Below are 44750 nucleotides of genomic sequence, written 5' to 3' on the forward strand. Positions count from 1 at the left end.
GACCTCCTCCTCACCCAACCCGACGAGCTGACGCCCACCGACGGAGATCTCCCCGGAGATGGTCGTGCGCTTCGCGTTGTGCAAACCGAGGATCGCCAGCGAGGTGACGCTCTTACCGGAACCGGACTCCCCCACGATCCCCAGCGTGCGACCCCGCTCGACGGCGAACGACACCCCGTCCACGGCCTTGACCACGCCGTCCTCGGTGTCGAACCGCACCCGCAGATCCCTGACCTGGAGATAGGGCCCGTCGCCGGAGCGCTGCTCCGGCACCTCCGGGCGGTCCGGCTCCCCGGACGGCACCGCCTCCGACCTGCCCATTGACCGCCTCCCCTTCGGTGATGAAGAGAACCTACAGGAAATCCCCAGAGGCGAAAATAAGCTACATCGAGCGGACTGTCAGCGGTCCGAGCGTAACGACTCGGTCTCCCGTCCGCACGCCCCTCACCTGGGACATCCACAGCCGCGATTGGGCGTCGCCGCCTCGTCGTCGCACCCGGCGTGCGACCGAGATCCCCGCGACGACGGGACCATTCCGCCGGCACGAGGTGGAGGTGACCATGACCGCGGCGGTGTTCGGCCACGACGGCCCGTGGACCGAAGAGGAGTACCTCGCCCTCGGCGAGACACACGGCCACCTCGAATTCTTCGACGGAAGCCTGCACGTGACGCCGGCGGCGACTCCGCGACACCAGCGAGTCCAGCGGAACCTCGGCAACCTGCTGGAGGCCGCAGCCCGGCGCGTCGGCCTGGAACTGCTGGACACGGTGAACGTCCGGCTCCGGCCAGGCCGCATACCGATTCCCGACCTGGTCGTCACCGAGCCGATCGACTTCGACCAGCCGATGATCGAGGCGCGGGACGTGCGGCTCGTGTGCGAGGTCATCTCACCTGGTAACGCGGCAACCGACAAGGTGCTCAAGATGCACTACTACGCTGCTGCGGGCATCGAGTGGTACCTGCTGGTGGAGCAGGAGACAGGCACGCTGCACCTCCACCGGCGGCAGGGTCGGCACTACCGGGAGGTGTCGGTGACCAAGCCCGGTTCCGTGCTGGAGCTGACCGAGCCCGTCCGGGCCACGATCCGGCCGGAGGATCTCGTCCCCTGACGGATGTCGGCGCGCTCGCCTAGGGTCGGGCGCATGAGCGAGCGTCGAGCGACCCAACAGGACAGCGCATGAGCGAGTTCGACGCGGCGACCGCCGCCGTCCAGGCCGCTCTCGACGCGGGCGCCCGCTACGCCGACGCCCGGGTCATGCACCGCCGCTACGAGTCGATGTCGGCCCGCAACGGCGACATCGAGGAGCTGAGCCAGGACGAGAGCATCGGGCTGGGCGTACGCGCGCTCGTCGGATCGGGGTGGGGCTTCCACGCCGTACCCGATCTGTCCGACGCCGCGGCCCGCGACGCCGGCCGGCGCGCCGCGGCGATCGCCACCGCGAGCGCGCGGGTGCCCGGCCCGCCGATCGACCTGGTGCCGGTCGAGGCGATGGTGGCGAGCTGGGCCTCGGACTGCGCGGTCGACCCGCTCGGGGTGCCCCTGTCGGACAAGGGCGACCTGCTGGTCCGCGCCACGGCGACGATGCGCGAGCACGGCGCCGACCTGGCCGAGGGGCTCTACCAGATCTGGGACACCTCGAAGTGGTTCGTCTCCAGCGAGGGCCACCGGATCGACCAGCGCATCCGGGAGTGCGGCGGCGGCATCTCGGCCACCTCGATCGGTGCCGGCGAGACGCAGCGGCGGTCCTACCCGAGCTACCGCGGGCAGTACGGCACCACCGGCTGGGAGCTGGTCACCTCGCTCGACCTGGCCGCGCACGCCGCCCGGATCGCCGAGGAGTCCCGCGAGCTGCTCACCGCGCCGCTCTGCCCGTCCGGCGAGACCGATCTGATCCTCGGCGGCGAGCAGCTCGCGTTGCAGATCCACGAGTCCGTCGGGCACGCCATCGAGCTGGACCGCATCCTCGGCTGGGAGGCGGCGTTCGCCGGCACGTCCTGGCTCGACCTGGCCCGCCTCGGCTCGCTGCGGTACGGCTCCGAGCTGATGAACGTCACCGTCGATCCGACCATCCCCGGCGCGCTCGGCAGCTTCGGCTACGACGACGAGGGCTCCCCGGCGGTCGCCCGGGACGCGGTCCGTGAGGGGCGGTGGGTCGGGGTGCTCGCCGGCCGTGACTCGGCCGCCGTCGCCGGCCTCGACTACGGCGGCAGCGTACGGGCCGACGGCTGGGCCCGGCTGCCGATGGTGCGGATGACGAACGTGGGCCTGGAACCCGGCCCGCACACGCTCGACGAGATCATCGCGGCGACCGACGACGGGGTGCTGATGGACATCAACCGGTCCTGGTCGATCGACGACAAGCGGCTCAACTTCCAGTTCGGCTGCGAGGTCGGCTGGGAGGTGAAGAAGGGCCGCCGGGGGCGGATGCTGCGCAACCCGACCTACACCGGCATCGGGCCGGTCTTCTGGCGCTCGATGGACATGCTCTCCTCGGAGACTGTCGCCTGGGGCACGCCGAACTGCGGGAAGGGGCAGCCCGGCCAGGTCGGGCACACCGGTCACCCGGCCGCGCCGGCCCGGTTCCGCGGCGTCCGCGTGGGGGTGCGGGCGTGAGCGCCGAACTGGAGATCGCCGCCGGGGTGGTGGACCTGGTCCGGCGCACGGCCGGCGCGGGCGCCGAGGCCGAGGTGCTGGTGAACCGCACCGACCTGGCGCTGACCCGCTTCGCCAACTCGTTCATCCACCAGAACGTGTCCGAGACCGGTATCTCCGTACACCTGCGGTTGCACGTGGACGGGCGGACCGCGACCGGCAGCGGCAGCCGGGTCGACGCCGACGGGCTGGCCGCACTGGTCGAGCGGACCCGGGCCGCGGCCCGGCTCGCGCCGCCCGACCCGGCCTGGCCGGGGCTCACCGCCCCGACGCCGATGCCGTCCGGCCCGGCCGTCGACGAGGCCACCGCGTTCGCCTCGCCCGACGAGCGGGCCGGGCGGGTACGCGCGTTCGTGGACGCGGTCGACGGGCTGGAGGCGGCCGGCTACTGCCGCACCGCGTACCGGTCGGGGGCGTTCGCCAACTCGGCCGGGCACACGGCTGCGGGCCGGGCGGCCGAGGCGGCGATGGACGGCATCGCCCGCACCGGCGGCGCCGACGGGGTGGCCCGGCTCTGCGCCGACCGGCTGGCCGATCTCGACGGCGCGGCGCTCGGCGCCCGTGCGGCGGCGAAGGCACGCGCCGCCGCCGACCCGGTCGAGCTGCCGCCCGGGCACTACGAGGTGGTGCTCGAACCGGCGGCCGTCGCCGACCTGCTGCAGAACCTGGCCTGGTACGGCTTCAACGGCAAGCGGTACGCCGAACGGCAGTCGTTCGCCGAACCGGGCACCGCCCAGTTCGACCCGGCGGTGACGCTGGTGGACGACCCGCTGCACGCGAGCACGCTGCCGTTCGACCTGGAGGGCACGCCCCGGCGGGCGCTGCCGCTGGTGCAGGGCGGCACCACAGGGGCAGTGGCGTATGACAGGCGCGGCGGCGCCGAGGCGGGCACCGGGTCCACCGGCCACGGCATGCCGGGGAGCGCGACGTTCGGGCCCATCCCGCACAACGTCCGCCTGCTGGCGGCCGGCACCGACGCGGGCGCGGGGTCGGCCGCCGCGGCGGTGAGCGCCGGCGTGACCGGTGCGGTGGGCGATCCGGACACCGCCGCGCTGGTGTCCGGGATGCGGCGCGGGCTGCTGGTGAGCGACTTCTGGTACACCCGGGTGCTGGACCCGAAGCAGCTGGTGGTCACCGGGCTGACCCGCAACGGCGTGTGGCTGGTCGAGGACGGCGTCCCGACCCGCGCGGTGCGCGACTTCCGGTTCACCGAGTCGTACCCCCTGGCGATGGGGCCGGGCCGGGTGCTCGGCCTGGGCCGGACGGCGGTCCGCCAGCCCGCTCGCGTCGACGGCTCCTGGTACGAGACCCCGGCGCTGCGGCTGTCCTCCTGGCACTTCACCGGCGGCGCGTCCGGGTGACCCGGTGCGCCGCCGGGCGCGCCAGGCAACCGGTCGGCGCACCGTTCGGCCGAACCGCCACATTGATCATGAATGGACTCTTTCCAAGCTGCGGGACACACGGGACACTGCGTTGCGCGGCCGGGCCGTGAAGATCGGCGTAACGTGTGTCACTTAGCCGCACCGGTTCGCCGGTGTGGCCTCGCGCGTGCGCAGGACGTGACAGTGACGTCAGGGAGATGACTCGAATGACAACTACGTCGGCCAGGACGCCGAGACCGCAGCCGCGGGGAGGGCGGGCACGCGCCGCCATCGCGGCGAAGACGTTGCGGACCGACAGATGGTGGATCGCCCCGCTGATCACCGTGGTGGGGCTCAGCGCGTGGGTCATCTACGCGACGGTCCGGGTCTTCATGCACAAGTGGTACTGGGTGGAGCAGTACCACTACCTGACGCCGTTCTACTCCCCCTGCGTCACCGACCGTTGTGTCGAGGGCTCCTCGCACTTCGGCCAGTTCCTGCCCGGCTGGTGGATCATCCCGGACGCGGCGCTCACCCTGCCGTTCCTGCTGCTGTTCCGGTTGACCTGCTACTACTACCGCAAGGCGTACTACCGGTCGTTCTGGCTGTCGCCGCCGGCCTGCGCGGTCCCGGACGGGCACCAGTCGTACAGCGGCGAGACGCGGTTCCCGCTGCTCGGGCAGAACCTGCACCGCTACTTCTTCTACGCCGCCGCGATCATCTCGCTGATCAACACCTGGGACGCGGTCCTGGCCTTCCACTCCCCCGAGGGCTTCGGCTTCGGCCTGGGCAACATCATCCTGCTCGGCAACGTGGTGATGCTGTGGGCGTACACGATCTCGTGCCACTCCTGCCGGCACATCATCGGCGGGCGGCTCAAGCACTTCTCCAAGCACCCGATGCGCTACAAGGCGTGGACCGGGGTGTCCTGGTTGAACGTCCGGCACATGCAGCTCGCCTGGATCACCCTCGGCACCCTGGCACTCACCGACTTCTACGTGATGGCGGTCGCCGCCGGCTGGATCAACGACCTGCGGTTCATCAACTGAGAGCCTGGACATGACTGAGACGCGAATCGAACGACACCACTACGACGTCGTCGTGATCGGGGCCGGTGGCGCCGGCCTGCGCGCGGCGATCGAGGCCCGGCTGGCCGGCAAGAAGACCGCGATCATCTCGAAGTCGCTGTTCGGCAAGGCGCACACGGTGATGGCCGAGGGCGGCGCCGCCGCCGCGATGGGCAACGTGAACTCGCGCGACAACTGGCAGGTGCACTTCCGGGACACCATGCGCGGCGGCAAGTTCCTCAACAACTTCCGGATGGCCGAGCTGCACGCCAAGGAGGCGCCGCAGCGGATCTGGGAGCTGGAGACGTACGGCGCGCTGTTCGACCGCACCAAGGACGGGAAGATCTCGCAGCGCAACTTCGGCGGCCACGAGTACCCGCGCCTGGCGCACGTCGGCGACCGGACCGGCCTGGAGCTGATCCGTACGCTCCAGCAGAAGATCGTCTCGCTCCAGCAGGAGGACAAGCAGGAGTTCGGCAGCTACGACGCGCGGATCCGGGTCTTCTCCGAGACCACGATCACCGAACTGCTGCTCGACGGCGACCGGATCGCCGGGGCGTTCGGCTACTACCGCGAGTCCGGCGAGTTCGTCCTGTTCGAGGCGCCCGCGGTGGTGCTCGCGACAGGCGGAGTCGGACGGTCCTACAAGGTCACCTCGAACTCGTGGGAGTACACCGGTGACGGGCACGCGCTGGCGCTCCGCGCCGGGGCGACGCTGATCAACATGGAGTTCCTCCAGTTCCACCCGACCGGCATGGTCTGGCCGCCCTCGGTGAAGGGCATCCTGGTCACCGAGTCGGTCCGCGGCGACGGCGGCGTGCTGAAGAACTCCGAGGGCAAGCGGTTCATGTTCGACTACGTCCCGGACGTCTTCCGCAAGCAGTACGCGGAGACCGAGGAGGAGGCGGACCGCTGGTACACCGACCCGGACAACAACAGGCGTCCGCCGGAGCTGCTGCCCCGCGACGAGGTCGCCCGCGCGATCAACAGCGAGGTCAAGGAGGGCCGGGGTACGCCGGCCGGCGGCGTCTACCTGGACATCGCCTCCCGTAAGTCGGCCGAGGAGATCCGCCGCCGCCTCCCGTCGATGTACCACCAGTTCAAGGAACTGGCCGACGTCGACATCACCAAGGAGCCGATGGAGGTCGGCCCGACCTGTCACTACGTGATGGGCGGCGTCGAGGTGGACCCGGACTCCGGCGCGGCGTACGGCACGGTGCGCGGGCTCTACGCCGCCGGTGAGGTGTCCGGCGGCATGCACGGCTCCAACCGGCTCGGCGGCAACTCCCTGTCCGACCTGCTGGTCTTCGGCAAGCGCGCGGGCGGGCACGCGGCCACGTACACCGATCAGCTCACCACCCGCCCGGCGGTGTCGGTGGCGGCGGTCGAGGCCGCCGTGGAGACGGCGCTGGCGCCCCTGCAGCGGGACACCGGCGAGAGCCCCTACCAGCTCCAGCAGGACCTCCAGGCGGTGATGGGCGACCTGGTCGGCATCATCCGCCGGGAGAGCGAGCTGGCGGACGCCATGCGCAGGCTGGCCGAGCTGCGGGAGCGGGTGGCGAAGGTCAGCGCGGCCGGCGGCCGGCGCTACAACCCGGGCTGGCACCTGGCGCTGGACCTGCGCAACATGCTCGTGGTCTCGGAGTGCACCGCGATGGCGGCGCTGGAGCGGCAGGAGTCACGCGGCGGGCACACCCGGGAGGACTACCCGGCGATGGACCCGAAGTGGCGCCGGGTCAACCTGGTCTGCTCGCTGGACGGGGACGCGGTCCGGCTCACCGAGAAGCCGCTGCCGAAGATGCGGCCGGAGCTGATCGGGCTGTTCGACCGGGCCGAGCTGGCCAAGTACCTGACCGACGAGGAACTCGCCGAGTTCGACGCCCTCACCGAGGAGGCGAACAACTGATGGGAAATAAGCGCCAGTTCCGCATCTGGCGGGGCGACGAGACCGGCGGCGACCTGAAGGACTACACGGTCGAGGTGAACGAGGGCGAGGTGGTCCTCGACGTGATCCACCGGCTCCAGGCCACCGAGGCGCCCGACCTGGCGTGCCGGTGGAACTGCAAGGCCGGCAAGTGCGGCTCCTGCTCCATGGAGATCAACGGCAAGCCGCGGCTGGGCTGCATGACCCGGATGTCGACGTTCGAGGAGTCCGAGACCGTCACGGTCACCCCGCTGCGCACCTTCCCGGTGATCCGGGACCTGGTCACCGACGTCTCGTTCAACTACGAGAAGGCCCGGGAGACCCCGGCGTTCGCGCCGCCGGCCGACGTGGCGCCCGGCGACTACCGGATGCAGCAGGTCGACGTCGAGCGCTCGCAGGAGTTCCGCAAGTGCATCGAGTGCTTCCTGTGCCAGAACGTCTGCCACGTGATCCGTGACCACGAGGAGAACAAGCCGGCGTTCTCCGGTCCCCGGTTCTTCATCCGGGCGGCCGAGCTGGACATGCACCCGCTCGACGCGCGTACCGACCGCCGGGAGTACGCGCAGTCGGACATGGGACTCGGGTTCTGCAACATCACCAAGTGCTGCACCGAGGTCTGCCCCGAGCACATCAAGATCACCGACAACGGGATCATCCCCATGAAGGAACGGGTCGTCGACCGCAGGTACGATCCCCTTGTGTGGCTCGGTAACAAGATCTTCCGGAGGGGTCAGGTGCCTCAGACCAGCGCGACCAGCGGGCATTCCAGCGGTGCCGTCACGTCCGGAGGGGCGCACGGCGGGGCGCACGCGCACGGCGGCGGTTCGCACGCCGGCGGGGTGCACTCGCACGCGGGCGGCTCGCACGACAGCGCCGCCGAGCGTCAGGCGCAGCAGGGCGTCAACTGGCACCGCGAGGTGCCGCACCCGACCGCCCCGGCGGTGGACGCCAACGGCCGGCTGCCGCTGACCGAGCTGACGTTCAACAAGGCCGCCGCGCCGTCGCCGTTCGGCGACGACGTGACGTTCCCGCTGCCGCCCGAGCACCTCAACTTCGCTCACCCGCAGCAGGACGAGCCGAAGCACTGAACAGCAGCACGACGACGACGGGGGCCAGCGGCACACGCCGCGGGCCCTCGTCCCGTTTCTGCCCGGCTGTCCGGTTCACCGGACGGCCCGGCTCGCGCCGCGATCGTTCAGGCGGTGTCGAGCAGCGGGCGCAGCGCGGCCACGATCGGCACGTCGGCCGGCAGCCAGTCGACGCTGTCCAGCTCGCCGGCGGACAGCCAGCGCAGCTCGGCGTGCTCCAGCGCCTTGGGCTCGTCGCCGTGCAGCAGGCGGGCGGCGTAGACGCGCAGCACGGACCTGCCGTGCGCCATCCGTACGTCCCGGCCGACGCGTGCGCCGACCGCCACCCGTACGCCCAGTTCCTCGGCACACTCCCGGGCCAGCGCGTCGGTCTCGGCCTCACCGGGCTCGACCTTTCCGCCCGGGAACTCCCATCGCCCCGCCACCTCGGGGGGCGCGGAGCGCTCGCACGCCAGCACCCGGCCGCCCTCGATGATCGCCGCCCCGACGACCACCTTCGGCTCCCGCCGGTCGGCCTGCCCGCTTCCGCTAACCCGTTCGGTCCGCACGGGCCACCAGCGTGCCAGATCAATCGGCGGTTTGGGTAGCTGCGTCGACCGTCAGGTCAGCAGAACACGGAAGTGTGGGCGTGGACACACCATCTGAGTGGCGAGAGACTAGAGGGCGTCGACTGGGACACGGGATGGCGACGATTTGGCCACAAGCCGGCAACGACGCCTGGGAGGTGCGGTGATGCGCGTGCTGTTCAGCGGCCGGGCGAAGCACGACTACCTCAGCGACGCGCTCGCCCTGCTGTCCGGATGGACGCGCGAGGGCGAACAGATCCGCCGCACCATCGTCCTCGACGACACCCAGCACGCGGCGCTCACCGAGCGGGTGGCGGTGGTGGCCGACGCGTTGCGGCTGCGCCCCGAGATCAGCCGGCGGGCCGACCGTACCCAGATCCGGCTCGGGCACGACGACGGCGAGCCGCTCACCGAGGGTGAGGTGCTGCTGGCCGCGCGCATCGAGGACGCGGTCCGCGCGGTCACCGAGTCCTGAGCCGCTGGCACGCCCCGCCTACCCTCGGGTGCATGTCTGGCCCCACGTACGACCGCAAGGAACAGTTCCAGCAGATCCAGAGCGGGTTGCTGCCCGGCGAGCAGATCATCGCCGTCTACGACGCGATCGGCACCGGCACCGGCTTCATCGGCCTGACCGACCGGCGCGTGATCGTCCAGGACCGCTCCTTCGTCGGCAAGCGGTACGCGATCACCAGCATCCCGTACTCGAAGATCACCAGCGTGAGCGTGGTGAGCAACAAGTCCTGGGGTGGTTCGTTCTTCTCCACCGGGTCCATCGCCGTGCACGTCGGCACGCACACCTACGAGGTCGAGTTCCGGGGCGCGCAGAAGAGCCACCACGTGCACAACGTGATCCTGCAGTACATCTCCTGACCCGCCTGGCACAATCGCCGCCATGCGGGGGCTGACGGCGCGATGGCGGGCCTGGCGGGGCGACCATCGGCGCGCCGTACGCCTGCTCCGCCGCCTCCTGGTGCTCGCCACCGCCGCCGTGGTGCTGCTCGGCGCCGCCACGGTCGCCAGCGCGACCTGGGTCCGCGGCGCCGCCGAGGGCCGCCTGTTCGACGCCGCGGACGCGCCGGAGACGCCGGTGGCCCTCGTGCTGGGCACCAAGGTGGAGCCGGACGGCACGCCGGCGCCGTTCCTGGCCGCCCGGCTGGAGATCGCCCGCCAGTTGTACGCCGCCGGCAAGGTCCGGGTGCTACTGCTCTCCGGAGACCACATGAACTGGGACTACGACGAGCCGGAGGCGATGCGGCGCTGGCTCGTCGACCGGGGCGTCCCGGCGGAGAAGACGGTGCTGGACCACGCCGGGTTCGACACGTACGACTCGTGTGTCCGCGCGTACCGCGTCTTCGGGGTCCGGCGGGCCACAGTGGTCACCCAGTCGTTCCATCTGCCGCGCGCGGTGGCGCTCTGCCGGGACGCCGGCATCGACACCGTCGGCGTCGGCGACGACACCGCCCGCCGGTACGCGGACCAGTGGCGGATCAGCTCCGTCCGCGAGTACGGCGCGTGCGTGAAGGCCGCCGCGGACGTGCTCACCGGGCGTGACCCGGTGCACCTCGGCCGCCGGGAGACCGGGGTGGACGACGCGCTGCGGGCGTAATCCGGTTGTCCCTCCGGCACCGTTGCTGGTCTGCTGAACCCCTCGAAGCCGACCGGAGGGAGCACCGCCATGCCACACGCTGCGAAGCCCAGCCGACCCGTCGTCACCCTTTCCGAAACGAGGCTTCGTGTTGTCGTACCCCATTCCGGCGGAGGTCACTGACCTCGCGCCGCGTCGCGTCCCGTCCACCCGGCGGGAGGGCGCGTGATGTCCGTCTTCGACGATCCCGGCCTGTTCGGCCGGCTCTGGGCCGCCACCTACGACGGCCCCGGCAATCCCGACCCGGCCCCGGCCGTCGACTTCCTCGCGCCGCTGGCCGAGGGCGGCCCAGTGCTCGAACTGGCGATCGGCACCGGCCGGGTGGCCCTGCCGCTGGCCGAGCGCGGCCTGACCGTGGAGGGCGTCGAGGCGTCCCCGGAGATGGTCGCGCACCTGCGCGCCAAGCCGGGCGGCGCGGACATGCCCGTGACCGTAGGCGACATGGCGGACGTCCCGGTCGCCGGGCCGTACCGTCTGGTGTTCCTGGTGTTCAACACGCTGTTCAACCTGGTCTCCGAGGAGCGCCAGGCGGCGTGCTTCCGCAACGTCGCCCGGGTGCTCGCGCCCGGCGGGGCGTTCGTCATCGAGACCTTCGTGCCCGACCCGGCGGACTTCGACCGGGACGAGCAGGTCCAGGTGCGGGAGGTGACCGAGGACTCGGCCACCATCCGCATGCACCGGTACGACCGGGCGGCGCAGACGTTCGTGCGCCAGACCGTCACGTTCGACGCCGCCGGCGTGCACCTCAAGCCGTTCGCCATGCGGTACGCCTGGCCGGAACAGATCGACGAGCTGGCGGAGCGGGCCGGGCTGCGGCTCACCGAGCGGTACGCCGACTGGGACCGGTCGCCGTTCGACGCGGACAGCCGCTCGCACATCTCCGTGTACCGGCGGCGGTAGCGCTCACGTCGAGGGGCCGGGCATCACGTCCCGGCCCCTCGGCGCGCGACTACGCTGACGACCGCCGGTCCGGACAGGGGGAACCGATGACAGTCACCGTCGTCGCGATGGACGACTCGCACGCCGACGCCGTGCTGGAGATCTATCGCCTCGGCATCGCCGAGGGCAATGCCACGTTCGAGACCGAGCCGCCGGACTGGACGCGGTTCACCGCCGCTCGCCTGCCCGGCCACCGCTGGGTGGCGCTCGACGAGGCGGGCGACGTGCTCGGCTGGGTGGCCTGCTCGGCGGTCTCCGACCGCTGCGTGTACGCCGGCGTGGTCGAGCACTCCGTCTACGTGCACCCGAGGGGGCGCGGGCGCGGGGTCGGGCGGGCCCTGCTGGCGGCGCTGATCGCCTCGACCGAGGCGGCCGGGATCTGGACCATCCAGTCCGGTGTGTTCCCGGAGAACACCGCGAGTCTCGCGCTGCACGCGGCGTGCGGCTTCCGCGTCGTCGGCACCCGCGAGCGGGTGGGCCGCCACCACGGCACCTGGCGCGACGTGACCTTGATCGAACGCCGCAGCCCCGAGATCTGACCTCCCCTCGGGGTCCGCCCCGGTGATCAAGGAGTTTGTGTCCGGCCGGGGCGGCCCGGGTGACGCAAACCCCTTGATCACCGGGTCGGTCAGGCGCCGACCAGGTGGCGGCGCACCAGGGCGTCCCGCTCCAGGACCAGGTCGACCATCTGCCAGAATTCGGCGAGCCGGGGATGGGCCAGGCCCTCCTCGCGGCTGAGCTTGCGGCCGAAGATCGGGCTGTCCCCCGCGACCTCACCACCGTTGACGAGCGTCGCGGCCGGCCCCGGCGAGCCGGCCACCGGCCCGACCCGGCAGCCGAAGGTGACGTGATCGTCGAAGTCGTCGCGGTCGTCGGTGCGACGGTTTCCGGGCTCTCAGCGCCTGGTCTCGTACCTGGTCAGGAGCACGCCACCAGGGAACGTCCGGGTCTCCACCAGGGCCAGGTTCACCCAGTTGTCGAGGGCCGTGAAGAACGGCTTACCGCCACCCACCAGCACCGGATGGGTGACGAGCACGTACTCGTCGATCAGGCCGCCCCGCATGGCCGCCGAGGCGAGGGTGGCGCCACTGATGTCCATCGGACCACCGTCCTCGGCCTTCAGCCGGCTGATCTCGGTGACCGCGTCGCCGGTGACCAGGCGGGTGTTCCAGTCGACCGGTCTGGACGTCGAGGAGAACACCACCTTCGGCATGTCCCGCCAGCGGCGGGCGAACTCGGCGTGCGCAGGTGTGACGTCCGGCTGCTGATCGGCGGTCGGCCAGTGGGAGCTCATCGCCTCCCACAGTCGCCGCCCGTAGAGCGCCGTGCCGGTCGCCGCCACCCGGTCGGACCACCACTGGAACAACTCGTCGCTCGGCACACCCCAGCCGAGATCGTCGCCGGGCGCAGCGACATAGCCGTCCAGGCTCACGTTCATGCCGAAGGTCAGTTTGCGCATCGTGCCAGCCTCCCGTGGGTCGGTACTCGACGTACAGACCAGCACGGCACCGGGAAACCATCGATCAGGCCACGCCGAGCGCCGGCCCACCAGGATTCAGACGTCGAAGCGGAACCAAGGGCGCCTCGGTCGCCAGCAGCGGGAACAGGACTCACGGCCGGCTGGCAGGGCGTTGCGGATGGTCAGCGCTGGTCGCCGCCTGACGGCATTTCACACGTCGAACCGGGAATCACCGGGGCCGGCGGCAGGTTCTCGACTACCAGCTCTGCGGCTTCTTCCGCCGTTGCGGCCAAGCCGATGATCCGCTCATAACCGGCGGCAATGACTTGGTAGGGAGGGCCGCCGCAGGCGATGAGGGGCAGATCGTGGGCAGGGGTATCGGGCTCGCTCCAAGCGGTCCAGAAGAACTTGATCGTCCCGTGCGTGGCCATAGGGAAGAGGGCGCGCAACGTGGGGTGCTCATAGGCTGCCCGGAAGACCGGATCGTCCACCCACCAGCCCTGCGTGTCCTCCATGAGCGCGCGCCAGACGTCGTCCGCCGACGTCACCGGTTCCATCGGAGCATCCTTGCACGAGCAGCCAACTGCTCGATGATTCTGCTGATGCAGCGCTCAGTCCAGATTCAGACGTTGAAGCGGAACTCCACCACGTCGCCGTCCTGCATGACGTACTCCTTGCCCTCGATCCGGACCTTGCCGGCGGCCTTGGCCGCCGCCATCGATCCGGCCTCGACCAGGTCGTCGTAGGAGACCACCTCGGCCTTGATGAAGCCGCGCTGGAAGTCGCTGTGGATCACCCCGGCGGCCTCCGGCGCGGTCGCGCCGACCGGGACGGTCCAGGCCCGCGCCTCCTTGGGGCCGGCCGTCAGGTACGTCTGGAGCCCGAGCGTCCGGAAGCCCACTCGGACGAGCTGGTTCAGGCCGGGCTCGGACTGCCCGATCGACTCCAGCAACTCTCGGGCCTCGTCCTCGGGCAGGTCCACCAGCTCGGACTCGATCTTGGCGTCCATGAAGATCGCCTCGGCGGGTGCGACGAGGCCGCGCAGCTCGTCGAGGAACTCCTCGTTGCCCAGCTCCGCCTCGTCGACGTTGAAGACGTAGAGGAACGGCTTGGTGGTGAGCAGGTGCAGCTCACGCAGGTGTTCCAGCTCGACCTTCGCGGCGGCGGCGCCCGCATACAGGGTCACGCCGTTGTCGAGGACCTCGACCGCCTTCTTGGCTGCCTCGACCGCGGCGGCCCGGTCCTTGCGGAGCTTGGCCTCCTTCTCCAGCCGGGGAAGCGCCTTCTCCAGCGTCTGGATGTCGGCCAGGATCAGCTCGGTGTTGATCGTCTCGATGTCGTCGGCCGGGGAGACCTTGCCGTCGACGTGCACCACGTTCGGGTCGGAGAAGGCGCGCACCACCTGGCAAATCGCCGAGGCGTCCCGGATGTTGGCGAGGAACGCGTTGCCCCGCCCCTGCCCCTTGGAGGCGCCCCGGACCAGGCCGGCGATGTCGACGAACGAGACCGGCGCCGGCAGCACCTTCTGCGAGGAGAAGATCTCGGCCAGCTTGGCCAGCCGCTCGTCGGGCAGCCCGACCACGCCGACGTTCGGCTCGATGGTGGCGAACGGGTAGTTCGCAGCGAGCACGTCGTTCTTGGTCAGCGCGTTGAACAGGGTGCTCTTGCCCACGTTGGGCAGGCCGACGATGCCGATGGTGAGACTCACGACGAACCAGCTTACGCGCTTCGCCGCCCGCGCCGGGCAGGCAGGTCCGCGAAGCCGCTCACTCCGACGCGGCGGACAGCAGGCGCGGCTCGATCCGGGTCTCCCGGGCGGTGCCGTCCTCGGCGCGGACCAGCTCGTACGCGGCCACGCCGGGACGGTCCGCCACCGCCTCGGCCAGCCGGGTGCCCCGGTAGATCAGCCCCACCCCGTCGTCGGTGCAGTGGCTCGCCGGAAGCGTGCCGTCGGCGACCAGCCGGTGCATCAGCGGGCGGCGCTGCTCCTCGCTGTCGTAGTGCACGCCGTTGCCGTACGGGAGCCAGCCCAGCCCTTCGGTGAAGGGCCGCAGCGTCGGGCCGTAGCTGTCGGTGGCGCCGCCGGTGTGCCAGCAGATCGAGCCGGCGGACACCCCGCCGAGCACCACTCCGGCCTGCCAGCACTCGTGCAGGATCTCCGGCAGGCCGTGCACCCGCCAGACCGCGCAGAGGTTCGCCACGCTGCCGCCGCCGACCCAGATGACGTCCTGCGCGAGCAGGTGCGCGCGGATGTCCTCGACGTTGGGCATCGGGTAGAGCGCCAGGTGGGAGGCGCGGAACCGGGTGCCGGCGAAGGCGCCGTAGAAGACGGTGAACCCGGTCGGCTGGTCGCCGGTGGCCTGGCCGAGGTAGCAGACGCGCGGCGCGTCACCGGCCCCGGCCAGGTCGGCCATCAGGTCGAACAGGGCGCTGGGCCGCGCGTCCCAGGGGCCACGGCGACGGCTGGCGAAACCCATGCTGGTGGCGACGATCGTCGGTTCGGTGGCGGGCATGGGCGTCCTTCCGGGGCGGTGGCGGTGCCGATCATTGTGCCGGATCCGCGGGTCCGGCCTCGGCCGCCGCGAGCAACGCGCGCAGCAGATCGGCCAGCCGGTCCTGGTCGGCGGGGGGCAGCGCGTCGAGGATCCGCCGCTGCACGGCGAGCCCGGCCTCGGCCGACTCCTCCACCACCCGGCGGCCGGTGTCGGTGAGCGTCACCCGCAGCGCCCGCCGGTCGGCCGGGTCGGGCGAGCGCCGTACCAGGCCGGCCCGTTCGAGCCGGTCGAGCCGCCCGGTCATGCCGCCGGAGGTGAGCATCAGCGAGGCGGCGAGCGCCTTCGGCGCCAGCGTGTACGGCGAGCCGGAGCGCCGCAGCGCTGCGAGCACGTCGAACTCACCCCGGCCGATGTTCCAGCCCGCGTACACCTTCTCCTGGCCGTCGCCGACCAGGCGGGCCAGCCGGTAGATGCGGCCGAACACGGCCATCGGCTCGGGCCGCATGCCGGGGCGTTCCCGCCGCCACTGCTCGACGATCGCGTCCACCTCGTCGCCTGTCACGGCTGCCGATTGTGCCGCACGTCCCACTTCCCCTTTTCGCTCGACCCTGATTAGCTTAGCGCTAAGATACTTAGGGCTGAGAAAGAGGCCACCATGAACCCCCGCTGGACCGACGTCGCGCTCACCGCCGCCGCACCCGTCACCTGGGGCACCACGTACCTGGTCACCGCCGAACTCCTGCCCCCGGACCGGCCGCTCTGGGCCGGGGCGATCCGCGCCCTCCCGGCCGGCCTGCTGCTGCTCGCCCTGACCCGCAGACGACCACACGCCCTCTGGTGGGGGCGGGCCGCCGTACTCGGCGCGCTGAACATCGGGGTGTTCTTCCCGCTACTGTTCCTCGCCGCGTACCGGCTGCCCGGCGGCACCGCCGCCGTCCTCGGCGCCGCGCAGCCGCTGCTGGTGGCGGTGCTGACGGTCGCACTGCTCCGCGACCGCCCCACCCGGCCGGCGCTGGTCGCCGCCGTGGCCGCCCCGCTCGGCGTCGCCCTCGTGGTGCTGCGGCCGGGCGCCGGTCTGGACCCGCTCGGCGTCGCCGCCGGGCTGGCCGGTGCCGTGGCGATGGCCGCCGGGCTGGTACTCACCCGCCGCTGGGGCCGGCCGCCCGGCTTGGGCGTCCTCGCCGCGACGAGCTGGCAGCTCGTCGCCGGCGGCCTGATGATCGTGCCGGTCGCCGCCGCCGTCGAGGGCGCACCACCTGTGCCCGACGGGCCGGCCCTTCTCGGGTACGCGTGGCTCGGGCTGGCCGGCACCGCCCTGGCGTACGTGCTGTGGTTCCGGGGCGCGGCGCGACTGCCGGTGTCCCGCGTGTCGGTGCTGGGCGCGTTGAGCCCGCTCACCGCCGCGGCGCTCGGCTGGGTGGTGCTCGGTGAGGCGCTGGACCCGGTCCAGCTCACCGGTTTCGCGGTCGCAGTGGCGGCGATGGTGCTCGCCCAGTTGCCGGACCGGGCGGCGATCCCATCCGGCGCTCAGCCGGCCCGCAGCCGGCGCCAGTCGTCCGGCCACGCCTCGGCGGCGACGCCCTCGGGCAGCGCACCGGCCGGCAGCTGCGCCGCAGCCGCGAGCGGCAGCGTGAACCGGTGCGCGGCGGCGGGACCGGCCGCGTACGACCGGTCGAGCAGCCACCGCACCTCGTCGGCGGTCCAGCCCAGGCCGGAGCGGGCGGCGATCTCGCGGACCAGCCGCAGGCCGACCCGGGTGTCGTCGTCGTAGAAGCGCATGCACCAGTGGTGGGCCCACATGCCGAGCGCGCGCAGCCCGTCCGGGTCGAGGGAGCCGGCCAGCCGCCCGCAGGCGGTGTCCGGGAAGGGGCGACCGGGGTCACCGGCCCGATCACGCTCGATCGCGCCGTACGCGGCCGGCGCCACCACCCGCATCCGCTCGTAGAAGCCCTCCACCACCGCGGCGTCCAACGGTGCTCGCCCCGATCGCATCAGCGGACACCCCGCCCGGCCACGCTCGCCATGCCCCGCACCTCTTCTTGAGTTGGTGGCGGGACGCTACCGACCACTTACGACACTTTCTCGGGTCCGTCGGCCATGATCCACGCCACCTCGGCGGAGTGGTGCTGTCCCGGGGCCGGGGACACCGCCATTCCCCCGGACTGGCGCGACTGCCGCACGTGATGTCTGAATCCCGCCAGCCGAGCCCGGGAGCTGCGAGGCAGGATCGTGGCATGGAACTGGACTTCGAGCGGTGCTACCGAGCCGTCGACAGCCGCGACCCGCGGTTCGACGGCTGGTTCTACACCGGTGTGACGTCGACCGGGATCTACTGCCGGCCGTCCTGTCCGGCGATGACGCCCAAGCGGCGCAACGTCCGGTTCTTCCCGTCCGCCGCCGCCGCGCAGGGTGCCGGGCTGCGGGCGTGCCGCCGGTGCCGGCCGGACGCGGCACCGGGCTCGCCCGAGTGGGACGTCCGGGCCGATCTGGTCGGCCGCGCCATGCGGCTGATCGCCGACGGCGTGGTGGACCGGGACGGCGTGCCCGGGCTGGCCAACCGGCTGGGCTACACCGAGCGGCACCTGCACCGGATGCTCCGGGCCGAGTTGGGTGCCGGCCCGCTGGCGCTGGCCCGGGCCCAGCGCGCGCAGACCGCCCGGATCCTGATCGAGACCACCGGCCTCGGCCTCGCCGAGGTGGCCTTCGCCGCCGGGTTCGGCAGCGTCCGGCAGTTCAACGACACGGTCCGCGAGGTCTACGGCGGCACCCCGTCCGAGCTGCGGGCCGGCCGTCGTGGCCCGGCCGCGGCCACCGGTGCGGGCACGCTCTCGCTGCGGCTGGCATACCGGCCCCCGCTGCACGCGGGCGCGCTGCTGGACTTCCTCGCGCTGCGCGCGCTGCCCCGCGTCGAGGTGGTCCGCGACGGCACCTACCACCGGGGGCTGCGCCTGCCGCACGGTCCCGCCACGGTGGCGCTGACCCCCGCCGACGGCCACATCGACGCCACGCTGCGGCTGGCCGACATGCGTGACCTGGCCCCCGCGGTGGCCCGCTGCCGCCGCCTGCTCGACCTGGACGCCGACCCGGTAGCGGTGGACGCCACACTGGCCGCCGACCCGGCGCTGGCCCCGGCCGTCGCGGCCGAGCCCGGCGTCCGGCTGCCGCACGCGGTCGACGGTTTCGAGCTGGCCGTCCGCGCCGTCGCCACCCAGCAGGTCTCGCTGGCCTCGGCACGGACCACGCTCACCCGCCTGCTCTCCGCCACCCGGACGGCGAGCGGGGCAGCCGCCGACGATCCGGCGGACGGTTTGGTGGCGTTCCCCGGTCCGGCGGAGGTGCTCGCGGCGCCGGACACGGCGTTCCGGATGCCGGCGGCCCGCCGGGAGACGCTCCGCGCGCTGGCCCGCGCGGTCGCCGACGGCGAACTCGACCTGGAACCCGGAGGCGACCGGGAGGAGACGGTCCGGCTCCTGGCCGCGGTGCCCGGCATCGGCCCGTGGACCACCGGCTACCTCGCCATGCGCGCACTCGGCGACCCCGATGTCGCGCTCACCACCGACCTGGGCGTGCGCCGTGGCGCAGCAGCGCTCGGCCTGTCCGACGACCCGAAGACCCTGTCCGCGTACGCCGACCGCTGGCGCCCCTGGCGGTCGTACGCGACCATCCGACTCTGGAGAGCAGCATGAGCACTGTGGACAGCACCGTCATCGACACCCCCACCGGCCCGTTGAGCGTGCTCGCCGGCCCCGACGGGGCGGTACGCGCGGCGGGCTTCACCGCCGACCCGGCGGTCCTGCTGCCGCTGATCCATCCGAGCCTGCGCGGCGAGCTGCGGGAGCGGGCCGACCTCGGTCCGGTGACCGCCGCCGTCCGGGCCTATCTCGACGGTGACCTGGCCGCCATCGATGCAATAGCGGTGGAGCAGCACACCGGCGGCGCATTCCTGACGCACGCCTGGCAGGTGCTGCGCGACGTCAAGCCCGGCGATCCGGTCACCTACACCGGGTTCGCCGCGCTGGCCGGGCGACCGGCGGCGATCCGGGCCGCCGCGGCAGCCTGCGCGCGCAACGCCGCCGCGCTGTTCGTGCCCTGCCACCGGGTGCTGCGCACCGACGGCACGCTGGGTGGATACCGCTGGGGGCTGGACGTGAAGAAGTGGCTTCTCGGGCATGAGGGACGGGTGACGGCTAGCTGACAGCCGGACTGTCACCCCCGGCGGCTACCGTCGGGTAGTGCCCGCGTCCAGCGACGGCAACCCCGCGGCGCATACCGGCGCCCGGTCCCAGCCGCTGCGCAACCTCTGGCGGCTGCGGCCCTACCTGCGCCCGTACGCGATGGAGTTCGCCTGGCTGCTGATCGCGGCGCTGGCGGCGACCGCGGCGAGCCTGGCCGTTCCGCTGGTGGTGCAGCGGGTGGTGGACGGGCCGGTGGCCCGGCACGACGAGGCCGGGCTGCTCCGGCTCGGCGCGCTGGCGCTGCTGCTCGGCGTGGCCGAGGCGGTCCTCATCTTCATCCGCCGCTGGACGCAGTCGTCGTCCTCGGTCGGCATGGAGGCCGCCATCCGTGCCGACATCTACGCCCACCTGCAACGGCTTCCGGCCGGTTTCCACGACCGCTGGCAGTCCGGCCAGTTGCTGTCCCGGATCACCAGCGACCTGTCGGTGATCCGGCGGTTCCTCTCCTTCGGGCTGCTGTTCCTGGTGCTCAACCTGGTCACCTACGCGGCGGTGGTGGCGCTGCTGATCCGGCTGCACCAGTGGCTGGGGCTGTTGGTCGCGGCCAGCGCCGTACCGCTGTTCCTGATCAGCCGCCGCTTCGCCCGCCACTACCACGCGGCGTCGCGGCGGATGCAGGACCAGCAGGGCGACGTCGCCACACTGGTCGAGGAGACCGCGCTGGGGTTGCGCACCATGCGGGCGTACGGGCGCGGGCCGGAACTGGCTGCCCGGTTCGCGGTCGGCGCGCGCCGGCTGCACGACACCGGGATCGGCAAGGCCCGGCTGCTGGCCCGGACCTCCGCGCTGTTCGACCTGGTGCCCAACCTGACGCTCGGCGCGGTCCTGGTGGCCGGCGCCGCTGCGGTCGCCGACGGCGCGCTGTCCATCGGTGAGCTGGTCGCGTTCGTCAGTCTCCAGCTCATGCTGATCTGGCCGGTGCAGTCACTGGGCTGGATCATCGCCAACGGCCAGGAGGCCGCGACCGCCGCCGACCGGATCCAGGAGGTGCTGGACACGCCGCCGACCATCGTGGACGCTCCGCACGCCCGGTCACTCGACCGGGGTGAGGTACGCGGCCGGCTCCGCTTCGAGGGGGTCGGCTTTCGCTACCCCGGCACGTCCGGACCGGTGCTGCGCGACCTGGATCTGGCGGTCGAGCCGGGCGAGACGATGGCGCTGGTCGGCGCCACCGGGTGCGGCAAGAGCACGCTGCTGTCGCTCGTCCCCCGGCTGCACGAGGTGACCGGCGGCCGGATCACGATCGACGGGTACGACGTACGTGACCTGCGGCTGGACTCGTTGCGCCGGCTCGTCGCCGTGGCGTTCGAGGAGCCCACGCTGTTCTCCATGTCGATCTGGGAGAACCTCACGCTGGGCCGGCCGGACGCGAGCGAGGACGAGGTCCGCGCCGCGCTGACGCTGGCCCAGGCGGACTTCGCGTACGAGTTGCCCTGGGGGCTCGCCACCCGGGTCGGTGAGCAGGGGCTGTCGCTGTCCGGCGGGCAGCGGCAGCGCCTCGCGCTGGCGCGTGCGGTGCTCGGCCGGCCCGCGGTGCTGGTGCTCGACGACCCGCTCTCCGCGCTCGACGTGCACACCGAGGCGCTCGTCGAGGCGGCCCTGCGCCGGGTGCTGCGGGACACCGCGACCACGACCCTGCTGGTGGCGCACCGCCCGTCGACGGTGGCGCTGGCGGACCGGGTGGCCCTGCTCGACGACGGCCGGATCGTCGCCGTCGGTACTCACTCGGAGCTGCTGGCCCGGGTGCCCGCCTACCGGGCGGTGTTGTCCGCCGAGCCGGAGCGCCGGAGCGACGGCGTCGGCCTGGTGCGCTCGTGACCGGGCGCGCGCCGCGGGTACCCAGGCCCCGCGACGCGCGCAGCGGTGCCGGGTCGACAGGCGCGCGCCACGGCGACGGTGACGACCTGTCCCGCTGGCGGGGGCGGGCCACCGACCCGGACGCCGACCGCAGCCGGGCCGAGGACTCGTCCCCGGAGGCGGTGACCCGGCTGCGCGCCCGCAGCCGGGTGCTGCTGCGCCGGCTGCTGCGCCCGCACCGGCGGGCCCTCGGGCTGGCGGTGGCGCTGCTGCTGGCGCAGAACGCCGCCGCGATGTCCGGGCCGTACCTGGTCATGCTCGGCATCGACAGGGGCATCGGGCCGCTGCGGGCCGGTGATCCCGGCCCCCTGATCGCCGTCGCCGCCGCGTTCGTGGTCGCCACCGCTGTCGAGTACGCGGCCCGGCGCGCGTTCCTCACCCTCGCCGCCCGGATCGGCCAAGCCGTCCTGCTGGACCTGCGCCGCCGGGTGTACGGGCACTTCCTGCGCCTCGACGTCGGCTTCCACGAGCGCTACACGTCCGGGCGGATGGTGTCCCGGCTGACCAGCGACCTGGAGTCGATCGCCGAGCTGGTCGACGGCGGCATCGACAAGCTGGTGATGGCCGGGCTCTCCGTGCTGTCCGTGGCGGGCATCCTGCTCTGGCTGGACCTGCCACTGGCGGCGGTGACGCTGCTCGCCTTCCCGTTCCTGTTCGTGCTGTCGCGCTGGTTCGCCCGCGCGTCGGCCGGGGCGTACCGGCGCACCCGGGAGGCGGTGGCGCTGGTCATCGTGCACTTCGTCGAGTCGCTGCGCGGCATCCGGGCCGTGCAGGCGTACCGGCGGGAGGACCGCAACGACCGCATCTTCGGCGCGGTGAACGACGACTACCGGCGCTCCAGCCTGAGCGCGTTCCGGCTGATCGCGATCTACTCGCCGGGCATCCGGCTGATCGGCAACCTGACCGCGGCGGTGGTGCTCGGGTACGGCGGCTGGCGGGTGCTGGGCGGCGGCGTGGAGGTGGGCGTGCTCGCCGCGTTCCTGCTCTACCTGCGCCGGTTCTTCGAGCCGATGGAGGAGCTGAGCCAGTTCTACAACTCGCTCCAGTCGGCGACCGCCGCGCTGGAGAAACTGGCCGGGGTGCTGGACGAGAACCCGGCGGTCGCCGAACCGGCGCAGCCGGTGCCGCTGCCGGCCGGTCCGCCGCGCGGGGCGGTGACCTTTCGTGCCGTCGACTTCGGCTACCGCCGCCGGACGCCGATCCTGTCCGGCCTCGACCTGACCGTGCCACCCGGGCAGACAGTGGCGCTGATCGGGCCGACCGGCGCCGGGAAGTCCACTGTCGCGAAGCTCGTCGCCCGCTTCCACGACCCGGACGCGGGCACGGTCCGGCTGGACGGGGTGGACCTGCGCGACCTCGCCGACGCCGAGCTGCGCCGGGCGGTGGTGCTGGTGACCCAGGAGACGCACCTGTTCAGCGGTTCCGTGGCCGACAACATCAGGTTCGGCCGTCCCGACGCCGACGACGAGGCGGTGGTGGCGGCCGCGCGGGCGATCGGCGCGCACGACTTCATCGCCGCGCTGCCCGACGGCTACGCCACCGACGTGCACCGGCGCGGCGGGCGGCTGTCCGCCGGGCAGCGGCAGCTCGTCGCGTTCGCCCGGGCGTTCCTCGCCGATCCCCGGGTGCTGATCCTCGACGAGGCGACCTCGTCGCTCGACGTGCCGACCGAACGGCTGGTGCAGCGGGCCCTGCACAACGTGCTGCGCGACCGCACCGCCCTGGTGATCGCCCATCGGCTGTCCACGGTGGAGACGGCGGACCGGGTGCTGGTGCTCGACGACGGCCGGATCGTGGAGGACGGCCCACCGGCCGAGCTGATCGCCGCCGACGGTCGCTACGCCGCCCTGCACCGCCAGTGGCGTGACTCCCTCCTCTAGCTCTCCCGCGGGGACGCGCGGGGGTGGGGAAAGTCGTGGAGTGCGGCCGGGTGGCTGCCTACCATCGGCTGATGACCGACACGACGAGGAGCGCCCGCGGCGGCGTCCCCGAGCGTCCGAGCCTGGACGGCATCGAGGAGACCTGGGCCCGCCGCTGGCAGTCCGACGGCACGTACGCGTTCGACCGCACGAAGGAGCGGTCGGACGTATACGCGATCGACACTCCCCCGCCGACCGTGTCGGGCGAACTGCACATGGGGCACGTCTTCTCGTACACCCACACCGACACGGTGGCCCGGTTCCAGCGCATGCGCGGGCGCACGGTGTTCTACCCGATGGGCTGGGACGACAACGGGCTGCCCACCGAACGCCGGGTGCAGAACGTGTACGGCGTGCGTCCCGATCCGGCGCTGCCGTACGACGCGGACTGGCGCCCGCCGGCCGCACCTGTGGACGACGCGGCCCGGAAGAACCCGGCGGCGATCTCCCGGCGCAACTTCATCGAGCTGTGCGAACTGCTCACTGTCGAGGACGAGAAGGCGTTCGAGGCGCTCTGGCGGCGGCTCGGGCTGTCGGTGGACTGGTCGCTGACGTACACCACCATCGGGTCGGCGGCCCGCGCGGCGAGCCAGCGCGCGTTCCTGCGCAACCTGGCCCGGGGCGAGGCGTACCAGGCTGAGGCGCCGACGCTGTGGGACGTCGGGTACGGCACCGCCGTCGCGCAGGCCGAGCTGGAGGACCGGGAGCGGCCCGGCGCGTACCACCGGCTGCGGTTCACCGGCCCGGACGGCCGCGAGGTGCTGATCGACACCACCCGGCCGGAGCTGCTGCCGGCCTGCGTGGCGCTCGTCTGCCACCCCGACGACGAGCGGTACGCGGACCTGGTCGGCGCGGCTGCGCGTACCCCGGTGTTCGGGGTCGAGGTGCCGGTGCGCGCGCACCCGCTGGCGGACCCGGCCAAGGGCACGGGCATCGCGATGGTCTGCACGTTCGGTGACCTCACCGACGTGACCTGGTGGCGTGAGCTGCGGCTGGACACCCGCGTGGTGATCGGCCGGGACGGGCGGCTGCTGCCGGAGCCGCCGGCCGGCGTGCCGGCGGAGCCCTACGCGGCGCTGGCCGGGCAGACGGTGAACGGCGCCCGGCGGACGCTCGTGGATCTGCTCGCGGACGCGGGCGACCTGGTCGGCGAGCCGCGGCCGATCACCCACCCGGTGAAGTTCTACGAGCGCGGCGACCGGCCGCTGGAGATCGTCTCGACCCGGCAGTGGTATCTGCGCAACGGCGGCCGCGACACGGACCTGCGCGAAGATCTGCTGGCCCGGGGGCGGGAGCTGCGCTGGGTGCCGGAGCACATGCGGCACCGCTACGAGCACTGGGTGGGTGGTCTCACCGGGGACTGGCTGGTCAGCCGGCAGCGGTTCTTCGGCGTGCCGGTGCCGGTGTGGTACCGGCTCGACGACACTGGCGAGCCGGACTGGACCCACCCTCTCACACCGGACGAGGCGTCGCTCCCGATCGACCCGACGAGCGAACCGCCGCCCGGGTACGAGGAGTCGCAGCGCGGCGAGCCGGGCGGTTTCACCGGCGACCCGGACGTGCTGGACACCTGGGCCACGTCGTCGCTGACCCCGCAGATCGTCGGCGGCTGGGAGACCGACCCGGACCTGTTCGGCCGGGTCTTCCCGATGGACCTGCGCCCGCAGGGGCACGACATCATCCGGACCTGGCTGTTCGCCACAGTGGCCCGCTCCCACCTGGAGCACGGCGCGCTGCCGTGGCACACCGCCGTGCTGTCCGGCTGGATCCTCGACCCGGACCGCAAGAAGATGTCGAAGTCCAAGGGCAACGTGGTCACGCCGATGGCGCTGCTGGAGCAGAACGGGTCCGACGCGGTCCGCTACTGGGCCGCGAACGGCAAGCCGGGCATGGACCTCGCCTTCGACCCGGCCCAGGTCAAGGTGGGGCGCCGACTGGCCACCAAACTGCTCAACGCGTCGCGGTTCGCGCTCGGGCTGGGCGCCGCCGACGCGCTCCGGGCCGCGGCGACCCAACCGCTCGACACCGCGATGCTCGCCGAACTGTCCGGCGTGGTCGCGACCGCGACCACCGCCTTCGACGGGTACGACCACACGGCCGCCCTGATGGCCACCGAGGCGTTCTTCTGGCGGTTCTGCGACGACTACATCGAGCTGGTGAAGGAGCGCGCCTACGGCAGCGGGCCGGCCGCCGACTCGGCCCGGGCGGCGCTGGCGACCGCGTTGTCGGTGCAGTTGCGCCTGTTCGCGCCGGTGCTGCCGTTCGTCACCGAGGAGGTCTGGTCGTGGTGGCGGTACGGCTCGGTGCACCGTTCGCCGTGGCCGACCACGTACGAGGTGGGCCGCGCGATGGAGGCGCCGGGTGACCCGGAACTGCTGCGACTGGCCGCTGACGCACTGGGCCAGGTGCGGCGTGCCAAGTCGGAGCGGAAGCTGTCGATGAAGGCGGACGTGCCGCTGGCCGAGGCGCTCGGACCGGCGGCGGTGCTCGACCGGCTCGGCACCGTCGCCGACGACCTGCGCGCGGCGGGCCGGATCGCGAAGCTGGACCTGCTACCCGACCGCACCACCGAACTGGTCATCGCCTGCGCGTTCTGAGCACCGATGCAAGGAAGGGCCCCTTCTTAACGCCTGGCGTTGTAGAAGGGGCCCTTCTTAACACCTCGAAGGGCCGGCGGCGGTGCGTGCCTCAGTCGGCCGCGCAGGCCGCCTTGAGCTTGTCGCGAGCGGCGGTGAGATCCGCCTTGCTCGGTGCCTTACCCGGCGCCTTGGCCCAGGTGTCGGCGAGGTCGGCCATCTCGGTGGCGACCCCCTTCACCGCGGCGTTCACCTCGTCGCTGCTGGTGAAGGCGTGCGTGTAGAGCGTGGCCGCGCCCGCCGAGTACTGGGCGCTGACCGCCGAGTGGCCGGCCGGCGGGCCGATCTTCTCCGCGTCGGCCACCTCCTTCAGGGCCGCCGTGATGTCCTTCTCCGCCGTCGCGCAGGTCTTCCGGGTGGCGTCGTCGAGGCCCGCCGGCGCCGGGGTCACCGGCGGCACGGAGGTGGCGGCGGGGACGGAGGGCGCCGCCGGCCCGGCCGAGGGCTTGTCGCCGCCGTCGCAGCCGGACATGACGATCAGCGCCACCGCGGCCGGGGCCAGCAGGGCGAGTCGAGCTGAACGCAATGTGTCTCCCCGTGTCGGTGTTCGTAGCCGCCGCAAACTAGCAGACCGGACACGGCGGGGCGGAACCCGTTTTCCGGCGTCCACACCGGAAAACGGATCCCGCACCCGGTTCAGCTCGTCTCGCCGGCCACGCTGAACGAGCGCAGGCGGTCGATCGCCAGCACGGTGAACCCGACCGCCACCAGCCCGGTGAGCACCGCCGCGACCGGCACCGAGACGGTGGTGCCGAGCAGCGGCGTCGGCGCCATCCGGTCGGCCAGGGCGATCACCCACTGCTGGATCGACAGCACCCGGGTGCCGCCGACGAACCGGCCCAGCAGCCCCTCCCAGATCAGCACGTAGACCAGGCCGAGCAGCACCGGCCGCCGGGTCACCAGGCTCAACGCCAGGAACAGCGCCGAGTACGCCAGAGCGCCCGCCGCCGAGGCGGCGACCAGAGCGAGTCCGAGGCGTACCGAATCGGCGAGCACGCCCGCGACGTAGATCGGGACACCGACGGTGACCGCTGTGACGCCGGCCGCGACCGCCAGCTTCGGCAGCACGATCTGCCAGCGCGGCAGCGGCTTGGTGAGGATGTGCACGACGGTGCCGTCGTCGATCTCCGCGCCGAGCACGCCGGTGCCCACGATCAGCGCCACCACCGGCAGCACCACCGCGAGGCCGAGGCCGACGAGGACCGGCGGTCCCCACTGGCCCGGGTCGACGCCGAGCGACCGGCAGAGCACCGCCAGGCCGATCAGGACCAGCGGCAACGGCAACAGCATGAGGAACCGGCTCCGGCCGAACAGGCCACGCGCGGTGATCCAGGTCACTGTCGACATCATGCCTCCACCAGATACGAGAAGACGCTCTCCAGCGACTCGTCCTCCGGCAGCAGCTGCCGGACCCGGATGCCGTGCCGGAGCGCGATCCGGGGCAGTGCCCGGGTGAACGCGCCGTAGTCGCCGGCCTTGACGGTCAGGCCGGTGCGGTCCAGCTCGACGCCGGAGACCGACGCCTCGGCCATCAGCGCCACCGCCAGCGCCCGGTCGTCGGTGGAGCGGACCGCGAACACGTGCGGCCGGTTGGTCATCAGGCGGCGGATGGTCCGGTAGTCGCCGGAGGCGGCGAGCCGGCCGGCCACCATCACCTGGACCGTGCCGGAGACCTGCTCGACCTCCTCCAGGATGTGCGAGCTGAACAGGATGGTCCGCCCCGCGTCGCCGAGCCGGTGCAGCAGCGCCATCATGTGCAGCCGCTGGCGCGGGTCCATCCCGTTGAACGGCTCGTCGAGCAGCAGCACCTGCGGGTCGTGCACGAGCGCGGCGGCGACCCGGGTGCGCTGCCGCATGCCCTTGGAGTAGGTGCCGATCCGCCGGGTCTGCGCGTCCTCCATCTCGACCAGCTCGATCGCCCGCTTCGTGGCGGCCTCCGGGTCGGGCAGCCGGTGCAGCTTGGCGCTGGCGAGCACGAACTCGTACGCGCTGAGGAACGTGTGCACCGCCTCGCGCTCGCTGACCAGGCCCAGCCGCCGGTAGACGGCAGGGTTGCGCCAGGTCGGCTCCCCGTCCAGCGTCACGGTCCCCCGCGACGGGGACAGGAAGCCCGCCATCATGTGCAGCAGCGTGGTCTTGCCGGCGCCGTTGGGGCCGAGCAGGCCGGTCACGCCGGGGCCGAGCCGCATGGTGACGTCGTTCACCGCCACCACGTTGCCGTACCAGCGGGAGACGCCGGCCAGGTCGAGCGTGCTCGTCGCGGCGGCGGGCGCGCCGGCCGTCGACTGGGTGCTGATCGCCGTCATCGGGCGGCCACCTTCCGGTATCGCAGGAGCAGCAGGCTGACGCAGGCGGCGACCAGCAGCACGGCGACCACGGCGTAGACCGGCCCGAAGTCGCCGATCGGCATGCCGCCCCGTCCCTGGGTCAGCCGGTCGCCGAGCGCCCAGTTGCCCACGCCCCCGACGAGCGTCGGCGGGGAGGCCACGAAGGCCAGCTCGTTGATCGTCTGCGAGGGCAGGATGGACAGCACGCCCACGACCGGCGTGGTCATCAGGAAGACCGCCACGATGCCGCCGGCGGCGAACGCGCGCTTGCCGGTGAGCGAGGCGACGAGCAGGGCGATCGAGGCGAACACCACCGCCCACAGCCCGGCGTAGAGCAGCCCGGGCAGCAGGTCGAGCAGTTCGTCCCACACCCCGCCGATGCCCCGCTTCGTGGTGAACGCGGCGCCGAGGAACATCACCAGCTGCGGGCCGCCGAGCAGCAGCCAGAGCGCGGTGACGAGCGCCAGCAGCTTGGACAGGGCGTAGTCGCCGCGCGGCAGCGGCCGGGAGAAGTACAGCGGCAGCACGCCGCTGCGCAGGTCGCGGGAGACCAGCTCGGGCGCGGCCACCGCGGCGAAGAAGATGACCAGCCAGCTCATCGCGTCGGCGAACTGGGCGTACGTCATCACCACCTCGCCGATCTGGCTGCGCACCGCGGTGACCCCGGCGGCCACCACTGTGACCACGGAGACGACCAGCCACGGGAAGATCTTGGCCTTGGCGCTGCGGCCCAGGCCGAAGACGGTACGCACGCCGTGCAGGTAGAGCGCGCCGAAGACCTGCCGGCGGCCGAGCCGCGGGCCGGTGTAGCGCTGGTAGCCGATGTCGTGGATGACCCCGGTCGCGTCAGACATGGCTGGGCTCCCTCGCGGCGAAGAGTTCGGCCACCCGGTGCCGCCGCTGGTCCAGCCGGTGCAGCGGCAGGTCCAGCTCGGCGACCGCGCCGAGGATCTGGTCGTAGGTGGCGTCGTCGGCGAGCGGGACGAGCAGCAGCCGCCCGTCGCGGGTCACCGGCAGTTCGAGCGCGGTGAGCCGGGCGGCCAGTTCCTCGGTGCCCTCGCTCACCTCGACGGCGAGCACGTCGGTGGCGGTGGTCATGGCGGACACCCGGTCGGCGCGCAGCAGCCGGCCGCCGTCGATGGCGACGAGCGTGTCGCAGATCCGCTCCACCTCGCCGAGCAGGTGCGAGCAGACCACCACCGAGATGCCGAACTCGGTGCCGATCCGATGGATCAGCGCGAGCATGGCGTCCCGGCCGGCCGGGTCGAGGCCGTTCGTCGGCTCGTCGAGCAACAGCAGATCGGGATCGTGTACGAGCGCCTGGGCGAGCTTGACCCGCTGCTTCATGCCGGTGGAGTAGCCGCCGACGGCCCGGTGCCGCTCCTCGTGCAGACCGACGTGACGCAGCGCCTCGGAGGCCCGCTCGCGGGCGACGGTGCGCGGCAGCCCGCTGATCCGGCCCAGGTGGGTGACCAGTTCGGCGGCGGACAGGTCGGGCGGGAGGGCGTCGTGCTCGGGCATGTAGCCGACCCGGGCGCGGACCGCGGCGGGATCGGTGGTGGGGTCGAGGCCGAGCACCTGTACCCGGCCGCTGGTCGGCGGGAGCAGACCCAGCAGGATCTTGATCAGAGTGGACTTGCCGGCGCCGTTCGCGCCCACCAGCCCGATGATCCCCGGCTCGACCGACACGGTGAGGTCGGTCAACGCGGTGACCCGGCCTCCGTACGTCTTGGTCAGCGACTCGGTCGCGAGCAGTGTCACGCCGTTCAGCGTAGAACTCCGGTGCCTCGCCGGAGTCTCTCCTGACCCCTGCGATCCCCTGATCCTCGGCCGCCGCGGCCCCTAGGTGGCCGCCGGTCCCTGGGCGGTGGGAGCGGGGCGGCGACCGCGCGGGCAGCCGTCAGCGTGTGAGGCGGATCGGGGGCCGCGTGGCGGACTTGCGCCGGCGGGCGGAGTCAGAGGTGCGCGTCCGGGCCAGCCGCTGCGCCGGGTGGAGGACTCGTGCCGGCTCCCGTCCCGGCTCCGTCGCGCGGCCCGCCGGATACGGGACCGCGCGCTCGGCCGGTCGGCGCGCTCCGGCAGCCGTTCGCACGATCGACCGGCGGCGGCCCGCCGGTAAGGATTCGGTGACCCCGGTTCGTCCTCGGCACGGTCGCCGGACACGCGATCACCGGGAGGCGGGTGGCGCTCTCGACCGATCGCCGGTGGGCTGCGAAACTGTGTGCCGGCCGGCGAGTTGGGGGTTCGATGAGCAACGGGTGGCTGCTGCCCGAGGACGTTCTGCGGGATGCGCCGTCGTACGCGCCCAGACCCGCTGAGCTGGCCGATCTCCAGTTGTTGCTGAGTGGGGCGTACGCACCGCTCACCGGTTTCATGAGCCGGGCCGACCTGGCCTCGCTGAACCGGCGCGGCCGGCTGGCCGACGGCACGCCATGGCCGGTGCCGGTGACGCTCCAGGTGCCGGCGGCGCTCGCCGACGGCTTGGACCCGGCCGACCCGGCCCGCCGGGCGGTGGTGCTCACCGACGGCGAGGGCGCACCGGTGGCGGCGATGGACGTGACCGACGTCTGGCCGGGCCGCGAGGGCATGGTGGGTGTCGGTGGCGCGGTACGCCGCCTGGGCGACGGCGGCCACGGGCCGTTCCAGCGGCTGCGGCGCGGCCCCGACGAGGTACGCGGACTGCTGCCGCCGGGCCGGGTGCTCGGCGTGTTCGCCGACCGTCCGCTGCACCGGCCGCAGCTGGCGCAGATCGCGCACGCGGCCCGTACGCTCGGCGCGCACCTGCTGGTGATGATCCCGATCGGCGAGGAGTCGATCGCCGGACTGCCGGCCGAGGCGCTGGTGCGCAGCGTGTTCGCCGCGCGCGACCGGATGCCCCCGGCGACGCTGGTGGCGGTGCCGCTGGCCCGGCGGCGCGACGAGATCAGCGACGCGCTGCTGCGGGCGCGGGTCGCCGCCGCGTACGGGGTGACCCACCTGCTGTCCACCGAGGGCATGCTCTCCGGCGCCGGCCTGCGGGTGCTGGTGCCGCGCGAGCTGGCCTACGACAACCGGGACGGGCAGTGGCGCTGGCGGGAGGACATCCCGCCGCGCAACCGGCGGCTGGCGCTGAGCACGCGGGAGATCGACGACCTGCTGGACCGGGGTTTCCCGCTGCCCGAGTGGCACACGCCGCCGGCGGTGGCGAAGGAACTGACCCGGGCGCGCCCGCCGCGGCGGCACCGAGGTCTGGTGATCTTCCTGACCGGCCTGTCCGGCTCGGGCAAGTCGACCATCGCCCGCGGGCTGGCCGACGTGCTCCGCGAGCAGGGCGACCGTACGATCACGCTGCTCGACGGCGACGTGGTGCGGCGGGAACTCTCCGCCGGGCTGGGGTTCAGCAAGGCCGACCGGGATCTCAACGTACGCCGGATCGGCTGGGTGGCCGCGGAGATCGCCCGGCACCGGGGCGTCGGCATCTGCTGCCCGATCGCGCCGTACGCGGCGGCCCGCGCCACCGCCCGGGAGATGGCCGAGACGGCCGGGGCGGGGTTCCTGCTGGTCCACGTGGCGACGCCGCTGGCGGTCTGCGAGCAGCGCGACCGCAAGGGCCTGTACGCCCGCGCCCGGGCCGGCCTGATCACCGGGATGACCGGCATCGACGACCCGTACGAGGAGCCCACCGACGCCGACCTGGTGGTGGACACCTCGGATCTGAGCGTCGAGGAGGCCATCGGGAAGGTGATGGAGCACCTGACCGAGACCGGCTGGGTGGAGCCCCGCCTCCAGCCCGCCTGACCCCCGACCGCCGGACGCGTCCGGCCTGCGCGCACCTCGACCGCCGTCGTCCGGCCTTCCGGACGGCGGCGGTCTCGCATCGCCCGTTGCTGCGCGGTAGTGTTCGTCTTTGTTGGAACACGTTCGACCGCGTGGAGTGCCTGCGCGGTCGGTGAGGCGCGGAGGTGAGCCGGGGATGCTGGCGCGGCAGCGGCAGACGGCAATCCTGGAACGACTGCGCCGCGCCGGTGGCGTCCGGGTCACCGAGCTGGCGGCCGAGTTCGGCGTCTCCGACATGACCATCCGGCGCGACCTGGACACGCTGCACGAGCAGGGACTGCTCGCCAAGGTGCACGGTGGTGCGACGCCGGCCGGTCCCGGCTCGACCGACGAACCCGGCTTCCACGCCAAGTCCGTCCGCCAGTCCGCCGAGAAGGCCGCCATCGCCGAGTACGCCGCGGGACTGGTCCGGCCCGGCGCCGCCATCGCGCTCTCCGCCGGCACCACCACCGCCGAGCTGGCCCAGCGGCTGGTCGACGTGCCCGGCCTCACCGTGGTCACCAACTCGCTGCCGGTCGCGGAGGCCCTGCACGTCGGCGGGCGGCCGGACCAGACCGTGGTCCTCACCGGCGGCGTCCGCACACCGTCGGACGCGCTCGTCGGCCCGCTCGCCGTGGCCGCGATCGCCGCGCTGCACCTGGACCTGCTCTTTCTGGGCGTGCACGGGATCAGCGAACGGGCCGGTTTCACCACGCCCAATCTGATGGAGGCGGACACGAACCGGGCGCTCGTAGCCGCGGCGGACCGGCTCGTGGTGCTCGCCGACCACACCAAGTGGGGCACCGTCGGCATCTCGTCGATCGTGCCGCTGGAGGCGGCGGACGTGCTGGTCACCGACGACCGGTTGGCACCCGAGGCCCGACGGGTACTCGACGACAGGGTGGGTGAGCTGGTGACGGTGCCCACGACGAGGGGGGCGGAGTGAAGCGTACGCAGATCGCGCTGGCCGACGGCCGCGAGCTGATCTACTTCGACGAGCGGGACGACGCGGTCCGCGACCAGCCGGACCGGCGGGATCTGCCCCCTCCCCCGCCCGCCTCGCAACTGCGGTACGACCCGCTGACCGACGAGTGGGTGGCGGTGGCGGTGCACCGGCAGACCCGCACGTTCCTGCCCCCGGCCGACCAGTGCCCGCTCTGCCCGTCCCGGGGCGAGCGGCACAGCGAGATCCCGGCGCCCGACTACGACGTGGTGGTCTTCGAGAACCGGTTCCCGTCGCTGAGCCAGCGGGTGGCCGACGAGCCGGCCGAGATCACGCCCTTCACCCCGGTACGCCCCGGACGTGGAAAGTGCGAGGTGGTCTGCTTCACCGACGACCACAACGCCTCGTTCGCCCGCCTCTCTCCGCAGCGGGTGCGGACGGTGCTCGACGCGCTCGCCGACCGCACCACGGCACTGAGCGCGCTGCCCGGCGTGGAGCAGGTCTTCCCGTTCGAGAACCGGGGCGTGGAGATCGGGGTGACGCTGCACCACCCGCACGGGCAGATCTACGCGTACCCGTTCGTGACGCCGCGCACCCGCACCATGCTGGCCGCCGCCCGCCGGTACGCCGACCGCACCGGGGGCAACCTCTACGCCGACGTGCTGGCCACCGAACGCGCCTCCGGGGACCGGGTGGTGACGAGCAACGAGCACTGGACCGCGTACGTCCCGGCGGCGGCGCGCTGGCCGTTCGAGGTGCACGTGGCGCCGCACCGGCCGGTGCCGGACATCCCGGCGCTCGACGACGCCGAGCGGGACGCCTTCGGGCCGCTCTACCTGGATCTGCTGCGCCGCTTCGACGGGCTGTTCGACCTGCCGATGCCGTACATCGCGGCGTGGCACCAGGCGCCGGTACGGATCGACAGGGAGCTGGGCCACCTGCACCTTCAGCTGTTCAGCATCCGGCGGGCCAAGGACAAGCTGAAGTACCTGGCCGGGTCGGAGTCCGGCATGGGCGTGTTCATCAACGACATCGCCCCGGAACGCGCCGCCGAGTTGCTCCGCACCGCATGAAAGGAAGGGCCCCTTATTAACGCCTGCGGTAGAGGAAGGGCCCCTTCTTAACAGCCGTGACCGGAGCATGGGGCGCGGGGGGCCCGGGACAGGGCCCCCCGCAGGGAAGGGACGGCTGGCTGCGCTCAGCAGCCTCGAAGGTCAGCCGGCCGACGCGCGGCCACGGCCCACCCTCATGGACGCGACTGGCATCTCGTCCACCCTGTCAACGAGGGCGCACCGAACGAGGTCACGCCGTCCCGGCGGGTCTGAGGTGTTAAAAAGGGCCCCTTCTACAACGCGAGGCGTTAAGAAGGGGCCCTTCCTTGCACGTCAGGCGGCGAGCTTGCGCGCCAGGTTCTCGTCGAGCGCGTTCATGAACTCGTCGGTGGTCAGCCACGGGGCGTCCCGCGAGATGAGCAGCGCGAGGTCCTTGGTCATCTGGCCGCCCTCGACGGTGTCCACGATGACCTTCTCCAGCGTGTTCGCGAACTCGGTGACCGCCGGGGTGCCGTCCAGCTTGCCCCGGTGGGCCAGGCCCCGGGTCCAGGCGTAGATCGAGGCGATCGGGTTGGTCGAGGTCTTCTCGCCCTTCTGGTACTGCCGGTAGTGCCGCGTGACGGTGCCGTGGGCGGCCTCGGCCTCGACGGTGCGGCCGTCCGGGGAGAGCAGCACCGAGGTCATCAGGCCGAGCGAGCCGAAGCCCTGCGCGACGGTGTCGGACTGCACGTCACCGTCGTAGTTCTTGCAGGCCCAGACGTACCCGCCCTCCCACTTGAGCGCGGCGGCGACCATGTCGTCGATCAGCCGGTGCTCGTAGGTGAGGCCGGCGGCCTCGAACTCGGCCTTGAACTCGTTCTCGAACACCTCGGCGAAGATGTCCTTGAACCGGCCGTCGTACGCCTTGAGGATGGTGTTCTTGGTGGACATGTAGACCGGGTAGTTGCGGTCCAGGCCGTACCGGAACGAGGCGCGGGCGAAGTCCCGGATCGACTCGTCGTAGTTGTACATGCCCATGGCGATGCCACCGCCGGGGAAGTTGGCGACCTCCATCTCCATCGGGGTGCCGCCGTCGGCCGGGGTGTAGGTGATGGTCACCGTGCCGGGGCCGGGGACGACGAAGTCGGTGGCCTTGTACTGGTCGCCGTGCGCGTGGCGGCCGATGATGATCGGCTTGGTCCAGCCCGGGACGAGCCGCGGCACGTTCGACATGATGATCGGCTCGCGGAAGACCACGCCGCCGAGGATGTTGCGGATGGTGCCGTTCGGCGACCGCCACATCTTCTTCAGGCCGAACTCCTCCACCCGGGCCTCGTCCGGGGTGATGGTGGCGCACTTGACGCCGACGCCGTGCTCCTTGATGGCGTTGGCGGCGTCAACGGTGACCTGGTCGTCGGTGGCGTCACGGTGCTGGATCGACAGGTCGTAGTAGTGCAGGTCGACGTCGAGGTAGGGCAGGATCAGCTGCTCCCGGATCTGCTTCCAGATGATCCGGGTCATCTCGTCGCCGTCGATCTCCACGACCGGGTTGTTTACCTTGATCTTCGCCATCGGCCGGCGCTCCTCTCGGGGGACACGTGCTCAAGCAGTACGAGCGTACTGGAAACTGGCCGGCAGTCCCCAGGCGGCCCGGGTGGGCCGCCGGAAAAGCGGGCTGCGCCGCGCCTCGGGCCGCTGGCATCATCGTCCGATGCCGCGCAGCCGCACCATCGGGTCTATCACGGTCACCGCGATCGCCGACGGCGAGGGGCCCTTCTTCCAGCCCCGCGGCGAGGCGTTTCCCGGTGCCACCCAGGCGCAGTGGGCGGCTGCCGACCGGCTCGATCCGGGTGCCGTCACCGACGACTGCAGGTGGTGGCTGCGGTTCCGCGCGTTCGCGGTGCGGGCCGGCGACGGGCCGGTCACGCTTGTCGACGCCGGTATCGGCCCGGCCGACTCGCTCGCCGCGAGCTGGGCGCCGGTGCCGGGCCGGCTGCCGGCCGAGCTGGCCGCCGCCGGGATCGATCCGGCCGACGTCCGCACGGTGGTCCTCACCCACCTGCACACGGACCACGTGGGCTGGGCCGGCGCGCTGTTTCCGAACGCGGACCACCTGATCCAGCGCGCCGAGGTGGACGCGCTGGAGCTGTTCCACCCGGAACTGCCGGCCCGGCTGCTGACGCCGTTGCGCGCCGCCGGCCGGCTGCGGGTGGTCGACGGCGAGACGCACCTCACCCCGGGGGTACGGCTGCTGCACACCCCCGGCCACACGCCGGGTCACCAGTCGGTGCTGGTCGAGGCGGACGACGAGCGTCTCCTGATCACCGGCGACCTGCTCGTGCACGCGATCCAGTTGGTCGACCCGGCGCTGGCGTACGCCCACGAGGTGGACCCGGACGAAGCCCGCCACTCCCGCACGACCCTGCTGGCAACCCTCTCCCCCGCCGTCCTGGCCACCCCCCACCTGACCGCTCCCTTCACCCCCCACCCCGGACCGGGTCGATCATGAGGTTGGCGGCGGAATTGGAGATCGAATACGCCGTCAACCTCATGATCGACGGGGAGAACCGGGAGGAGCGGGGAGAGCGGGGAGAGCGGGGAGGAGCGGGGAGGAGCGGGGAGAACGGCGGGCGGGCCTTCGACGCTGTGGGACGGGCGTCACATGCTGGCGACGTCGCCCTGCTTGGCGCGGACGGCCTCGGCGGCCTCCTTCAGCGCGGCCAGCTCGTCGGCGTCCAGGTCGGTCTCGACGACCCGCTTCACGCCCTCGGCGCCGATCTCGGCCTCGACGCCCAGGTAGACGCCGGAGATGCCGTACTCGCCGTCGACCCAGGCGCAGACCGGCATGACGGCGCCGGAGTCCTCGGCGACGGCCTTCGCCATCCGGGCCGCGGCGGCGGACGGGGCGTAGTACGCCGAACCGGTCTTGAGCAGCGCGACGACCTCGGCGCCACCGTTGCGGGTCTTGACGACCAGCTCCTCGATCTGCTCGGCCGGCATGACGTCACGCAGCGGCTTGCCGTTCACGGTGCTCTTCGACGGCACCGGGACCATCGTGTCGCCGTGCGAGCCGAGCGTCAGGGTCCGTACCGACTTCACCGGTACGCTCAGCGCCTCGGCGACGAAGTTGGTGAAGCGGGCGGTGTCCAGCATGCCGGCCTGGCCGAGCACCCGGTTCTTCGGGAACTGGGTAGCGAGCTGGGCCAGCGCGGTCATCTCGTCGAGCGGGTTCGACACCACGATGACGACGGCGTTCGGAGCGTACTTGGCGACGTTCTCGGCGACCTGCCGGACGATCTTGGCGTTGGTCTCCAGCAGGTCCATCCGGCTCATGCCCGGCTTGCGCGGCAGGCCGGCGGTGATGACGACGACGTCCGAGCCCTCGATGGCCTCGTAGCCCTCGCCGTTCGGGCCGGTGGTGACGCCCACGACCTTGGTCTCGAAGCCCTCGACCGCGCGGGACTGGTTGAGGTCGAGCGCGAGACCCGCCGGCTTGCCCTCCACGATGTCGGTGATCACGACGGTGTCGAAGACGTCGTACTCGGCCAGGCGCTGTGCGGTGGTCGAGCCGTAGAAGCCGGCGCCGACGACAGTGACCTTCTTACCCATGGTCGTCCCACTCCCTGATACCAGTCGGTTTTCCGGACCGTATCAGCCATCCTGGCACCGATCGGGTCAGGGGCGGACGGTTATGACCTGGGTGGGTGTCAGGCGGTCCGCTCGGCCCGTTCGACCACGTTCGTCAGCAGCATCGCCCGGGTCATCGGACCGACGCCGCCGGGCATCGGCACCAGCTTGCCGGCGACCTCGGCGACTTCCGGGTCCACGTCGCCGGTGTAGCGGCCCTTGCCGTCCTCGCCGATGACCCGCGTGATCCCGACGTCCACCACCGTCGCGCCCGGGTTGATCATGTCGGCGGTGAGCAGCCCGGGCACGCCGGCGGCGACGATCACGACGTCGGCGGCGCGGGTGTGCGCGGCCAGGTCGAGCGTGCCGGTGTGGCAGAGCGTCACTGTGGCGTTCTCGCTGCGCCGGGTCAGCAGCAGGCCCAGCGGGCGGCCGACCGTGTTGCCCCGGCCGACGACGGCCACGTTCGCGCCGCGCAGCGGCACGTCGTGCCGGCGCAGCAGCTCCACGATGCCGCGCGGGGTGCAGGGCAGCGGCGCGTCGTACCCGAGGACGAGCCGGCCCAGGTTGACCGGGTGCAGCCCGTCGGCGTCCTTGTCCGGGTCGATCGACTCCAGCGCGCGCTGGGTGTCGAGGTGCCCGGGGAGCGGGAGCTGGACGATGTAGCCGTGGCAGGCCGGGTCGGCGTTCAGCTCGGCCAGCGCCGCGTCGAGCTGCTCCTGGGTGGCGTCCGCGGGCAGCGTGACCCGCAGCGAGGCGATGCCGACCTCGGCGCAGTCGCGGTGCTTGCCGTTGACGTACGCCTGGGAGCCGGGGTCCTCCCCGACCAGCACGGTGCCCAGGCCGGGGGTGATGCCGCGTTCCGCGAGCGCCTTGACCCGGGCCCGTAGCTCGTCCTTGATCTCCGCCGCGGTGGCCTTGCCGTCCAGGATCGTCGCCGTCACGTCGTGATCGTCTCACGCCCGTGGCCGGGCCCGGACGACGACGGCCGACGATCACGCTCCGCAACGTGCCCTAACTCACGGAGAGTGACCAGTCACCGTGACACTGCGGCCCTGACGCGCCCGGACGGACAGGGACCGGACAGGCGGGCCGGACGTCGCATACGCACCCGACCGGGCCTCGAACGGACCACCAGGGGCGAATAAAAGGCCAGCTTGGGGCGGGGTTTAGCACGCGCGGACAGCAGCGGCAAGGCTCGCCGAACACGATCCGTCATCAGTTGACCACGCCACAGTTGTCGACGAGCTGAATCGCGACCTACCGTTACCGCTCGTTGCGCAGAGTCACCCAGCGTCGGGACGACCGCGCAGCGTGAGGAGATGAGGAGACCCCCAATGCGTGTTCGTAGGCTCGCGGCCTGGGCCGCGCTCCCGCTCGCGGTGACGCTGGGCCTGACGGCCTGCGGCTCGGGCGGTGGCGGCGGCGGTGCCGGCGACTCCGACGCGGCCGTGCGGATCGAGATCGCCGAGCCGCAGCACCTCGTGCCGACAAACACCAACGAGACGAGCGGCTCCCAGGTCCTGTCGGCCCTGTTCAGCCCGCTCGTCGACTACGACGAGGCGAACAAGCCGCACGAGGTGGCAGCCGACTCGGTGACGACGTCCGACAACAAGGTCTGGACGATCAAGCTGAAGCCCGGCTACACGTTCCACAACGGCGAGAAGGTCACCGCCGACAACTACATCGACGCCTGGAACTACGGTGCGTACGCGCCGAACGGCCAGAACTCCAGCTACTTCTTCGAGAAGGTGGCCGGCTACGACGACCTCCAGGGCGAGAAGCCGAAGGCGACGACGATGAGCGGCCTGAAGAAGGTCGACGACCTGACCTTCACCGTGACGCTCAGCCAGCCGTACGTGGACTTCAAGTCCATGCTCGGCTACACCGCCTTCTACCCGCTGCCCAAGGCGGCCTTCTCCGCCCCGGGCGTGCTCGCCGAGGGCTACGAGCAGGCGCCGATCGGCCAGGGCCCGTTCAAGATGAAGGGCAGCTGGCAGCACGACGCCAAGGTCGAGGTGGAGCGCTACGACGCGTTCCCGGGCCAGCAGCCCAAGGTCGGCGGCGTCGAGTTCCGCATCTACCAGCAGCCGACCGCGGCGTACGCGGACGTGCTGTCGGACAACCTCGACGTGATCAAGACGATCCCGACCGAGAACCTGTCGACCGCCGCGACCGACCTGGGTGACCGCTTCCAGCAGAGCCCGGCCTCGTCGCTGCAGGTGCTGGCCTTCCCGACGTTCCAGGAGGAGTTCAGCAAGCCCGAGGTGCGCAAGGCGATCTCGATGGCGATCGACCGGGACGAGATCACCAAGTCGATCTTCAAGGACTCGCAGCAGCCGGCCCGCTCGTTCGTCTCGCCGGTGGTCGCCGGCTACCGGGAGAACACCATCGGCACGGCGGGCGCGTTCGACCCGGTCAAGGCCAAGGCCATGTACGAGGCCGCGGGCGGCCCGAAGAAGATCGAGCTGTCCTACAACGGCGACGGCGGCCACAAGGACTGGATCGACGCCACCTGCAACCAGCTCAAGGCCAACCTGGGCGTGGAGTGCGTGGGCACCGCCGAGCCGAAGTTCGCGGACCTGCTGACCAAGCTCAAGCAGAAGCAGCCGGTCGGCCTGTTCCGGATGGGCTGGGTCATGGACTACCCGTCCATGGAGAACTACCTCGGCCCGCTGTACAGCACCACCGGCTCGTCGAACTACTACGGCTACAGCAACCCGGAGTTCGACAAGCTGCTCGCCGAGGGCGCCCGCGCGGCGACCGAGGACGAGGCGATCAAGAAGTACCAGGCGGCGGAGGACCTGCTCGCGCAGGACATGCCGGTGATCCCGCTGCGGTACGGGCAGAACAACTTCGGCCACTCGACCAAGGTCAAGAACGTCCACGTGGACCTCTTCGACCGGGTGGACCTGCTGAAGATCGAACGCGCCTGACACCCCGCTGACGGGCCGGGCCACCCCCCACCGGGTGGCCCGGCCCTCGCATTGGCCCGCATTTCGCCCGTTTTCGGCAGACTTGCCAGCATGCTCCGCTTCATCCTGCGGCGACTGCTCCAGATGGTCCTCGCCTTCTTCGGGACCACGCTGATCGTCTACGCGTTGATGTTCGCCGGGCAGGGCGACCCGATCCAGGCCCTCGCCGGGGAGCGGCCGGTGACCGCCGCGCAGCGGGCCTACCTGACCGAGAAGTACCACCTGGACGCGACGGGTGTCGGCGGCTTCTTCTACCGCTACTTCGACTACCTGGGCGGCCTGGTCCAGGGTGACCTCGGGCAGTCGCTGACCGGGCGGCAGATCAGCGACATCCTCGCCGCCGCCTGGCCGGTCACCGTGAAGCTCGCCGTGATCGCGATGGCCGTGACGGTGATCTTCGGGGTCACCGCCGGCGTGATCGCGGCGATCCGCCGCTCCGGCGTGTTCGACCACGCCACGCTCGTGCTCACGCTGCTGGTGCTCGGCATCCCCACCATCGTGCTGGCCCCGCTGGCGCAGTACTTCCTCGGCGTACGCTGGCCGGTCTTCCCGCCCACCGCCGGAGCGCAGCCCTCCTTCTACGCGCTGCTGCTCCCCGGCATCGTGCTCGGCTCGTTGTCGCTGGCCACCGCGCTGCGGCTGACCCGTACCTCGGTGACCGAGAACCTGCGCGCCGACTACGTCCGCACCGCCCGCTCCAAGGGCCTGCGGCGACGCCGCATCGTCGGTGTGCACGTGCTGCGCAACTCGCTCATCCCGGTGGTCACCTTCCTCGGCGTCGAGCTGGGCAACCTGATGGGCGGCGCGATCATCACCGAGGGCGTGTTCAACGTCCCGGGCGTCGGCTTCAACCTGTTCCGCGGCATCCGCACCGAGGACGGCCCGCTCGTCGTCGGCATCGTCAGCGTGCTCGTCGTGGTCTACCTGCTGTCCAACCTGGTGGTGGACGTGCTCTACGCCGTCCTCGACCCGAGGATCCGCTATGAGTGAGCGCAGCGAGGTGCCGCAGTGAGCGACTTCGAGACGGTGGCGGCGACCGAGAACCAGGCCGCGCGGCGCGGCGTGTCAGGCGAACCGGGCACGCCCGGGCGGGCCGGGCGGCCGGACCGGGCCCGCAGCCTGGCCGGGGACGCGTGGCGGGATCTGCGTCGTAACCCGGTCTTCTGGATCAGCCTGCTCCTGGTGGTGCTGGTCGCCGCGATGGCCGTGGCGCCGGGACTGTTCGCCGCCAACGACCCGCGCGACTGCGTGCTGTCGCGGCAGCACGCCGGGCCGTCCGGCGGGGCCATCTTCGGGTACGACTTCCAGGGCTGCGACACGTTCGCCAGAGCCGTCTACGGCGCCCGCGCCTCGCTGCTCGTGGGCGCGTTCTCCGCGCTGATCACCGGCGTGATCGCCCTCGTCGTCGGCATGCTCGCCGGCTACTTCGGCGGGTGGGTCGACGCGGTGCTGTCCCGGGTGATCGACATCGTGCTCGGCATCCCGCTGCTGCTCGCCGCGATCGTGCTGCTCAAGCGGGTGAGCACCAGCGGCGAGACGGTACGGCTGTTCGCCGTGATCCTCGTCCTGGCGCTGCTCGGGTGGACCACGGCGGCCCGGGTGGTCCGCTCCTCGGTGATCACCGCCCGGGAGCAGGACTACGTGGCGGCCGCCCGGATGCTCGGGGCCGGCAACGGCCGGATCATGTGGCGGCACATCCTGCCGAACGCGCTCGCCCCGGCCATCGTGGTGCTCACCATCGCGCTCGGGTCGTTCATCGCGGCCGAGGCGACGCTGAGCTTCCTCGGCATCGGGCTGAAGGCGCCGACCATCTCGTGGGGCATCGACATCGACGCCGGCCGGGTGCACATGCGGGAGTCGGCGACGCCGCTGATCGTGCCGTCGACGTTCCTCGCCCTGACCGTGCTCGCCTTCATCATGCTCGGCGACGCGATCCGCGACGCCTTCGACCCGAAGCTGCGGTGACAACCCATGACCCAGTCGTCGGTCCGGCCCACGCCGGCCTCACCCACCCCACCCGGCGGGCACCTGCTGGAGGTACGGGACCTGCACGTCGAGTTCCGTACCCGGGAGGGCGTGGCCCGCGTGATCAACGGGGTGACGTACCACCTGGACGCCGGTGAGACGCTCGCGGTGCTGGGCGAGTCCGGCTCCGGCAAGTCCGTCACGGCCCAGGCGATCATGGGCATCCTGGACACCCCGCCCGCGTACGTGCGCGCCGGGCAGATCCTCTACCAGGGGCGGGATCTGCTCACCCGGCCGGAGGAGGAACGCCGGCAGATCCGCGGCGCCGAGATCGCGATGATCTTCCAGGACGCGCTGTCCGCGTTGAACCCGGTCTTCCCGGTCGGCTGGCAGATCGGCGAGTCGCTGCGCGAGCGGGCCGGGATGTCCCGGGCCGACGCGCGTCGGCGCACCGTCGAGCTGATGGACCTGGTCCGGATCCCGGCCGCGGCGAAGCGGCTCGGTGACTACCCGCACCAGTTCTCCGGCGGCATGCGGCAACGCGTCATGATCGCGATGGCGCTGGCGCTGGACCCGAAGGTGCTGATCGCCGACGAACCCACCACCGCGCTGGACGTCACCGTGCAGGCGCAGATCATGGACCTCCTCGCCGACCTGCGCCGGGATCTCGGCATGGCGCTCGTCCTGATCACCCACGACCTGGGCGTGGTCGCCGGTGTGGCGGACCGGATCGCGGTCATGTACGCGGGCCGCATCGTCGAGCACGCCGACGTGCACGCGCTGTACCGGGCGCCCGCCCACCCGTACACGAAGGGGTTGCTGGAGTCGATTCCGCGCCTGGACGTGCGCGGCCAGGCGCTGTCCAGCATCCGCGGGCTGCCGCCGAACCTGATGGCGATCCCGTCCGGCTGCCCGTTCCACCCCCGGTGCCCGTACGTCCAGCCGGTCTGTGTGGACGAGGTGCCGCACGACCTGGTGCTCGCCGACGGGCGGACCAGCGCGTGCCACTTCGCCCAGGAGGTGCACGATGACCGCGACGGCTGAACCGGCAAAGGTGCGCGGCGAGACGATCCTCGCCGTCGACCACCTGGTCAAGCATTTCCCGATCAGCCAGGGCGTGCTGTTCAAGAAGACCATCGGCCAGGTCAAGGCCGTGGACGGCGTCTCGTTCGAGCTGCGGCGCGGTGAGACGCTCGGTGTGGTCGGCGAGTCCGGGTGCGGCAAGTCCACGCTGGCCCGGCTGCTCATGCGCCTGGAGACGCCGACCGCCGGGCGGGTCACGCTGGAGGGGCGCGACCTGCTTCGGGCCGGCGGTGCCGACCTGCGCCGGCTGCGGCGGAACATGCAGATGGTGATGCAGGATCCGTACACCTCGCTGAACCCGCGCATGACGGTCGGCGACATCATCGGCGAGCCGTTCGAGATCCACCCGGAGGCGGCACCGAAGCGCAGCCGGCGGCAGCGGGTGCAGGAGCTGCTGGACGTGGTCGGGCTCAACCCGGAGCACGTCAACCGCTACCCGCACCAGTTCTCCGGCGGTCAGCGGCAGCGCATCGGCATCGCCCGGGCGCTCGCGCTGCGGCCCGAGATCATCGTCTGCGACGAGCCGGTGTCGGCCCTCGACGTCTCCATCCAGGCCCAGGTGATCAACCTCTTGGAGCAGCTCCAGGACGAGCTGGGGCTGTCGTACATCTTCATCGCCCACGACCTGTCGGTGGTGCGGCACATCTCCGACCGGGTCGCGGTGATGTACCTGGGCCGGATCGTGGAGATCGGCACCGAGGAGCAGATCTACCAGCGCGCGACCCACCCGTACACCCAGGCGCTGCTGTCGGCGGTGCCGGTGCCCGACCCGGCGGCCCGCGACCGGCGGACCATCATCCGGCTCACCGGCGACGTGCCCAGCCCGGCCGAGCCGCCGTCCGGCTGCCACTTCCGGACCCGCTGCTGGAAGGCCGAGGAGGTCTGCGCGACGCAGGACCCGCAGGCGGTCCCCCGCGCGGCGGATCCGCACCCCAGCGCCTGCCATTTCGCCGAGGTACGCACCGAGGCGTGAGCGCGACGAAGGCCCCGTCCCCCGGAGGAAGAGGGGGCGGGGCCTCCGATGCGGGCACGCGTGCGGACGGCGGGCCCGGGACGAACCCGAGGCGGCCCGGCGGCGTGAGGCGCGCCGCCGTACCGGTGGACGGCAGCTCGCGGCGGAGACCGCCGGGTCGACGCGGCGGTGTCCGGTGCGGCGCGAG

General features: G+C 72.2%; 42 protein-coding genes and 1 pseudogene. 26 read left to right on the plus strand and 17 right to left on the minus strand.

From position 1 onward, the window contains the following. Positions 1 to 321, minus strand: a 321-nt coding sequence (locus tag ACPCK6_RS19290; protein WP_423481808.1) for an ATP-binding cassette domain-containing protein, incomplete at its 3' end; no start/stop codon positions are given. A 239-nt stretch (positions 322 to 560) separates the two neighbouring features. Here ACPCK6_RS19290 and ACPCK6_RS19295 point away from each other — a divergent pair. The 6 genes from ACPCK6_RS19295 (at position 561) to ACPCK6_RS19320 (ending at position 8093) form a co-directional block, all read left to right on the plus strand. Further along, positions 561 to 1109 (plus strand): Uma2 family endonuclease, encoded by a 549-nt coding sequence (locus ACPCK6_RS19295; RefSeq protein WP_396884314.1) that lies wholly within the window; start codon positions 561 to 563, stop codon positions 1107 to 1109. 68 nt (positions 1110 to 1177) lie between these two features. Then, positions 1178 to 2614, plus strand: coding sequence for a TldD/PmbA family protein (locus tag ACPCK6_RS19300; RefSeq protein ID WP_423481809.1), 1437 nt, complete (start codon positions 1178 to 1180; stop codon positions 2612 to 2614). After that, positions 2611 to 4014, plus strand: a complete 1404-nt coding sequence (locus ACPCK6_RS19305; RefSeq protein ID WP_423481810.1) for a TldD/PmbA family protein — start codon at positions 2611 to 2613, stop codon at positions 4012 to 4014. The genes ACPCK6_RS19300 and ACPCK6_RS19305 overlap by 4 nt, the downstream gene beginning before the upstream one ends. Before the next feature lie 227 nt (positions 4015 to 4241). Continuing rightward, the gene (gene sdhC / locus ACPCK6_RS19310) at positions 4242 to 5063 is read left to right on the plus strand and encodes a succinate dehydrogenase subunit SdhC (protein WP_396884311.1); all 822 of its coding nucleotides are present in this window, start codon (positions 4242 to 4244) and stop codon (positions 5061 to 5063) included. Positions 5064 to 5073: 10 nt separating this feature from the next. Then, positions 5074 to 6987, plus strand: coding sequence for a fumarate reductase/succinate dehydrogenase flavoprotein subunit (locus ACPCK6_RS19315; protein WP_366621819.1), 1914 nt, complete (start codon positions 5074 to 5076; stop codon positions 6985 to 6987). Further along, positions 6987 to 8093 (plus strand): succinate dehydrogenase/fumarate reductase iron-sulfur subunit, encoded by a 1107-nt coding sequence (locus ACPCK6_RS19320; RefSeq protein ID WP_423481811.1) that lies wholly within the window; start codon positions 6987 to 6989, stop codon positions 8091 to 8093. The genes ACPCK6_RS19315 and ACPCK6_RS19320 overlap by 1 nt, the downstream gene beginning before the upstream one ends. Before the next feature lie 107 nt (positions 8094 to 8200). Here the strand turns inward: ACPCK6_RS19320 and ACPCK6_RS19325 are convergent, their stop codons facing one another. Next, positions 8201 to 8641 carry a (deoxy)nucleoside triphosphate pyrophosphohydrolase gene (locus ACPCK6_RS19325; RefSeq protein ID WP_396884308.1) on the minus strand — a complete coding sequence of 147 codons (441 nt, stop codon included), beginning with the start codon at positions 8639 to 8641 and terminating at the stop codon, positions 8201 to 8203. 184 nt (positions 8642 to 8825) lie between these two features. Here ACPCK6_RS19325 and ACPCK6_RS19330 point away from each other — a divergent pair, with 184 nt between their 5' ends. From ACPCK6_RS19330 to ACPCK6_RS19350, 5 genes are all read left to right on the plus strand, one after another. Next, positions 8826 to 9134 (plus strand): 4a-hydroxytetrahydrobiopterin dehydratase, encoded by a 309-nt coding sequence (locus ACPCK6_RS19330; RefSeq protein ID WP_135241957.1) that lies wholly within the window; start codon positions 8826 to 8828, stop codon positions 9132 to 9134. 32 nt (positions 9135 to 9166) lie between these two features. Next, entirely contained in the window at positions 9167 to 9529 is a 363-nt protein-coding gene (locus ACPCK6_RS19335) for a PH domain-containing protein (protein ID WP_135241958.1), read from the plus strand. A 22-nt stretch (positions 9530 to 9551) separates the two neighbouring features. Continuing rightward, entirely contained in the window at positions 9552 to 10265 is a 714-nt protein-coding gene (locus tag ACPCK6_RS19340) for a SanA/YdcF family protein (RefSeq protein WP_396884306.1), read from the plus strand. Positions 10266 to 10472: 207 nt separating this feature from the next. Continuing rightward, positions 10473 to 11204: a class I SAM-dependent methyltransferase gene (locus ACPCK6_RS19345; RefSeq protein ID WP_318335626.1), complete on the plus strand. Its 732-nt coding sequence runs from the start codon at positions 10473 to 10475 to the stop codon at positions 11202 to 11204. Positions 11205 to 11290: 86 nt separating this feature from the next. After that, positions 11291 to 11782 carry a GNAT family N-acetyltransferase gene (locus ACPCK6_RS19350; protein WP_396884304.1) on the plus strand — a complete coding sequence of 164 codons (492 nt, stop codon included), beginning with the start codon at positions 11291 to 11293 and terminating at the stop codon, positions 11780 to 11782. An 89-nt stretch (positions 11783 to 11871) separates the two neighbouring features. Here the strand turns inward: ACPCK6_RS19350 and ACPCK6_RS19355 are convergent, their stop codons facing one another. From ACPCK6_RS19355 to ACPCK6_RS19380, 6 genes are all read right to left on the minus strand, one after another. Beyond that, positions 11872 to 12063, minus strand: coding sequence for a hypothetical protein (locus ACPCK6_RS19355; RefSeq protein WP_423481812.1), 192 nt, complete (start codon positions 12061 to 12063; stop codon positions 11872 to 11874). Between the two features lie 75 nt (positions 12064 to 12138). Then, on the minus strand, positions 12139 to 12702 hold the full coding sequence (locus ACPCK6_RS19360) for a dihydrofolate reductase family protein (RefSeq protein ID WP_423481813.1): 564 nt from the start codon (positions 12700 to 12702) through the stop codon (positions 12139 to 12141). Between the two features lie 182 nt (positions 12703 to 12884). Next, positions 12885 to 13259: a DUF6193 family natural product biosynthesis protein gene (locus ACPCK6_RS19365; protein WP_423481814.1), complete on the minus strand. Its 375-nt coding sequence runs from the start codon at positions 13257 to 13259 to the stop codon at positions 12885 to 12887. Between the two features lie 65 nt (positions 13260 to 13324). Continuing rightward, positions 13325 to 14410 carry a redox-regulated ATPase YchF gene (gene ychF / locus ACPCK6_RS19370; RefSeq protein WP_018784691.1) on the minus strand — a complete coding sequence of 362 codons (1086 nt, stop codon included), beginning with the start codon at positions 14408 to 14410 and terminating at the stop codon, positions 13325 to 13327. Positions 14411 to 14468: 58 nt separating this feature from the next. Then, the gene (locus ACPCK6_RS19375; protein WP_318335632.1) at positions 14469 to 15215 is read right to left on the minus strand and encodes a Type 1 glutamine amidotransferase-like domain-containing protein; all 747 of its coding nucleotides are present in this window, start codon (positions 15213 to 15215) and stop codon (positions 14469 to 14471) included. Positions 15216 to 15246: 31 nt separating this feature from the next. Further along, on the minus strand, positions 15247 to 15759 hold the full coding sequence (locus ACPCK6_RS19380) for a MarR family winged helix-turn-helix transcriptional regulator (RefSeq protein WP_135241967.1): 513 nt from the start codon (positions 15757 to 15759) through the stop codon (positions 15247 to 15249). 93 nt (positions 15760 to 15852) lie between these two features. On the opposite strand from ACPCK6_RS19380, the pseudogene ACPCK6_RS19385 reads away from it, so the two are divergent. Next, a pseudogene (locus ACPCK6_RS19385) lies at positions 15853 to 16674 on the plus strand (EamA family transporter); the annotation flags it as partial. A 50-nt stretch (positions 16675 to 16724) separates the two neighbouring features. Here ACPCK6_RS19385 and ACPCK6_RS19390 read toward each other — a convergent pair. Further along, positions 16725 to 17189, minus strand: a complete 465-nt coding sequence (locus ACPCK6_RS19390; RefSeq protein ID WP_423481815.1) for a hypothetical protein — start codon at positions 17187 to 17189, stop codon at positions 16725 to 16727. A gap of 242 nt (positions 17190 to 17431) precedes the next feature. On the opposite strand from ACPCK6_RS19390, the gene ACPCK6_RS19395 reads away from it, so the two are divergent. The 5 genes from ACPCK6_RS19395 to valS all read left to right on the plus strand — a co-directional run bounded on the left by ACPCK6_RS19395 (position 17432) and on the right by valS (position 25805). Continuing rightward, positions 17432 to 18883 carry a DNA-3-methyladenine glycosylase 2 family protein gene (locus ACPCK6_RS19395; protein WP_396884298.1) on the plus strand — a complete coding sequence of 484 codons (1452 nt, stop codon included), beginning with the start codon at positions 17432 to 17434 and terminating at the stop codon, positions 18881 to 18883. After that, positions 18880 to 19392, plus strand: coding sequence for a methylated-DNA--[protein]-cysteine S-methyltransferase (locus ACPCK6_RS19400; RefSeq protein WP_396884297.1), 513 nt, complete (start codon positions 18880 to 18882; stop codon positions 19390 to 19392). The genes ACPCK6_RS19395 and ACPCK6_RS19400 overlap by 4 nt, the downstream gene beginning before the upstream one ends. 37 nt (positions 19393 to 19429) lie before the next feature. Continuing rightward, positions 19430 to 21250 carry an ABC transporter ATP-binding protein gene (locus ACPCK6_RS19405; RefSeq protein ID WP_396884296.1) on the plus strand — a complete coding sequence of 607 codons (1821 nt, stop codon included), beginning with the start codon at positions 19430 to 19432 and terminating at the stop codon, positions 21248 to 21250. Then, complete coding sequence (locus tag ACPCK6_RS19410; RefSeq protein WP_396884295.1) at positions 21247 to 23169, plus strand: ABC transporter ATP-binding protein; 1923 nt, start codon at positions 21247 to 21249, stop codon at positions 23167 to 23169. The genes ACPCK6_RS19405 and ACPCK6_RS19410 overlap by 4 nt, the downstream gene beginning before the upstream one ends. A gap of 71 nt (positions 23170 to 23240) precedes the next feature. Beyond that, positions 23241 to 25805, plus strand: coding sequence for a valine--tRNA ligase (gene valS / locus ACPCK6_RS19415; protein ID WP_423481816.1), 2565 nt, complete (start codon positions 23241 to 23243; stop codon positions 25803 to 25805). A gap of 91 nt (positions 25806 to 25896) precedes the next feature. Here valS and ACPCK6_RS19420 read toward each other — a convergent pair whose 3' ends face one another. The 5 genes from ACPCK6_RS19420 to ACPCK6_RS19440 form a co-directional block, all read right to left on the minus strand. Continuing rightward, positions 25897 to 26331 carry a hypothetical protein gene (locus ACPCK6_RS19420; RefSeq protein ID WP_423481821.1) on the minus strand — a complete coding sequence of 145 codons (435 nt, stop codon included), beginning with the start codon at positions 26329 to 26331 and terminating at the stop codon, positions 25897 to 25899. A 149-nt stretch (positions 26332 to 26480) separates the two neighbouring features. Continuing rightward, the gene (locus tag ACPCK6_RS19425; RefSeq protein WP_262015876.1) at positions 26481 to 27191 is read right to left on the minus strand and encodes an ABC transporter permease subunit; all 711 of its coding nucleotides are present in this window, start codon (positions 27189 to 27191) and stop codon (positions 26481 to 26483) included. Further along, the gene (locus ACPCK6_RS19430) at positions 27191 to 28150 is read right to left on the minus strand and encodes an ABC transporter ATP-binding protein (RefSeq protein WP_135241974.1); all 960 of its coding nucleotides are present in this window, start codon (positions 28148 to 28150) and stop codon (positions 27191 to 27193) included. Before ACPCK6_RS19430 ends, ACPCK6_RS19425 begins: the two co-directional genes overlap by 1 nt. Continuing rightward, positions 28147 to 29025, minus strand: coding sequence for an ABC transporter permease (locus ACPCK6_RS19435; RefSeq protein WP_194801331.1), 879 nt, complete (start codon positions 29023 to 29025; stop codon positions 28147 to 28149). The genes ACPCK6_RS19430 and ACPCK6_RS19435 overlap by 4 nt, the downstream gene beginning before the upstream one ends. Next, the gene (locus ACPCK6_RS19440) at positions 29018 to 29932 is read right to left on the minus strand and encodes an ABC transporter ATP-binding protein (protein ID WP_423481817.1); all 915 of its coding nucleotides are present in this window, start codon (positions 29930 to 29932) and stop codon (positions 29018 to 29020) included. The genes ACPCK6_RS19435 and ACPCK6_RS19440 overlap by 8 nt, the downstream gene beginning before the upstream one ends. A gap of 486 nt (positions 29933 to 30418) precedes the next feature. On the opposite strand from ACPCK6_RS19440, the gene cysC reads away from it, so the two are divergent. From cysC to galT, 3 genes are all read left to right on the plus strand, one after another. Further along, a complete protein-coding gene (gene cysC / locus ACPCK6_RS19445) occupies positions 30419 to 31948 on the plus strand; it encodes an adenylyl-sulfate kinase (protein ID WP_396884291.1) in 1530 nt (509 codons plus the stop codon). Positions 31949 to 32123: 175 nt separating this feature from the next. Beyond that, the gene (locus ACPCK6_RS19450; protein WP_396884290.1) at positions 32124 to 32912 is read left to right on the plus strand and encodes a DeoR/GlpR family DNA-binding transcription regulator; all 789 of its coding nucleotides are present in this window, start codon (positions 32124 to 32126) and stop codon (positions 32910 to 32912) included. Next, positions 32909 to 33982 (plus strand): galactose-1-phosphate uridylyltransferase, encoded by a 1074-nt coding sequence (gene galT, locus ACPCK6_RS19455; protein WP_423481818.1) that lies wholly within the window; start codon positions 32909 to 32911, stop codon positions 33980 to 33982. Before ACPCK6_RS19450 ends, galT begins: the two co-directional genes overlap by 4 nt. Positions 33983 to 34294: 312 nt before the next feature. Here the strand turns inward: galT and ACPCK6_RS19460 are convergent, their stop codons facing one another. Next, a complete protein-coding gene (locus tag ACPCK6_RS19460) occupies positions 34295 to 35512 on the minus strand; it encodes an NADP-dependent isocitrate dehydrogenase (RefSeq protein WP_174535075.1) in 1218 nt (405 codons plus the stop codon). A 139-nt stretch (positions 35513 to 35651) separates the two neighbouring features. Between ACPCK6_RS19460 and ACPCK6_RS19465 the strand changes: the two genes are divergently transcribed. Then, on the plus strand, positions 35652 to 36449 hold the full coding sequence (locus ACPCK6_RS19465; RefSeq protein WP_423481819.1) for an MBL fold metallo-hydrolase: 798 nt from the start codon (positions 35652 to 35654) through the stop codon (positions 36447 to 36449). 149 nt (positions 36450 to 36598) lie between these two features. On the opposite strand, the gene mdh is transcribed toward ACPCK6_RS19465, so the two are convergent. Both mdh and ACPCK6_RS19475 read right to left on the minus strand, forming a co-directional pair. Then, positions 36599 to 37549, minus strand: a complete 951-nt coding sequence (mdh, locus tag ACPCK6_RS19470; RefSeq protein ID WP_013288499.1) for a malate dehydrogenase — start codon at positions 37547 to 37549, stop codon at positions 36599 to 36601. Positions 37550 to 37647: 98 nt separating this feature from the next. Further along, positions 37648 to 38511, minus strand: a complete 864-nt coding sequence (locus ACPCK6_RS19475; RefSeq protein ID WP_318335644.1) for a bifunctional methylenetetrahydrofolate dehydrogenase/methenyltetrahydrofolate cyclohydrolase — start codon at positions 38509 to 38511, stop codon at positions 37648 to 37650. 393 nt (positions 38512 to 38904) lie between these two features. On the opposite strand from ACPCK6_RS19475, the gene ACPCK6_RS19480 reads away from it, so the two are divergent. The 5 genes from ACPCK6_RS19480 (at position 38905) to ACPCK6_RS19500 (ending at position 44563) form a co-directional block, all read left to right on the plus strand. Continuing rightward, positions 38905 to 40503 carry a peptide ABC transporter substrate-binding protein gene (locus ACPCK6_RS19480; protein WP_423481820.1) on the plus strand — a complete coding sequence of 533 codons (1599 nt, stop codon included), beginning with the start codon at positions 38905 to 38907 and terminating at the stop codon, positions 40501 to 40503. A 90-nt stretch (positions 40504 to 40593) separates the two neighbouring features. Next, positions 40594 to 41532, plus strand: a complete 939-nt coding sequence (locus ACPCK6_RS19485) for an ABC transporter permease (RefSeq protein ID WP_357179320.1) — start codon at positions 40594 to 40596, stop codon at positions 41530 to 41532. Between the two features lie 18 nt (positions 41533 to 41550). Next, positions 41551 to 42507: an ABC transporter permease gene (locus tag ACPCK6_RS19490; RefSeq protein WP_030269431.1), complete on the plus strand. Its 957-nt coding sequence runs from the start codon at positions 41551 to 41553 to the stop codon at positions 42505 to 42507. A 6-nt stretch (positions 42508 to 42513) separates the two neighbouring features. Then, positions 42514 to 43551, plus strand: a complete 1038-nt coding sequence (locus tag ACPCK6_RS19495) for an ABC transporter ATP-binding protein (protein WP_262015840.1) — start codon at positions 42514 to 42516, stop codon at positions 43549 to 43551. Continuing rightward, complete coding sequence (locus tag ACPCK6_RS19500) at positions 43535 to 44563, plus strand: ABC transporter ATP-binding protein (protein WP_396883316.1); 1029 nt, start codon at positions 43535 to 43537, stop codon at positions 44561 to 44563. The genes ACPCK6_RS19495 and ACPCK6_RS19500 overlap by 17 nt, the downstream gene beginning before the upstream one ends. Positions 44564 to 44750 lie beyond the last annotated feature (187 nt).

This window comes from Micromonospora sp. AB353, from assembly GCF_049538395.1.
Classification (GTDB): domain Bacteria; phylum Actinomycetota; class Actinomycetes; order Mycobacteriales; family Micromonosporaceae; genus Micromonospora; species Micromonospora aurantiaca.

Excerpts from the sequence above, each read along its gene's own strand:
- ACPCK6_RS19430 (WP_135241974.1), bottom strand. The coding sequence starts at position 28,150 with ATGACGGCGATCAGCACCCAGTCGACGGCCGGCGCGCCCGCCGCCGCG.
- ACPCK6_RS19360 (WP_423481813.1), bottom strand. The coding sequence starts at position 12,702 with ATGCGCAAACTGACCTTCGGCATGAACGTGAGCCTGGACGGCTATGTC.
- ACPCK6_RS19480 (WP_423481820.1), top strand. The coding sequence starts at position 38,905 with ATGCGTGTTCGTAGGCTCGCGGCCTGGGCCGCGCTCCCGCTCGCGGTG.
- ACPCK6_RS19315 (WP_366621819.1), top strand. The coding sequence starts at position 5,074 with ATGACTGAGACGCGAATCGAACGACACCACTACGACGTCGTCGTGATC.
- sdhC (WP_396884311.1), top strand. The coding sequence starts at position 4,242 with ATGACAACTACGTCGGCCAGGACGCCGAGACCGCAGCCGCGGGGAGGG.
- mdh (WP_013288499.1), bottom strand. The coding sequence starts at position 37,549 with ATGGGTAAGAAGGTCACTGTCGTCGGCGCCGGCTTCTACGGCTCGACC.
- valS (WP_423481816.1), top strand. The coding sequence starts at position 23,241 with ATGACCGACACGACGAGGAGCGCCCGCGGCGGCGTCCCCGAGCGTCCG.
- ACPCK6_RS19460 (WP_174535075.1), bottom strand. The coding sequence starts at position 35,512 with ATGGCGAAGATCAAGGTAAACAACCCGGTCGTGGAGATCGACGGCGAC.
- ACPCK6_RS19435 (WP_194801331.1), bottom strand. The coding sequence starts at position 29,025 with ATGTCTGACGCGACCGGGGTCATCCACGACATCGGCTACCAGCGCTAC.
- ACPCK6_RS19390 (WP_423481815.1), bottom strand. The coding sequence starts at position 17,189 with ATGCGATCGGGGCGAGCACCGTTGGACGCCGCGGTGGTGGAGGGCTTC.
- ACPCK6_RS19340 (WP_396884306.1), top strand. The coding sequence starts at position 9,552 with ATGCGGGGGCTGACGGCGCGATGGCGGGCCTGGCGGGGCGACCATCGG.
- ACPCK6_RS19320 (WP_423481811.1), top strand. The coding sequence starts at position 6,987 with ATGGGAAATAAGCGCCAGTTCCGCATCTGGCGGGGCGACGAGACCGGC.
- ACPCK6_RS19295 (WP_396884314.1), top strand. The coding sequence starts at position 561 with ATGACCGCGGCGGTGTTCGGCCACGACGGCCCGTGGACCGAAGAGGAG.
- ACPCK6_RS19375 (WP_318335632.1), bottom strand. The coding sequence starts at position 15,215 with ATGCCCGCCACCGAACCGACGATCGTCGCCACCAGCATGGGTTTCGCC.
- ACPCK6_RS19400 (WP_396884297.1), top strand. The coding sequence starts at position 18,880 with ATGAGCACTGTGGACAGCACCGTCATCGACACCCCCACCGGCCCGTTG.
- ACPCK6_RS19465 (WP_423481819.1), top strand. The coding sequence starts at position 35,652 with ATGCCGCGCAGCCGCACCATCGGGTCTATCACGGTCACCGCGATCGCC.
- ACPCK6_RS19485 (WP_357179320.1), top strand. The coding sequence starts at position 40,594 with ATGCTCCGCTTCATCCTGCGGCGACTGCTCCAGATGGTCCTCGCCTTC.
- ACPCK6_RS19395 (WP_396884298.1), top strand. The coding sequence starts at position 17,432 with ATGGAACTGGACTTCGAGCGGTGCTACCGAGCCGTCGACAGCCGCGAC.
- ACPCK6_RS19450 (WP_396884290.1), top strand. The coding sequence starts at position 32,124 with ATGCTGGCGCGGCAGCGGCAGACGGCAATCCTGGAACGACTGCGCCGC.
- ACPCK6_RS19335 (WP_135241958.1), top strand. The coding sequence starts at position 9,167 with ATGTCTGGCCCCACGTACGACCGCAAGGAACAGTTCCAGCAGATCCAG.
- ACPCK6_RS19495 (WP_262015840.1), top strand. The coding sequence starts at position 42,514 with ATGACCCAGTCGTCGGTCCGGCCCACGCCGGCCTCACCCACCCCACCC.
- ACPCK6_RS19345 (WP_318335626.1), top strand. The coding sequence starts at position 10,473 with ATGTCCGTCTTCGACGATCCCGGCCTGTTCGGCCGGCTCTGGGCCGCC.
- cysC (WP_396884291.1), top strand. The coding sequence starts at position 30,419 with ATGAGCAACGGGTGGCTGCTGCCCGAGGACGTTCTGCGGGATGCGCCG.
- ACPCK6_RS19350 (WP_396884304.1), top strand. The coding sequence starts at position 11,291 with ATGACAGTCACCGTCGTCGCGATGGACGACTCGCACGCCGACGCCGTG.
- ACPCK6_RS19500 (WP_396883316.1), top strand. The coding sequence starts at position 43,535 with ATGACCGCGACGGCTGAACCGGCAAAGGTGCGCGGCGAGACGATCCTC.
- ACPCK6_RS19300 (WP_423481809.1), top strand. The coding sequence starts at position 1,178 with ATGAGCGAGTTCGACGCGGCGACCGCCGCCGTCCAGGCCGCTCTCGAC.
- ACPCK6_RS19425 (WP_262015876.1), bottom strand. The coding sequence starts at position 27,191 with ATGTCGACAGTGACCTGGATCACCGCGCGTGGCCTGTTCGGCCGGAGC.
- ACPCK6_RS19365 (WP_423481814.1), bottom strand. The coding sequence starts at position 13,259 with ATGGAACCGGTGACGTCGGCGGACGACGTCTGGCGCGCGCTCATGGAG.
- ACPCK6_RS19330 (WP_135241957.1), top strand. The coding sequence starts at position 8,826 with ATGCGCGTGCTGTTCAGCGGCCGGGCGAAGCACGACTACCTCAGCGAC.